This is a genomic window from Pantoea sp. EABMAA-21 (assembly GCF_030053335.1).
GTDB lineage: Bacteria > Pseudomonadota > Gammaproteobacteria > Enterobacterales > Enterobacteriaceae > Pantoea > Pantoea communis.
The window spans coordinates 57,672-115,342 of the sequence record NZ_JASGBX010000016.1; the positions used below are offsets into that span (position 1 = coordinate 57,672).

The 57,671-nt window shown below is 52.4% G+C and carries 45 protein-coding genes (2 of these 45 cut by a window edge); 14 read left to right on the plus strand and 31 right to left on the minus strand.

Annotation, left to right across the window (positions count from 1 at the left end; all coding sequences use genetic code 11):
- The 25 genes from gnd to wbaP form a co-directional block, all read right to left on the minus strand.
- Positions 1–998, minus strand: partial view of an NADP-dependent phosphogluconate dehydrogenase gene (gnd, locus tag QMZ65_RS20275; protein ID WP_283216581.1) — the 5' portion only. Its footprint begins 412 nt before the window's first position; the window shows 998 of its 1,410 coding nt (coding positions 1–998); its start codon is at positions 996–998; the stop codon falls past the left edge of the window.
- A gap of 130 nt (positions 999–1,128) precedes the next feature.
- A complete protein-coding gene (locus tag QMZ65_RS20280; RefSeq protein WP_283216582.1) occupies positions 1,129–1,902 on the minus strand; it encodes an ABC transporter ATP-binding protein in 774 nt (257 codons plus the stop codon).
- A gap of 4 nt (positions 1,903–1,906) precedes the next feature.
- Entirely contained in the window at positions 1,907–2,707 is an 801-nt protein-coding gene (locus QMZ65_RS20285; protein WP_283216583.1) for an ABC transporter permease, read from the minus strand.
- Positions 2,707–4,002: a rhamnan synthesis F family protein gene (locus QMZ65_RS20290; RefSeq protein WP_283216584.1), complete on the minus strand. Its 1,296-nt coding sequence runs from the start codon at positions 4,000–4,002 to the stop codon at positions 2,707–2,709. The genes QMZ65_RS20285 and QMZ65_RS20290 overlap by 1 nt, the downstream gene beginning before the upstream one ends.
- A 16-nt stretch (positions 4,003–4,018) precedes the next feature.
- Positions 4,019–4,924 carry a glycosyltransferase family 2 protein gene (locus QMZ65_RS20295; protein ID WP_502921540.1) on the minus strand — a complete coding sequence of 302 codons (906 nt, stop codon included), beginning with the start codon at positions 4,922–4,924 and terminating at the stop codon, positions 4,019–4,021.
- Between the two features lie 85 nt (positions 4,925–5,009).
- Positions 5,010–5,558 carry a dTDP-4-dehydrorhamnose 3,5-epimerase gene (rfbC, locus tag QMZ65_RS20300; RefSeq protein ID WP_283216585.1) on the minus strand — a complete coding sequence of 183 codons (549 nt, stop codon included), beginning with the start codon at positions 5,556–5,558 and terminating at the stop codon, positions 5,010–5,012.
- Positions 5,558–6,439 (minus strand): glucose-1-phosphate thymidylyltransferase RfbA, encoded by an 882-nt coding sequence (gene rfbA, locus QMZ65_RS20305; RefSeq protein ID WP_283216586.1) that lies wholly within the window; start codon positions 6,437–6,439, stop codon positions 5,558–5,560. The genes rfbC and rfbA overlap by 1 nt, the downstream gene beginning before the upstream one ends.
- Positions 6,440–6,479: 40 nt before the next feature.
- Positions 6,480–7,367, minus strand: a complete 888-nt coding sequence (gene rfbD / locus QMZ65_RS20310; protein WP_283216587.1) for a dTDP-4-dehydrorhamnose reductase — start codon at positions 7,365–7,367, stop codon at positions 6,480–6,482.
- Entirely contained in the window at positions 7,367–8,446 is a 1,080-nt protein-coding gene (gene rfbB, locus QMZ65_RS20315; RefSeq protein ID WP_097116655.1) for a dTDP-glucose 4,6-dehydratase, read from the minus strand. The genes rfbD and rfbB overlap by 1 nt, the downstream gene beginning before the upstream one ends.
- Before the next feature lie 432 nt (positions 8,447–8,878).
- Positions 8,879–9,892, minus strand: a complete 1,014-nt coding sequence (gene galE, locus QMZ65_RS20320; protein ID WP_283216588.1) for a UDP-glucose 4-epimerase GalE — start codon at positions 9,890–9,892, stop codon at positions 8,879–8,881.
- A 44-nt stretch (positions 9,893–9,936) separates the two neighbouring features.
- Positions 9,937–10,830, minus strand: a complete 894-nt coding sequence (gene galF / locus QMZ65_RS20325; protein WP_283216589.1) for a UTP--glucose-1-phosphate uridylyltransferase GalF — start codon at positions 10,828–10,830, stop codon at positions 9,937–9,939.
- 309 nt (positions 10,831–11,139) lie between these two features.
- Positions 11,140–12,480, minus strand: coding sequence for an MOP flippase family protein (locus QMZ65_RS20330; protein WP_045832317.1), 1,341 nt, complete (start codon positions 12,478–12,480; stop codon positions 11,140–11,142).
- Positions 12,477–13,700 (minus strand): glycosyltransferase, encoded by a 1,224-nt coding sequence (locus QMZ65_RS20335; protein WP_283216590.1) that lies wholly within the window; start codon positions 13,698–13,700, stop codon positions 12,477–12,479. The genes QMZ65_RS20330 and QMZ65_RS20335 overlap by 4 nt, the downstream gene beginning before the upstream one ends.
- A gap of 3 nt (positions 13,701–13,703) precedes the next feature.
- A complete protein-coding gene (gene wcaK, locus QMZ65_RS20340) occupies positions 13,704–14,966 on the minus strand; it encodes a colanic acid biosynthesis pyruvyl transferase WcaK (protein ID WP_097116651.1) in 1,263 nt (420 codons plus the stop codon).
- Positions 14,967–15,163: 197 nt separating this feature from the next.
- Positions 15,164–17,374, minus strand: a complete 2,211-nt coding sequence (locus tag QMZ65_RS20345; protein WP_034825254.1) for a phage tailspike protein — start codon at positions 17,372–17,374, stop codon at positions 15,164–15,166.
- Positions 17,375–17,553: 179 nt separating this feature from the next.
- On the minus strand, positions 17,554–18,588 hold the full coding sequence (locus tag QMZ65_RS20350; protein ID WP_283216591.1) for a glycosyltransferase: 1,035 nt from the start codon (positions 18,586–18,588) through the stop codon (positions 17,554–17,556).
- Between the two features lie 85 nt (positions 18,589–18,673).
- The gene (locus QMZ65_RS20355; RefSeq protein WP_160832702.1) at positions 18,674–19,426 is read right to left on the minus strand and encodes a glycosyltransferase family 2 protein; all 753 of its coding nucleotides are present in this window, start codon (positions 19,424–19,426) and stop codon (positions 18,674–18,676) included.
- Between the two features lie 73 nt (positions 19,427–19,499).
- Positions 19,500–20,417, minus strand: a complete 918-nt coding sequence (locus QMZ65_RS20360) for a glycosyltransferase family 2 protein (RefSeq protein ID WP_283216592.1) — start codon at positions 20,415–20,417, stop codon at positions 19,500–19,502.
- 69 nt (positions 20,418–20,486) lie between these two features.
- Positions 20,487–21,575, minus strand: a complete 1,089-nt coding sequence (locus QMZ65_RS20365) for an acyltransferase family protein (RefSeq protein WP_283216593.1) — start codon at positions 21,573–21,575, stop codon at positions 20,487–20,489.
- A gap of 126 nt (positions 21,576–21,701) precedes the next feature.
- Positions 21,702–22,433, minus strand: coding sequence for an SGNH/GDSL hydrolase family protein (locus tag QMZ65_RS20370; RefSeq protein WP_097116647.1), 732 nt, complete (start codon positions 22,431–22,433; stop codon positions 21,702–21,704).
- Between the two features lie 12 nt (positions 22,434–22,445).
- Positions 22,446–23,582, minus strand: coding sequence for an EpsG family protein (locus QMZ65_RS20375; RefSeq protein WP_034824792.1), 1,137 nt, complete (start codon positions 23,580–23,582; stop codon positions 22,446–22,448).
- 62 nt (positions 23,583–23,644) lie between these two features.
- A complete protein-coding gene (wzc, locus tag QMZ65_RS20380; protein WP_034824794.1) occupies positions 23,645–25,816 on the minus strand; it encodes a tyrosine-protein kinase Wzc in 2,172 nt (723 codons plus the stop codon).
- Positions 25,817–25,828: 12 nt separating this feature from the next.
- A complete protein-coding gene (locus QMZ65_RS20385) occupies positions 25,829–26,263 on the minus strand; it encodes an arsenate reductase/protein-tyrosine-phosphatase family protein (protein ID WP_097116645.1) in 435 nt (144 codons plus the stop codon).
- 9 nt (positions 26,264–26,272) lie between these two features.
- A complete protein-coding gene (locus QMZ65_RS20390; protein WP_097116644.1) occupies positions 26,273–27,403 on the minus strand; it encodes a polysaccharide export protein in 1,131 nt (376 codons plus the stop codon).
- Between the two features lie 175 nt (positions 27,404–27,578).
- The gene (gene wbaP / locus QMZ65_RS20395) at positions 27,579–29,012 is read right to left on the minus strand and encodes an undecaprenyl-phosphate galactose phosphotransferase WbaP (protein ID WP_160832698.1); all 1,434 of its coding nucleotides are present in this window, start codon (positions 29,010–29,012) and stop codon (positions 27,579–27,581) included.
- A gap of 791 nt (positions 29,013–29,803) precedes the next feature.
- Between wbaP and QMZ65_RS20400 the strand changes: the two genes are divergently transcribed.
- Positions 29,804–31,369 (plus strand): TerC family protein, encoded by a 1,566-nt coding sequence (locus tag QMZ65_RS20400; protein ID WP_283216594.1) that lies wholly within the window; start codon positions 29,804–29,806, stop codon positions 31,367–31,369.
- Between the two features lie 50 nt (positions 31,370–31,419).
- Here the strand turns inward: QMZ65_RS20400 and asmA are convergent, their stop codons facing one another.
- The 3 genes from asmA to udk all read right to left on the minus strand — a co-directional run bounded on the left by asmA (position 31,420) and on the right by udk (position 34,665).
- Complete coding sequence (gene asmA / locus QMZ65_RS20405) at positions 31,420–33,222, minus strand: outer membrane assembly protein AsmA (protein WP_283216595.1); 1,803 nt, start codon at positions 33,220–33,222, stop codon at positions 31,420–31,422.
- A 135-nt stretch (positions 33,223–33,357) separates the two neighbouring features.
- Positions 33,358–33,939, minus strand: a complete 582-nt coding sequence (dcd, locus tag QMZ65_RS20410) for a dCTP deaminase (RefSeq protein WP_034824828.1) — start codon at positions 33,937–33,939, stop codon at positions 33,358–33,360.
- A gap of 87 nt (positions 33,940–34,026) precedes the next feature.
- Positions 34,027–34,665 (minus strand): uridine kinase, encoded by a 639-nt coding sequence (gene udk / locus QMZ65_RS20415; protein WP_034824830.1) that lies wholly within the window; start codon positions 34,663–34,665, stop codon positions 34,027–34,029.
- Positions 34,666–34,894: 229 nt separating this feature from the next.
- Between udk and QMZ65_RS20420 the strand changes: the two genes are divergently transcribed.
- The 3 genes from QMZ65_RS20420 (at position 34,895) to yegD (ending at position 39,637) form a co-directional block, all read left to right on the plus strand.
- Positions 34,895–35,509, plus strand: a complete 615-nt coding sequence (locus QMZ65_RS20420) for a phosphatase PAP2 family protein (RefSeq protein WP_160832695.1) — start codon at positions 34,895–34,897, stop codon at positions 35,507–35,509.
- 148 nt (positions 35,510–35,657) lie between these two features.
- On the plus strand, positions 35,658–38,222 hold the full coding sequence (locus QMZ65_RS20425) for a diguanylate cyclase (RefSeq protein WP_283216596.1): 2,565 nt from the start codon (positions 35,658–35,660) through the stop codon (positions 38,220–38,222).
- Between the two features lie 62 nt (positions 38,223–38,284).
- Positions 38,285–39,637 carry a molecular chaperone gene (gene yegD / locus QMZ65_RS20430; protein ID WP_160832693.1) on the plus strand — a complete coding sequence of 451 codons (1,353 nt, stop codon included), beginning with the start codon at positions 38,285–38,287 and terminating at the stop codon, positions 39,635–39,637.
- Positions 39,638–39,774: 137 nt separating this feature from the next.
- Here yegD and QMZ65_RS20435 read toward each other — a convergent pair whose 3' ends face one another.
- On the minus strand, positions 39,775–41,115 hold the full coding sequence (locus QMZ65_RS20435) for a carbohydrate porin (RefSeq protein ID WP_283216597.1): 1,341 nt from the start codon (positions 41,113–41,115) through the stop codon (positions 39,775–39,777).
- 213 nt (positions 41,116–41,328) lie between these two features.
- Complete coding sequence (locus QMZ65_RS20440) at positions 41,329–42,291, minus strand: aldo/keto reductase (protein WP_283216598.1); 963 nt, start codon at positions 42,289–42,291, stop codon at positions 41,329–41,331.
- 240 nt (positions 42,292–42,531) lie between these two features.
- Here QMZ65_RS20440 and QMZ65_RS20445 point away from each other — a divergent pair, with 240 nt between their 5' ends.
- The 10 genes from QMZ65_RS20445 to yegS all read left to right on the plus strand — a co-directional run bounded on the left by QMZ65_RS20445 (position 42,532) and on the right by yegS (position 56,809).
- Complete coding sequence (locus tag QMZ65_RS20445) at positions 42,532–43,758, plus strand: MdtA/MuxA family multidrug efflux RND transporter periplasmic adaptor subunit (protein ID WP_283216599.1); 1,227 nt, start codon at positions 42,532–42,534, stop codon at positions 43,756–43,758.
- Positions 43,758–46,880 carry an MdtB/MuxB family multidrug efflux RND transporter permease subunit gene (locus tag QMZ65_RS20450; protein ID WP_283216600.1) on the plus strand — a complete coding sequence of 1,041 codons (3,123 nt, stop codon included), beginning with the start codon at positions 43,758–43,760 and terminating at the stop codon, positions 46,878–46,880. Before QMZ65_RS20445 ends, QMZ65_RS20450 begins: the two co-directional genes overlap by 1 nt.
- Positions 46,877–49,945 (plus strand): multidrug efflux RND transporter permease subunit MdtC, encoded by a 3,069-nt coding sequence (gene mdtC, locus QMZ65_RS20455; protein WP_058961405.1) that lies wholly within the window; start codon positions 46,877–46,879, stop codon positions 49,943–49,945. Before QMZ65_RS20450 ends, mdtC begins: the two co-directional genes overlap by 4 nt.
- Before the next feature lie 71 nt (positions 49,946–50,016).
- Positions 50,017–50,250: a type II toxin-antitoxin system VapB family antitoxin gene (vapB, locus tag QMZ65_RS20460; RefSeq protein ID WP_034824846.1), complete on the plus strand. Its 234-nt coding sequence runs from the start codon at positions 50,017–50,019 to the stop codon at positions 50,248–50,250.
- Positions 50,250–50,648 (plus strand): type II toxin-antitoxin system tRNA(fMet)-specific endonuclease VapC, encoded by a 399-nt coding sequence (gene vapC, locus QMZ65_RS20465; RefSeq protein WP_097116633.1) that lies wholly within the window; start codon positions 50,250–50,252, stop codon positions 50,646–50,648. Before vapB ends, vapC begins: the two co-directional genes overlap by 1 nt.
- 16 nt (positions 50,649–50,664) lie before the next feature.
- Complete coding sequence (locus QMZ65_RS20470) at positions 50,665–52,071, plus strand: MFS transporter (RefSeq protein WP_283216601.1); 1,407 nt, start codon at positions 50,665–50,667, stop codon at positions 52,069–52,071.
- Entirely contained in the window at positions 52,068–53,459 is a 1,392-nt protein-coding gene (gene baeS, locus QMZ65_RS20475) for an envelope stress sensor histidine kinase BaeS (protein WP_097116632.1), read from the plus strand. Before QMZ65_RS20470 ends, baeS begins: the two co-directional genes overlap by 4 nt.
- Positions 53,460–53,462: 3 nt before the next feature.
- On the plus strand, positions 53,463–54,170 hold the full coding sequence (baeR, locus tag QMZ65_RS20480; RefSeq protein ID WP_097116631.1) for an envelope stress response regulator BaeR: 708 nt from the start codon (positions 53,463–53,465) through the stop codon (positions 54,168–54,170).
- Positions 54,171–54,309: 139 nt separating this feature from the next.
- Positions 54,310–55,677, plus strand: a complete 1,368-nt coding sequence (gene trhP / locus QMZ65_RS20485; RefSeq protein WP_160833496.1) for a prephenate-dependent tRNA uridine(34) hydroxylase TrhP — start codon at positions 54,310–54,312, stop codon at positions 55,675–55,677.
- 232 nt (positions 55,678–55,909) lie between these two features.
- The gene (yegS, locus tag QMZ65_RS20490) at positions 55,910–56,809 is read left to right on the plus strand and encodes a lipid kinase YegS (RefSeq protein ID WP_283216602.1); all 900 of its coding nucleotides are present in this window, start codon (positions 55,910–55,912) and stop codon (positions 56,807–56,809) included.
- 462 nt (positions 56,810–57,271) lie between these two features.
- Here yegS and QMZ65_RS20495 read toward each other — a convergent pair whose 3' ends face one another.
- Positions 57,272–57,671, minus strand: the end of a protein-coding gene (locus QMZ65_RS20495) for a Gfo/Idh/MocA family protein (protein ID WP_058961411.1). The gene runs 722 nt beyond the window's last position; only the last 400 of its 1,122 coding nucleotides appear in the window; its start codon lies beyond the right edge, outside the window — the gene reads right to left on this strand; it ends in the stop codon at positions 57,272–57,274.

Here is a 57,671-nt window from a genome sequence, read left to right on the forward strand (position 1 = left end):
GAGACGATTTTGCCCAGATACAATGCACGACGTACTTTCTCAACAAACTCAGCTTTGTCGCCGGTGAACGCTTTTGCCTGAGGGCCGCTCAGCACTTTAGAAGCCGCAACACGCTGTGACTTCAGAGAAGAGAGATAACGAGCAAATACTGATTCAGTGATCAGTGACAGTGGTTCACCCAGATCCAACGAGCTCTGGCTAGTCCACTTACCAGTGCCTTTATTCGCTGCTTCGTCAAGAATCACATCAACAAGATATTTACCGTCTTCATCTTTCTTGGTGAAGATGTCTTTGGTGATGTCGATGAGGTAGCTGCTAAGCTCACCATTGTTCCAGTCGGTGAAGGTCTTAGCCAGTTCTTCATTGTCAAGACCCAACGCGCCTTTCAACAGAGCATAGGCCTCTGCGATCAGCTGCATGTCACCGTATTCAATGCCATTGTGCACCATCTTCACATAGTGACCGGCACCGTTTGGACCGATATAGGCAACACAAGCTTCGCCATCTTCAGCACGCGCAGCAATCTTACCAAGAATTGGCGCAACCAGTTCGTACGCTTCTTTCTGGCCCCCTGGCATAATTGAAGGGCCTTTCAATGCACCCTCTTCGCCACCAGAAACACCGGTACCGATAAAGTTGAAGCCTTGATCAGACAATTCTTTATTACGACGGATAGTGTCCTTGTAGAAGGTGTTACCACCGTCAATCAGGATGTCACCCTTGTCCAAATGCGGAGTCAGAGAAGCGATAGTCTTATCAGTAGCCTCACCAGCCTGAACCATCAGCAGAATACGGCGTGGTTTTTCGAGGGATTCAACGAACTCTTCAACGGTATAGAAAGGGGCCAGTTTCTTACCCTGACTATCAGCGATGACTTCATCGGTCTTTTCGCGAGAACGGTTGAAGATAGACACTGTGTAGCCGCGGCTCTCAATGTTAAGAGCCAAGTTACGGCCCATGACTGCCATACCGACAACACCGATTTGTTGCTTGGACATTATCTACTCCTGTCTGAAGTTACCATCACAAACTCAGATTTGTGATTAAAGTGGCAAATATGTTAACTCATCTACCATCACTTTAGGTAGTGAATGGTGCGATGCTAAAACACACAATAAAAGTGGATGATTACGCGTCGGTTAACAAATCGCCTCTTTGGATCTTCGATTTGAAATACAATGGGAGAACCTCCTCTGGCGTACCATCCATTTTCACTGTGCCGTGTTCCAGCCAAAGAATTCTTGTGCAGGTTTTTCTTAACAATTCATTACTATGACTTGCAAGAATTAATATTTTTGTAGCATTGATGATATTGGTTAACCGGGTTTCCGCTTTTTCTTTAAAGCCTTCATCACCGACGGATAACCACTCATCCATTAACAGAATTTCAGGTGTAAAAATGGTGCTAACACTAAAGCCTAAGCGCATTTGCATACCTGATGAATAAGTACGCACCGGCATATCGATAAAATCGCCCAAATCCGTGAAATCGATAATTTCTTCAATTCGTGCATCAATCTCTTTTTTCTTAAGACCCAAAAGTGCACCGCGAATGTAGATATTTTCTCTACCGGTAAACTCTTGGTTGATACCTAATGAAATTGAAATTAAGGAGCCGATGTCGCCTTCAATCGTTGCACTGCCACTTGTTGGGTGATAAACCTTGCTAAACATACGCAGTAAGGTCGTCTTACCCGCACCATTGTGCCCAATCAACCCCACTCGCTCGCCATCTTTGATCTCGAAATTAAGGTTATTGAGTGCAGAAACAACGACCTTGCCATCATGCTGGCCAACCTTGCCGCCAGTGGCAAAATTTATAAAATTCTTTTTAATCGATCTTGCCTGCGCGTTGAATATTGGGAAATCAATGCCGACATTTTCAAACTTGATAATAGCCATAATATTAAACCCAATAAGGAACGCGGTATTTATATCTACTGGTCATTGCAATCGAGAATGACAAACCAACTATTGCCATAACAGCCGCGATAATGTAACTGCTTGTCATCGGTATTTCACCCAACAGCGGGCTTCTCACCAAATCAATGAGATGATATAGCGGATTAAAGTTCAGGAGCATAGCTGCTGAACTATGTGAAAGCAGCTTTGGCATCCAAATGATAGGTGTCAGGTAGAAAATGACTTGCATGATGCTAAGTACAATTTGTGTCATATCCCGGAAGCGTGCACAAATCATTGAAAGGACCATTAACACCCAAGTCAAATTTAATACGAGTAGTAAGAAACCGGGCACTGCCAGAATGACGGTCCAACTAATATTTTTCTGTACAGCAAGCAAAACTAACGGAAAAATAACAATATTGTGAAGGAAGATAAGGAAGTTTTTCCAAATCACACGCATGACATGAACATATAATGGCACCGGCAGTTGTTTAATTATGCCTTCTGAAGAAATGAGCGCATCGCACCCTTCAGATATGCAACTTTGAATGAATGTCCATGTAATAAGACCTAAGGTGAGATAAGGCAAAAACTCCTTAACGTTAGTCTTAAAAAGATTACCAAACACTAACCCCATAGTTGTAATCATCACAGCCATACTGATGGTTATCCAAAAAGGACCCATCTTTGACCGCTTGTATCGCATACGGATGTCTTGCCCACCCATCACTTTTACAACATGGAAATTTTTTAATGCGGAAGTGAAGTCGTCCCACCCCACAGACTTCATTTTATTAGTCATTACAAGATTCCAAATTGGTACGCCAGTCGATTCAATCCGACCAGGAATTTATCTCCACACAGACGCGCCAGGATAAGCGTCATAAACTCTTCTTTTTGTGATTCTTCAAGTTGGTCTCTTAACTTGATAATATCATTCATATTGCATACACATCGAAACATAAGATCCAACTTTATAATTGGAAGCCCTACATGGTGCAGAGCAAGGCAGTTTATGTGGATTTGCGAACCTAAAGTAAATTCATCTAAATATAAAGAAATCAGTCTTTGCTTAAACTGGGCGTTTAACTCCCCTTCTTTATGGGAATAACTTTTAAAAAAATTAACAGCTTCTAAATAATCGACTTTGCTAGATTCTAACTTACTGTATTCCTGCTCAATAGCATGGTACTTACTCAAGTCATTACTAGCAAAAGCAAGACTTTTTGCTCGTTTATTAGCTAAAATGTATTTATTGTAATATGAAGAAAGAACTTCATCACCAGCTATTAATCCAGTAATCGATCTATTTCTCCAGGAACTCTCACCCTCTCGTCTATAATAGTAATAGCTTTCATATAACGCCTTGTCATTGCTTAATTTCCTTTCCATAAATGAAATGTTAAACAATGATCTAAAGTTTTGTTCAGAGCTTACCAGAGATTTAAGCAGTTTGCTTAAGCCAAATTCTCCACGCTTGATTACTAAAGGTCTTACATTAGATGATTTATAATTAAACCAGAAGTTTTTAAATTTAACATTACGAACAATTTTACCCGCAACTGAGATACAAAATGATCCCAAATGATGCGAATGCTGGCTATTTTCAGTGGCACCCAGCACTTCAACATCTGTATTGAAGAGATTATGAACAAACTCTGGCAGCCCATGCTTAGAAAAAAATACGCTATCATTGATAATCAGCAGGCGTTCACACTTATCATGAAAGCCTTTATCAAAGAAATACTTCATTCCCGCTTTATAGCTACCGAAATCGCGGCCGTAGTTGTCGCGCTCTATATATACATCTACCAGTTCTAATGGATAGTTATGCTCTTCAAGCCGTAGTGTATTCACCGCAACGACGAATACATTGTTCCGTTTTGCTTCTTTAATTAACTCTAAGGTATCATTTCGAAGAGATGATTTCTCATAGAGAGCTAGAAGCATAACCTTACCACCGGTAAAGTCATTTTTAATTTTCACTTGAGCATACTTTTTAGTTTTGATGTCATCACGAATGGATAGGACACCATAATATAAATAGATTATAATTTTCAGAAAGAATCTGTTAATCATATAAATAATACGTTTCATTTTGCACCGTCGATGGTTAAACTAATTTTCTAAAGACATTCATAATGAAGAAAGCGCATGTCTCAATAAAGTTCTGCCGATAAAATCCACCAATAATAAAATTAGCGACTCTATTTGTCAGACCACTATTCAGAGCAGTAAACCTGTCATAGTCTAGTTTATTATCTGTTGGCATCTTGTGTTTAATGCACTCAAGCGCCATGCAGTTCGTTTTACTCCAGGATTTAAACTCCCCTGCAAACAGTCGATTAAAACGCGTGACTTTGGACATCATTCCAGTATTACTGCCCACAAGATTCTGATCATGTTGTCGGTAAAGTATATAGGGCTGTTGATCATAAATTACAGTCCCATCCATAGCGCTGCAAACGATATACATAATCCAGTCGTGAGAAACAATTTTCAAATCTGCTGGGAGGGTTTCAAAGATCGATTTTAGCTCCCGATTGAAAACCATGGTGTTACCACCCGCATAGCTTTGCAATAATGCATTTTTGAAATGAAATGCTTTTAAGAAGCAGGGTGAAAAGCCAATGCTATTCTCGTTAGAATCAATCAATTTAGTACGAGAGCCGTAAAGTCTGAGCTTGTTCAATGAATCTAATTCAGAGGTTAACTGGTTCACAGCAACTTCAAGTTTGTTTTCAATCCAGATATCATCTTGATCACAAAATGCATAAAATTCAGAGTCAATATCTTTACGATTTAGTAAACTATAGAAATTAGCAGCAAATCCTTTCCCAGGCCCTGTAAGCAAAATGACTTTATTATCTGGAAATTGTTGGGCAAACTTCTCAATTAGTTCACAAGTTTTATCCGTTGAACCATCATCTGAAACTATCAGCGCCCAATTTTTATAAGTCTGGTCAGCAATTGACTGTAATTGCTGCTCTATATATTTCTCGCCATTATAAGTACCCATTAGGATACTTATTGTTCCTTTATCGCTCATCATCATCAGCTACATAAAAAAGGATGAGTAACATTCTCATCCTTAGTTTTAGGAATCAATCAAAGGTTACTGCGTGTGATAATGGTGTTCCGTCTTTATCTTTCGCGGAAAGAGCAGGACTATCACCTTCTGAGATCGGCCAGTTAATATTTAAATCTGCATCATTCCAGAGTAAAGAATGCTCATGCTGAGGATTATAATAATCGGTACATTTATAGACAAACTCAGCACTTTCAGACGTCACATAAAAACCATGAGCGAATCCTTCAGGCACCCATAACTGGCGTTTATTTTCAGCTGAAAGGTACACACCTACCCATTGTCCAAAGGTGGGCGATGACTTTCTCATATCAACCGCCACATCGAAAACTTCGCCAGCGACAACGCGTACGAGCTTACCTTGCGTGTTTATAGTCTGATAATGCAATCCACGCAGAATGCCTTTTGAAGACTTTGAATGGTTGTCCTGCACAAAAGTACGAGGAGAAACTTGCTCTTCAAATTTCTTTTGCTGCCAGGTTTCCATAAAGAAACCGCGCTCGTCACCGAACACCGATGGCTCAATAATTTTGACGTCAGGAATTTCAGTATCAATAATCTTCATTATAATTTTCCGTTGTATAACGCCATCAAGTATTTGCCATAATCATTTTTGAGTAGCGGCTGTGCGAGTTCTTTCAACTTCTCTGCATCAATAAAGCCCATGCGATAAGCAATCTCTTCCGGGCAAGCCACTTTCAATCCCTGGCGAGTTTCAATCGTCTGAATAAAGTTATTCGCTTCCATTAAACTCTGATGCGTTCCTGTATCAAGCCACGCATGTCCACGTCCCATGATTGAGACAGACAGTTCACCCTTCTCAAGGTAAAGGTTATTGATATCGGTAATTTCCAACTCACCACGTGGAGAAGGCTTGAGGTTCTTGGCCAATTCCACAACGCTATTGTCATAGAAATAAAGGCCGGTCACTGCGTAGTTACTTTTAGGCTCAATGGGTTTCTCAACAAGAGAAATCGCTTTCCCGGTTTTATCGAACTCCACCACGCCATAACGCTCTGGATCATGCACATGATAAGCAAACACCGTTGCGCCCTGTTTCTTGTTTGAGGCCTCTTCCAATTGCTTATGCAGATCATGACCATAGAAGATATTGTCGCCAAGAATCAACGCGCAGTTATCATCACCGATGAACTCTTCACCCAGAATAAAGGCTTGGGCTAAACCATCCGGGCTTTCCTGGACTTTATATTGAATCTTCAAACCCCACTGAGAACCATCACCAAGCAGGCTTTCAAAACGTGGCGTATCTTGCGGGGTGCTGATGATCAGAATATCGCGTATCCCCGCCAGCATCAGCGTGCTCAGCGGGTAGTAGATCATCGGTTTATCATAGATAGGCAATAACTGCTTACTCACTGCCATCGTTACTGGGTAGAGGCGTGTTCCTGACCCGCCAGCAAGGATGATTCCTTTTTTACTCGTCACAACGTTATCCTTCAATTTGTTAATCTGACTCTAACAACACTCAGTGATAAATTTCATCCAACATACGAATAACCCCAACCTTCCATTCAGGGAGGGTTAGATTAAATGCAGTCGTGAATTTGCTGGTGTTCAGTCTGGAATTTAGTGGGCGTTTAGCTGGCGTCGGAAAAGCGCTAGTATCAACGGTGTTAATGGCTGTGGCTTTGATCGGTAGGCCCTTTCCACGCACATGCGCAATGACTAAGTCTGCATAGGCATGCCATGTGGTAACACCCGAAGCAATCAGGTTGTAGATTCCGCTCTTTTCGGGTTCAGCCAATGTGGTTCTGATTGCGTGCGCTGTGCAATCTGCGATCAATTCAGCACCCGTTGGTGCGCCGAATTGGTCATTAATCACCGACAAGCTTTCGCGCTCTTGCGCCAGGCGGATCATGGTCTTGGCGAAATTATTGCCTTTGGCAGCATAAACCCAACTGGTGCGGAAAATGAGATAGTTTGGGGCGTGCTTAACAATCGCCTCTTCGCCCTGACGTTTGGTTTTGCCATAAGCATTGAGCGGAGATGTCTTATCATCTTCGCTCCACGGGCGTTCACCGCTGCCATCAAAGACATAGTCGGTCGAGTAGTGAACCAATAGAGCGTTTACATCACGCGCTGCAATCGCCAGCGCTTCAACACTGGCGACATTGATCAGCTCAGCATTCTGTAGATCGCTCTCGGCTTTGTCCACCGCGGTATAAGCGGCAGCATTGACGATCACATCAGGCTTGATATCGCGCACTGAATTCGTGATACCCTCTGGATTAGTCAAGTCACCACAGAAGTCCACGGAGTAGCGGTCTAGCGCAATGACATCACCCAAAGGTGCCAATGCGCGTTGGAGTTCCCAACCCACCTGACCATTTTTACCCAATAGCAAAATTTTCATTAGCTACGTTTCTCGTAGTTTTGTTCAATCCAATTCTGATAGGCACCGCTTTTAACGTGCTCAACCCACTCATGGTTGTCGAGATACCACTGAACGGTTTTGCGAAGGCCAGTTTCGAAGCTTTCCTGCGGTGTCCATCCTAAATCTTTTTCAATCTTCGCTGCGTCAATCGCGTAACGGCGATCGTGACCAGGGCGGTCAGCAACATAGGTGATTTGTTGAGCATACGGCGTATCTTTCGGACGCAATTCGTCCAGTAATTCACAAACTGTGTGAACCACTTCGAGATTCTGCTTCTCATTATGGCCACCGATATTATAGGTGGTACCCGTTTTAGCCTTCGTCACCACGGTATACAGCGCACGTGCATGATCTTCGACATACAACCAGTCGCGAATTTGGTCGCCCTTGCCATAAATCGGTAAAGGTTTGCCTTCCAATGCGTTGCTGATAATCAGAGGAATGAGTTTTTCCGGGAAATGATACGGGCCGTAATTGTTGGAACAATTAGTGACCACCACTGGCAAACCGTAGGTACGTCCCCAGGCGCGAACCAGGTGGTCACTCGCAGCTTTGGTTGAAGAGTAAGGGCTGCTTGGCGCATATGGCGTTGACTCGGTGAACATCGGAAGCTCGCCTTCCATTTCATCCGGATGCGGCAAGTCACCATAGACTTCATCAGTTGAGATATGATGGAAGCGGAATGCGCTTTTACGATCTTCAGGCAATGCCATCCAGTACTGGCGGCTGGCTTCTAGCAAGGCGTAGGTGCCAACAACGTTAGTCTGCACAAATTCAGCAGGCCCGGTGATCGAGCGATCTACGTGACTCTCTGCAGCGAGATGCATAACCGCATCCGGCTGATGTTCTTCGAATACTTTAGACAAAGCAACGCCGTCGCAAATGTCGACATGACAGAAGGTATAACGGGAATTATCACTGACCGTTTTAAGCGATTCGAGGTTTCCCGCATAGGTCAGTTTATCGACGTTAATCACCTCATCACTGGTGTCATTGATAACATGACGGACCACAGCTGAGCCGATAAAACCTGCACCACCAGTAATTAAAATCTTCATGACGTTGGACTATTCCTGACATTGCGACCGTATCCCGGCCAGAGGAGAAATAAACACCCCACATTAGCAATGGACAAAGCTACCGCCCTTGGGTTGCAGCTCCCAACATGCTGATGTGTGTAATACCGATCTTTAAGCTTAGTGCGATTTAATCGAGCTGAGCACTATTTGCTTGAAATAATTTTAATTCTTCAGAGTTAATTAGAAAGAATTGATTATTTCGGAACTTGAATTTTACCACCGAGGTCATGTGAACACGAACGAAATGGCCTTTGGCATCAAGTGATGGTTCAATTATTAACCGATTGTGCGATGAGGTGTAAGAGGATCGTCTACCTGTGACCAAACTGAAGCAATCAGAAAGTGACGAAAAGCAGGAGTAAGTCAAATCAGACGCAAAAAAAAGCGGACATCAAGTCCGCCTTCATCGTATTACTTAAACCCATCCGGATTCTTACTCTGCCAGTTCCACGTGTCGCGCATCATCGCATCGATCCCACGCGTTACCCGCCAGTCCAGCTCGGTGTTCGCCAGACTTGCATCCGCCCAGAACGCCGGCAGATCGCCATCACGACGCGGCTTAAACTCAAACGGAATCGCCTTACCAGAAGCCTTCTCGAACGCTTTAATCATTTCCAGCACCGAGAACCCTACCCCGCCGCCAAGATTATACGCCTTGTAACCGGTGACTTTCGGCAGATGATCCAGCGCCTTCAGGTGGCCTTCGGCCAAATCCACCACGTGGATGTAGTCGCGCTGTGCGGTGCCGTCTGGCGTGTCGTAGTCATCACCAAACACGCCCAGCTTCTCCAGGCGACCAATCGCCACCTGCGCGATGTACGGCAGCAGGTTGTTAGGGATGCCAGTTGGGTCTTCACCAATCTCGCCTGACTCATGCGCGCCAACCGGGTTGAAGTAGCGCAGCGCGATGGCTTTGAAATTCGGGTCAGCTTTAGCGAAATCGCGCATCACGAATTCGATCATCAGCTTAGAGGTGCCGTAAGGGCTGGTGGTGCCACCGATTGGCGTGGTTTCCACGTAAGGAACCGGTGCATCGGCGCCGTAGACGGTCGCTGAGGAGCTGAAGATAAAGTTCCACACGCCAGCAGCGCGCATCTCTTCCAGCAGTACCACGGTGCCTGCCACGTTGTTCTCGTAGTATTCCAGCGGCATGCGCGTGGATTCGCCGACGGCTTTCAACGCGGCGAAGTGAATCACTGCCGAGATATCGTTGGCGGCAAACAGGTCACGCAGGCAGGCGCGATCGCGGATGTCGCCTTCAACGAACACCGCTTTCTTGCCAGACAGCTTCTCCACGCGATTAATGGCTTCACGCGAAGCATTGCAAAGGTTATCCAGGACTACAACGTCGTCACCGCGCTCTAACAGCGCCAGCACCGTATGGGAGCCGATGTACCCTGCTCCGCCCGTTACCAAAATAGCCATGTGTACTCCTTTAAACCGCGCAAGCGGCGCGGCATGAGAATGGATTATTTCGCCAGAATTTTCTGGATAGCGTCGCGGAAATCACGACCCTGCGCGTTGTTACGCAGACCGTAAGAGACGAATGCCTGCATGTAGCCCATTTTTTTACCACAGTCGAAGCTGGTACCGGTCAGCAATTGTGCATCAACCGGTTTTTTCTTACTGAGTGATGCAATGGCATCGGTCAGCTGAATACGCCCCCAAGCGCCCGGCTCGGTGTTTTCCAGCTCTTGCCAGATATCCGCAGACAGCACATAACGACCGACCGCAGTCAGGTCTGAATCCAACTGGCCCGCTTCTGGTTTCTCAACAATGTTAGTAATAGTGCTGATGTCGCCTGGGTTATCGATCGGCGACTCTGTAGTCAGAACACCGTATTCAGTCAGGTCTTCGCCCGGCATGTGTTTTGCCAGTACCTGTGAGTGACCGGTTTCTTCGAAACGAGCCACCATTGCCGCGAGGTTATAACGCAGGTGGTCAGCGGTTGAGTCATCCAGCAGCACATCTGGCAGCACCACCACGAACGGGTTATCACCGATCATCGGGCGTGCACACAGCACAGAGTGGCCCAGACCCAGCGGGTTCGCCTGACGCACGTTCATGATAGTCACGCCAGGAGGACAGATTGATTGCACTTCGCTCAGCAGCTGACGTTTTACGCGCGCTTCAAGCAGCGCTTCCAGCTCATAAGTGGTGTCGAAGTGGTTTTCCACTGCATTTTTGGAAGCATGGGTGACCAGCACAATCTCCTTGATGCCCGCTGCTACACACTCGTCAACGATGTATTGAATCATTGGTTTATCGACGATTGGCAGCATCTCTTTCGGGATAGCTTTTGTTGCAGGGAGCATATGCATACCGAGACCCGCAACCGGGATTACTGCTTTAAGCTTGGTCATATTTATTCCATTTCATGAAGTGAATACGTGGGGTCGATTATGCAGGATCGGCCGGTGCAGCAAGTATAATCTTTATCTGAAAATCCGGCACTAACTCTCTGTCACGACATCAAAAATCGCCAAAACGCCTGGCTGCCGCTTCGCCTGAGACACGGAAAATGAACCGGCTAAACTGCTGAAAAACAGTGAGGGATTGATGGAAAAAGCACGGGTGATAAGACCATTGATTTGCAGAATGGATGAGGGGGATTTGGCGCGGGCACTCGCTCAAAGCTCATACCCGCGCTGATAGCGTCGTTATCCTAAAACCTACAACCAGCCCTCAAACCACTCCGGCATCACGAACAGATTGAAGTGATTCACCAGCATCATCAGGCCGACAAACACCACCGACACCGAAACCCACTGGCGGGCATACGGCATAAAGCGGATACCAATCACCGGCTTGATAAAGAACGGATGGGCGAAGGCAGAAATCAGCACCTGCGAGATGGAGAGCGTCAACGCCACATACAGCACGTTCGGCCAGATGTAGGTTGTCGCCAGTACCACGACCACCACCAGACTCGCCACAATATTCCAGTAAAACTCGACGTTAGTCTTGCCGTTCGCCTGGGAAATCGCGCCGGTTAAGCCCCCCATCGGACGCAGCATGCCGAACAGCAGCATCAGCGGAATCAGATGGTAAACCTGCTCATGCGATGCGCCATACAGCACGCGTACGATGACCGGAGACAGAATGCCAATCGCCAGATACATCGCGCTGCTGAACAACATGATGACGAAGGTGCCTTTCAGGAACAGATTTTTCAGCTGCTCCGGATCGTGCTGCTTCTCGGCGAAACGCGGCAGTGCCAGACGGTTAATCACCGGCGATACCAGTTTCAGTGGCTGCAGAATCAACTCTTTTGCCAGCGAGTAGATCCCCAGCATCTCCGCGCCCATCACTTTACCCACAATCAACGCATCCGCCTGGGTACGCAGCTGGTTGATGGTCTGAGAACCGAGCTGATAAATGCCGTAACGCACCGCGCTGATGAAGGTCGCCCCTTCAAACTCCCACGTCGGGCGCCATGACTTCTCCCCGAAGTAGATCATGCACAGGATGCGCGTAAAGGCATTGATGAACAGCCCAAGGATGGCCGCCGCCACCGTGAGCGAAGTGAAGTAGAGCATCGCCACGGTACAGATGAACGCGAACAACTTGGTGGCCATCTCAATCTTCGCCAGCGTCACCATACGTTTGGATTTCACATAGTGCGCCTGATACTGCGACAGATGTCCCAGCACGAGGAAGTTGAGGCTGGTGAGCATGATCAGCCCGGTCAATTCAGGCAGGTGATAGAACCACGCCACCGGGAAGGCAATTGCCAGCATAATCAAGCCGGTACACAAGCTGAGTGAGACGTTGACCCAATAAATCGTACTCTGCTGGCGGCGGTTGATGTCCTGGCGATGCACGATGTAGCTGCTCATCCCCATATCCTGCAACACCGTTGCCACCGCCAGAATGGCGTTGATAATGGCTAATAAACCCAACTCATGCGCTTCCAGTTTTCGCGCCAGAACGCTGAGCTGTAACACCTGCAGCAATGCCGCGAAGCAGGTACTGCCAAACAGCCAGACGGCCTGTTTTTTTAATCCGCTCACACCATGCGCTCCAGAATTTTAGCCAGCTCGCCATAAGCGATGTGCTGATTGAACTCGGTTTCCACTTTGTGTCGCGCAGCAGCCACGACCGGCGCGACATCGACATCACCGCGTGACAGACGCAGCAGCGTGTCAGCCAACTCTTCGGCATCGTTTTCGGAGACCAGCCAGCCGCTGACGTTGTTCTGAATCAGCTCCGGGATGCCGCTGTGATAGGTCGAAACCACCGGCAGCCCCACCGCCATCGCTTCCATCAACGCCACCGGAATGCCTTCCATGTCGCCATCGGCTGCGGTTTTCGACGGTAGCAGGAAGATATCAGCATCATTCAACGCCTGACGAATCTCCTCCTGCGGCTTGAAACCAGGCATAGTGACAAAGGCTTCCAGTCCGGCACGCGCGATGTGTTCACGCATCATGCCGTCCTGCTCACCGTTGCCGATGATGGTGAACTCGAACTGCCCACCGTTGTTGCGCAGAATTTCGCTGGCTTTTACCGCCACGTCTAAGCCCTTTTTCTCGGTCAAACGCGCGACCGAAACAATTCGCAGCGGCTGATGAAACGCCTCACGCGGCTTGAAGTTAAACTTCTCAGGCTCGATGCCCATGCGCGTCACGTGCACCTTCTCACGTGGACAACCCATCTCAATCAGCTTGTTCTCCCACAAATGGCTGATGGGTAACATCAACTCGCTCTGTTTGAACAGGTTGACGTAATCGAGCTTGTGCTCTTCGAGAATGTGACGGCGCGAAATATCCGCGCCGTGGAACACCGTCGCCTGCTTGCCTTTCAGCACGCCGAGCTCACGCAGTTTGTTGGCCAGCGCACCGGCATAACCAAAGTGCACCAGAAACACATCCGCGGTGAAGGTTTGCTTCGCGTTAGCAACAATCGCCGGCAGCAGCAGCTTTTTCGCCTGCTGGCCGTAGCGGCCGACGTTGAGTGATTTGATTAACGCCGGCTTCGCGATTTTCGGCAGCATCAAACCAATGCGCTGCGTCAGCTTATCGAGATTCGAAACTTTCTCTTCCGGCAGTAAATAGTGAGTTTTCGCCGCCAGATTGTAATCATCGAACGCGGCGTGGCGATTGATCATATCGCCCGGAAACACGGAGATGATCTCCACGTCATAGCCTGCATCGATGAAATGCGTTACCTGATTGAGGACAAACGTCTCAGAGGCAACCGGAAAACGCATGGTGAAAAAGGTCAGCTTCATCACTTACCCCAGCACGTTGAGAATTTCTGCCGTAATGCGGTTACCAATTTCACGCTCCTGCGCCACCGCGGTGTCCACTTTGCGTTTCACGTTGTCGTAGTCCGCCAGTACGGTTTGTACTTTATCGATCAGCGAACCATCCATCAGGCTCTGCACGTCGGTGGCCATCTGCGGCAATCCAAGCTGTTTCATCACGCCGAGCGATTTGTGCTCATAGTTGATTGCCACGGCTGGGGTACCGAAGTTCATGGAAATGATGGCGGAGTGCAGGCGGGTGCCAATAGTCAGGTGACAATGGCTTAGCAGGATGCCGAGTTCGAGGTCGTTGAACTCGTCCATGATGACATGGTAATGATCGGGATTATCGACGTGATCACGCAGCGTCAGCGCGACCATGCGGTCGTCTTTGGCGTAGCTGTCGATGCCGGTACAGGTAGAGAAAGCCACCACCTGATAGCCTTCAGCAATCATCGCATTGATGACTTTCCCAAAGGCCGCTTCGTACTCTTTCTGCGTCACGCCGAGACGTTTATCGAACGGTGCCAGTTCACGCACGGTGATGGCGATGGTTTTACGCGCGCTGATGATGTTTTTCCAGTGCAGCAGGTTGTGGCTCGGATTCTCCACATCGCGTGCTTTCACCAGGAAGGCGGTATCGACGCCCTTCTTCACGCGGCTGGTGGTGACGCCGTCTTGTTTCAGGCGATCGAAGCTGACCTCTTCACGCAGCACCAGGCTATCGACGCGATCAAACACGAAATTGGCCAGCGCATTCACGCGGGGGTTCTCAAAGGGTCCCACGGAGTGACCGACCATGTGCAGCGGCTTTTTCGCCATCAATGCACAGAGCGCGTGGTCAAACTGCGTCACACCATAAAGATCGACGAAGAACGAACCGCCCACCTGAATGATGGCGTCATACTGTTCCAGACTTTTGGTGAACTGCGCCAGATGGGGCGGCACAGAGAACGATTTGTACAGGCCACCCTTGCCCAGATGCGCCATCATGATTTCGGGCATCAGGCGGTTGGCCACTTTACGTTTAACGCTGCCCACCAGCCCTTTCGCTGATTTGCTGTTATGCAGAAACAAGGAATCCTGCTGGATATCCTGTTGCAATAAGTACCCGGAGCTTGTTGGATAACGACTGATCACATCAATATCGAGGTCGCCACGCGCAGACTGCAAAGAGTCGATCAGTCCACGTAAAATCGCGCCATCCCCACGATTTCCACAGGTATGGTTTCCCACCAATAAAATCTTCATAAACACTCCAGAAAAATTTTTTTAATTTTTTACAAGCCACGTCATTTCCTGCACGGGCAAAGTGAACTCTGTGTTAAAAAACTGCAATGGGAACAATGCCCAAAATAGAAAATCTGTCCTCGAACGGGCGACCTGCAGGCCGCTCCCAACCTTTCCCGGAGAGGGCGCAAACGGCTGCGCCCTCTCCGGTTACTGCATTACGACTTCACCGCAAAATAGGGTAACGCCACCTGTTCGCCGTTAATCACCACCGAGACAAATCCTTTCGGCTCACGCGTATCTACCTGCTCCGGTTTCAGCGCGCGCGAGGCCAGCAGCAGATCGCCCTGCTCGTTACCGCCTATACCCGCTTTACCGTTGTGCAGACTGAAGCGCTGCGGTGCTTGCTGGCTGCCGCTGGCAGGACTGCCCTGCGCCATGGTGGCATCCACACGCGCACAGCGTCCGGTAAGGAAGCGGTCCTTGGCGGTGCTTTTAATCAAAATAGCGGTGGTGGGTGTCCAACCAGCCAGCTTGACGAACACTTTCGTGTCCGTCTCTGAGCGCGGTTCAAAGCGGACATCCACCACGGGTGAACTGCCTTCGGCAGACCAGCTGGCTTCCGCATTTTTGGTTTTGCGTTGCAGATGAATAACCGCACGACCGCCGGTGCCTTTACCATCAATGACGTTCATTAAGGGCTGATTAGCCGTGCCATTATTGAATTGCGATTGACCAAACACCTCGATCTCCCAGCTGTCTCCCACCGTAGGTGAGTAGAAGTTGCCGAGTTCAAACCAGGTTTCCTGGTTGGTGTTATTCGCCAGGCGGAAGCGTGAGGTGATGTAGTTGTATTTCAGGCTGCCATCGATGGCGACACCGTAAGATTCCACGCGCGTGGATCCCATCTCCCAGATGTTGAGCCAACGCTCGCCTTCCATCGAGTTGTCGATCCAACTCCCCGCCTGCAGGTTGGTCTGGCGCATGTTCAGTCGCGAGTTGTGCGCAATCAGCGGATTTTTACAGTCTTCAATGCTGAGCGCATCGATAATCCACTGCCCATTGGAAATGTCACCGGGAAACTCACTGTGCTCGATCCAGCCGTTATGAATGATCGACTGGCTGCAACGTGGCAGATTCAACACCTTACCGCCTTTACAGTGCTGAGCGTTGAAGTTGGAGAGTTCAATCGCCGTGCTGTGATCCCAGGCGCCAGCCTTTTGGCCCGACCAACTGGCTTTGATCACATCACCGGTACAGGCATTGGCGTACCACTGGTCGATTTTACAATCCAGCGTATCCAGTAAGCTCAACGACACTCCGCCAACCTGATTGAGTCGCAAGCAGGCACCACGGAAAAATTGCCCGCCGGGACACGTGTTGCGGAACAGCCCCTGCTTATTCGGTCGCTTGTCGTTTTGACCGTTGAAAATCAGATTGGAGATTTCAGTCCAACGCGCGTTCACCTGGAACAGGAATTCAGAGCGACCGTCTGAAGTCAGCGTGGTCGCCGGGAAATAGCCAAAATTGACCATCGCGCCGGAGATACGGAAGTAGCGTCGTTCTTCATTACCGAAATCGCACTCGGTGACGAAGAAATTGCCTGCCGGGAACTGCACACAGATCTGCTGATTGGCATCAATTGACCATTGATACATGGCTTTTATCGCCGGTGCGGCATCGGTTTTGGCATCGGCAATAGCGCCAAAATCGAACAGCGTCAGGCGGTTAAAATCTTCAACCACGCGACGCCAATAGAAGCCTTTACCACTGAAGATAACGCCGCCATCATCTTTGCCGTCACCAAAAGCGCCAACGAATTCCCCGCCGCCCACTTCTAAGCCTTCATGCCAACTTTTCAGCTTGATTTTGGCACCCGCGAACAGCGGACGCGTTTTCCTTAACTCCTCAACCGACGGGATTTCGCCAATCAGCTGATAGCCATTCGGCTGCGCCAGACGTTGACTAAAGTTACTCGGATTCGGTCGTGAAACATCTGCAATCGAAAACAGCGTATTCCCTTGATCGTCTTCCACCACCATGGAGTGAGCAGGATTGGCGATCAACGCTGCATTATCGTGAATGAATTGCGCGAAGTTGCCCTTATTTAGCGCAATAGGCTGGCTGATTTGTGACACTTTACCGCTGGCATCGCGCAGGAAGACTGGAATCTGATTGCCCGCTTTGCTGGCATCCTGACCGGCCTGCCCGATCCACAATTTGCCCTCAAAGTTCTGCCAAAACTGTGGTGGCATGGTGTAGACATTTTCTGGCGTTAAAATTGGTACATCGCCCTGCGGTACGCTGGACGGATCGACAGCTTTCAAAGCCGGTTGACCACTTTTTGCCGCATAGCTGGAAAATGCGCTCACTGAGAGCGCGGCAACAATGGAGGAGGCTGCAGTTTGCAAGACTTCTCTTCTTTTCATGCTTTCAATCCCGTGGTCATGGGGCTGCGTAACAGCCATAAATGTGATCCCGGAGGCATTTAGCCGTCATACTTCACGCCACAGGGGCGTTGGCTGCCTACCTTCGCCCCTGTCACTTACTAGAGTAAGCTCACGGGGACTCAAGCACTTGCCGCCTTCCTGCGGCATGAAATATTTGGCTAAACCAGGGCTAGCCAGCTTTGTTTGATCTGGTTACCGTCAAACTTCAGCGCAGTTTCTTTGGTTTTTTCGCTCATGGCGTAAAACAGGCTATCGTCACTGGCCAGCTGTTCCATGCGCGCCAGGAACGTTGATTTGTCATTCATCGGCACCAGGAACCCATCTTCACCGTGATTGATAATCTCCTGCGGGCCGGTTGGGCAGTCATAAGCCACCACCGGCAATGACCAGGATTTCGCTTCGAGCAGCACCAGTGGCAAGCCCTCATAACGCGAGGTCATCAGCGCCATGTCGCTGTCACGGTAGTAATCGTTGATGTTGCTGACTTTGCCGACGAAGTTAACGCTATGGGTAATGCCCAACGCCGCAGCCTGATCGTGCAGTTGTTGACGCAGTTCGCCGTCACCCGCGATCACCAGCTTCCATTCAGGATGGGTTTTACTGAAGTCGGCCCAGATATCCAGCAGCAGGTCGAAGCCTTTTTGATTATCCAGACGCCCCACCGCCAGCGCCTGACGGCTGCGGCTTTGGCGCTGAAAGGCCTTGTACACCACCGGATTGGGGATCTGCTTGCTGGCGATATTCCAGCGGCTGAACACCTGATGATCTTTGTCCGTCAGCACGATGACCTGGTCGTAATAGCGCAGCAGCATCCACTTCAGCGCTTTGATCGGCTTGCTGAAGGAGTTAATCGCGATGTGTTCACAGGCGTAGGCTTTAAAGCGTTTTTTCTTCATCGCCATCAGGTTCCAGAAGGCGAACATCACGCTCAGGCGGCCCATGCTGATCAGAAATACGCTGTCGAAGCCTTGCTGATGAATGCTTGCCACAGCGCTTTTAATCGGGTTGCTCTGCCCTTCAAAACTGACGATCTCTTTCACGCGATCGAACGGATAAAAGGTTTTGCCGTGTCCTTCCAGCGAATAAATGGTGACGGCGTGCTGCTCACCTAGGCACTCCGACATGAAGTTGCAGATGTTCTCGGTGCCCGCGTAGGAGTAGGCATCTTTAATCACTAAAACAATCTTTTTCATGAAACGCTTTCCACCTCAAAATTTGAAATTAAGACCCAATTCCTTCGCGCTGCTAGCGCTGTAGCAGCGTGAAAAATAGCGGGTCTTAACGATGCTTCAGGGTGAAGAGAACGCCGTTCACCATATACCAGCCGTAATAGTAATAGATTTTTAACGGATTGTTTTTATAGATAATTCTTAATAATTCGAGGTGCCATTTCGCCGCTTTATTCTTATTGCGCGAGAGTGAGTCGCCCAGCTCGTAATAGTTGACCAGCGTCTTCTGGATCACCCGAGCTTGCTTGTAGCGGAGGAACAGTTCGTAGAGGAACAGGAAATCTTCATGCCCTTTACGCTGGAAGAAGATGCCCTGAGGGGGACGGCGGAAACACACGGAAGAGAAGCAGACGCGATACTGCTTCTTCACGAAGTTTTCCTGCTGCAGATAGGGTTTGCTGTAGAGAATATCGTGGTCGGCGGTTTTGGTTTTGTAGTGATAATGCGTGATGACAAAATCATCACCCGCCGCGATCGCCGCAGTCTGTTCGGCAAGTTTATCGACGTGCCATTCGTCGTCACTGTCGAGAAACGCAATAATCTCTTCTTGCGCGGCACGCAGACCCACGTTACGTGTTTCCGCCGCACCGAGGTTGACTTCATTGTTAAGAATGGTGATGCGCGCATCAGTGCAGTGTTCGCGTACATAGGCCAGCGAATCATCGGTGGACTGATCATTTATTAAATAAAGATGCCAGTCGCTATAGGTCTGATTGACGATCGACTCTACCGCACGCAATACCGTTTTACGCGCGTTATACATCGGCATCACAATACCGACGGTGCCAACATGATTTGTCATTTGCATACCCGGAGTGTCAGGAACCAAAAAATTGCTCCCGGTGCGGGAGCAAGTGAAAATTTTATAAAGTGAATCAGGAGACGGCTCGCCCGCCAGAGAAGCGAGACTTCACCTTATCGAACAGTCGATTCAGGAAATAAGCCCGGTTATCACGGTTGGTCAGGAAGAAGTAGCGCGCGAAACTGAGGCTCGCCTGCAGTGATTTACCATCCATCTTGTAGCGCAGCGGCAGCTTGAACGCCTTATAGGTATGGACGTCACGTGCCGTGAGGTGCGGCTTCATGGTGTCCAGCCAGAAGAAGGAGTACTTCACCGACTCGCCTTTGTGTTTGGAACCAAATTTGGTCACCAGATGGTAGGTGGCGAGCGGCTTATCAATCATCACAAACTCATAGCCCATGCGGTCAGCACGGATGCAGAAATCATAATCCTGATGGCGAATATAACGCGCATCAAAACGGATTTTATCGGCATCTTCGCGCTTCAACACAATGGTGCTGGTTTGAATAAAGCCGTAACAGCCAAACAGATATTCAGCGATGGTTTCATTCTTGCCCGGTGCCTGCATCGGCATCACCTTGAGGAAACGGCCATCCTGATGAATGTTCACCTGGCTGAAAATCAGATAGTTCGACTTACCCTGTGCTTCAAGTCTGGTGATGGTGTCATAAACGGTGAGCAGCTTATCAACACCCCACTCATCATCTGCATCGAGGAAGCTGATGAAATCACCCTCAGCCAGTTCGATACCTTTGTTACGAGCGCCGGCACCGTTGAGTTTCACCTGAGACAGCTCAAGTTTGATGTCCAGATCCTGATAACGCTCACTGCGCACCACCTGTGCCAGCTCAGCGGCATCAGCCGATTTGTCATCCACGATGATGACTTCAAAATTGCGATAGGTTTGCGCTTTGACGCAATCCAGCGTCGTTACAATCGACTTCGACGCGTTATACGCGGGAATTACAATTGAGAAACGAATATCCTGCATTGCCAGTACCTCTAAAAACTTCTGGTTAACAGTAATACGAATATTAAGCGAAGGTAATCAGTCAAATTCTTAATTTTCGGCTGCTGCTTTGGTTGCTGCTTTAGACTTACCGCCACTGCTGCCGATAAACGGTTTTTCCACCCAAAGATAGGTCATTTTTGCGACATAAAACGCCGCAACAAAGAACAGTGTAGATAACAGCGTGAACATCCAGTAATTATGCGGATATAACGTTGGTGGGATTTGCTCAATACCGTACAGCACGACGCCATGAATCAAATAGAGGCTATAGCTCACTTCACCAATCGACATCAAGGTCTTATTTTCCAACAGTCCCATCAGCGAATTACCGCTGCTGACAATAAAGAAGATCACCGTCAGGGATATCAGGAAGAAGACATAGAAGAAGGTATTCGAGGTGAAGAACAGAGAGAAAGCTGCCAATACAAGACTGAGGATTGCCGCACTGCGGGAATGGCGTAAACCAGCAAATCTATCGCGGAATTTATAAGCAAAATATCCCATCGCAAAGCCGAGTACCGGACGCGGATCGGTATAGGTTTTCCCATACAAACGTAATGCGACGGCAATGATGAAAATAACGCCGATGGACGAAAGGATCAGCAGGGTTTTGTATTTCCCGCGCGTTAATCGATTGAGGAAATAAATCACGGGAATAGACAAATACAGCAACCATTCCAGACGCAGCGTCCACTCCACGCCGGAGTTCACCACCGCCGTAGACATCTCGCCAACGTTGTAGCTGCCAATGAACAACAGCCATAAAACAGCATCTTTCAGCGCTTGCAACGGCGGTACCAGCGCACCTTGCAGCGCACCAATGGTAAAGATAACGAAACCTGAGAACCAAAACATCGGGACGATACGTCGAACGCGTGAACGCCAGAGTTTTCCACTCAGCTGTGCAGGGGTGAGCGTATCGTTATCCAGCCAGCGATAGAACAGGAAAGCCGAAATCATAAAGAACAGCAAGACGCCGAATTTACCCGAATTCACAAAAAAGTTGCCTTCAGAGAACCAGGCAAAATAGTTTTTATCATATATCCACGGTTGATCCAGCCCGTAGATATAATGAACAAAATGAGAAAAGGCGACAATACTGGCAAGGAAAGCACGCAGGCCAGAAATACTCTTCACGCCTTTATCATTATAAATCCCGCGATGATAAGAGCAGGCATGTAAAATGAGCAATGCAAGGCAGAACGAAACCACCATAATCATGATGTACATATCAGGATCCCTTATAAAATCGACACAACAAGGTTAGGGGCTTTGCTGCGCAAGACTTTGCTGAACAAGTGGGCTAACAATACTAAAGGTACGATCCGCTTTGGCTTTATACAGTGACTCCAGCGGATGAATACAGTCGTCAGACATCTGCGACTGCCAATCACGATCTTCTTTAATCACGCTATACTGGTGAACCACGGCAACCTGCTGCTGCTTAGCCACCTGGTTAAGTTGCCAGACGTAGGGCCAAACATTCCAACGTTCCGCTTTGCCGCAAATGGGATTCGGCTCCTGCAAAATAACCTGTTTATGGTTCTGCTTCGCCACTTCAACCAGGCGCGTGATAATCCGCCCATACTCTTCAGGGCTTTCAAGGTGCACCTTCTTATCCTTGAAAAAATAGTGTCGGGCATCGTTAATGGCGTAGTTGATCAGAACGATTTTAGCCGGGGAGGTTTTCATCAAGTCCTCCCAATGGCTTTGATCATCGCCGCCATGCGGGTACAACAACTCAGCGGCCTGCGCACCGGGCACGCCGTGGTTTTTCACCACGATGTTGACCCGATCGCCATACTGCTGTTGCAGCATTTGCGCCAATTCACCGATTTCACTGGCTTTGGTGATGCTGCTTTTACGGTCTTTGCTGATGACACCCGCAGTAGTGGAATCACCAAATGCGTCAATCTGCAACGTGCTTAAACCCGGTGCTGCCAGCGCCGCAATCGGTGCCAGCGCGAGGGCTAAAACCATCAATTTTCTCGTCATGTTACCTCTCTGTTACCTAAAGATTTTGAACTCCTGCGCCACCTCGTAGCCGACAACGGCCTGTTTCTGCGAGATGGTGTTGTAGTAGAGGTAATAAACAAGAAAGAAACTGAACATCGCGAACATCGCCGGCTTGAGCAATTGCCGTGATTGATAGATCAACGAGGTCAGTAGAATAGGCTCAACTTGCAACAGGTAGTTGGAAAGCCTTGCCCCGGATGAATAGTTATAGAAGAAGATCCTGATTGCCCCGCCCAGCGCGAAGGTCACAATCATCAGATAGTTAAAACGCCACTGCTCAGCGTTGTTGCGTTTCAATTCATCGCTGAGCATGAAATAGACAAACATACACACCAGCATGATGTTTTTAAGGTTAGAAACCGAGAAGATGCTGCCATCCGCGGTATTCGATGCTTCAGCACTGTAGCCTTCCGCCCTCTCCCCCATCGCGCCCATATGCGCACTGATCAAGCTGATAAAGTTTGTCCCGCCGAACTTCGACATCGGGATACTCAGAAAGATAATCAGCACCGGCCAATAGCGCCATTGACGGATAAACAAGAATGGCAAGACCGTAACCACCATAATTCCGGTATTGTGGCTGAAGAAAGAGAGCAGGAAAAAGCCGAACGCTCCCCAGTAACGCTTCAGATATAAACACCAGAGCACACCCAAAAACAGCGCAGAACTGAGACCAAAGCGAATCTGGTTCATGTCTTTGTTGATATAGATATGGGCGGAATACAGTGCCAGCGCGAGGATCGGGTACGGTGACATTTTGCGGAAGAACACCGCATTGGTCACCACCGCCAGAATGCTGAATACAAATAAGAAGGTGTCAGCATTACTGGAAATCAGACTAGTTAGCCAGGCGATGGCAAAAATCAGCGGCTCATAACGGAAGAGCTCCACGGTGGCGCTAAAGCCGTTGATCTGCAGACTTTGAATGAAGCCGGTATAAAATGTCCGATACTGCAGGTCATCCATGCCGGTACCCAAACCGCGAATCCCGGCAAACACAATCAGGATAGCGGTGGCAATACACAGCAGGTAGAGCATCAGACCCGAAGTGCGCTCATCTTTTTTGACAATAAGCTCACTCAATGAAATCAGAAGCAACAATCCGGATATAACCCAATAGGGTGCCATGGTGTCATTCCTTACGCAAAAAGAGGCGGCAGATGCCGCCTCTAAGTCAATAACAGGGTGCGTTAAACTTTCTGTTTATATTCGTAGTTGTAATAGTCGTAACCATAACCGTAGGAGTTCGCCGCTTTACGCACCACGGCGTTCAGGATGACCCCCTTAATCTCAATACCGTTCTGCGCGAAGCGCTTGTAGCTAACATCCAACTCTTTAGTGGTGTTGGTTTCGAAACGCGCCACCATCAGCGACGTACCGGCCAACTTACCGATGATGGAAGCATCGGTCACTGCCAGAATTGGTGGGGTATCAATCAGCACCAGGTCGTAGTTCTTGCTCGCCCAATCCAGTAACTCACTCATGCGACGATGCATCAGCAGTTCAGACGGGTTCGGTGGTACCTGACCGCGTGGCAGGAAATCAAAACCGTACACGCCTTTCTGAATCATGGCCGGGGAGAACTCACTCTTGCCGGACAACACATTGGAGAGACCCATTTTGTTTTCCGAACCAAGCAGCTCATGGGTATAACCACGGCGCATATCACCATCGATGAACAGCACACGCTGGCCTGCTTTCGATACCAGAGTCGCCAGGTTGGCACAGATAAAGGTTTTACCAATACCCGGGCTGGCACCGGTAATCATCAGAATGTTGTTTTTGGCTTCCATCATCGCGAAGTGCAGGCTGGTACGCAGGCTGCGAATCGCTTCGATGGAGAGGTCGGTCGGATTACCCAACGCCAGCAGCGTATTATGTGGGTCACTCTTCTCTTTGTGACCACGACGCGCCAGGGCTTCGGTATCTTTCTTACGTTGCCACTCTGACAGCGGTACGCTGGCATAGACGTTCATGCCCAGCTCTTCCAGCTGCTCAGGATTCTCAATACCGTGATGGAACAGCGCTTTCAGCAGCACCAGACCCACAGAGAGAATCAGACCCAGAATAAAGCTGGCGGCAATAATCAACAGTTTCTTCGGTGCCACCGGGCTACCGGCGGTTTCCGCACGGTCGATGATGCGCACATCACCCACGGTACTGGCTTTACTGATTCCCAGCTCTTGCTGGCGATTCAGCAACTGCATGTAGATTTCCTGACCTGACTGCACATCACGAGTCAGACGCAGAATTTCCTGTTGGGTTTGCGGCATACCGGCAATTTTCTTGTTCAGTTTTGCCTGCTCGTCTTCCAGGGTTTTGCGTTTTTCCAGCAGCGCGCGGTAAGTCGGGTGATCTTTGGTGTAGAGCTGTGACACTTCAGCTTCTTTGAAGGTCAGTTCGTTCAACTGGCTCTGCACGCTAACGGATGAGTCGAGAGCCGATTTCGCTTCCAGCGACATATCCACCGATTCATTCTGGCGGCGATAGGCGTTGAGCTTGTTCTCCGCATCATCCAGACTGCTACGCACTTGTGGCAGCTGGTTGCGCAGGAACTCCAGGCTCTTCTCAGCCTGCTCAGATTTGCGGTCAACGTTCTGCAGCAGATAGTTATTCACGATCTGATTCAGTACCTGGCTGGCACGCACCGGATCTTCATCCTGATATTCCAGACCCAACACACCGGTCGTTTTGCCTTTATCGGCGACGGTAAGTGCGTTTAACACTGCTCTGATGGCTTGCAAGTCAGTGAGTTTGGTGACGTTGAAACTGGTCCCTTCATCAGCCTGGATACCGCTGACCAGCATAGTCACTTCACCATGCTGCTCCAGCTGGCCCACGCGGCCTTTGAACAGCTCATCACCCTCGCTGGTCACGGTATAAGTCTGTGGACCGGTCACTTCCAACTGCACCGTACGCTTATCGATAGTGCGCGGAATTTCCAGGCGAGAAATGGCGATTTCAGACGGCTTGTTGCCCATCAGGCGCGACAGACCTTTACCAATCACCGGGAAGTAGTTCTGCTCCACCACGGTATCCAGACCTAAGTCATTAACCGTTTTGCCCAACACCATACGGGATTCGAGAATTTGAATCTCAGTGTCAGAAGCGGGTGTCGTTGGAATCACATCCTGCAATTCATTCAGAACAGAAGCCGTGTTTTTCTGCTCTACCTGAACCATGGCATCGGCGCTGTAAATAGGCGTTGCAAACAGTGTGTAGAGCGTTCCTGCCAACATGAAGAAGGCGGTAACGGCCACGATGATCCAGCGATGATCAATTAGCTGTCCCACAAGATGCGCCAGATCCCATCCACTCGAATCTTCTTTTGGCGCGGTCATAACCTTGTTTTTAATATTCATGGGTATTCCCAACTATCGGCTTAGTACGTTGACCCATTTCTGGGTAGCGTTTTCCAGTAACCCGTAGACCTCTTCGAAGGCCTCGCGACTTTTTTTGTACGGATCCGCAATTTCCTGCTGATTGAGCCAGTGCCCAATGAGCATGGTTTTTCCGCGTGCGGCTGGGTCGATGCGATTGACCTGCTCAACGTGGCGCTTCTCCATCACCAGAATCAGGTCATAGTCACGGCACATACTGGCCGTTAACTGCTGAGCATGATGGCCTTCCAGCGACACGCCATGTTCGGCGGCAACGTCGCTGGCGGTCTGGTCTGCCGGGAACCCCTTCAGAGCGCCTAGCCCTGCAGAAGCCACCCGAGTTGAAGGTAGCGCGCGTTGGAACAGGCGCTCCCCGGTGGGAGAGCGGCAGATATTGCCGACGCAGACGATTAACACGGACTTAATCATGCGAAAACCTTAGTTACCCCAGTTACGGAAACGTAGCGTTGCCTCGCTGGCATCATCGATACCCACGATGGTCGGCAACAGTGAGGAAATAACACGGTTCCAACGGGTAATCGGTGTCGCAGTAACGTAGACGATGTCGTACGGCTGCAGTTGGAATTCGGTGCCCATCACCATTGACGCCGCATCTTTGGTATTCAACTGATAGATGTTGGCAATTTTGGTACGGTTAGCGCCGCGAATCGGACGAATAACAAATACGCCCGTGGCGTCAGAGGTGGTTTGATCCATACCCTGCGCGTTACCCAACGCTTCAGCCAGCGTCATGCCGCTGCGGTCCATCTTAAGCGTGGACTGCTGCTTCACTTCGCCCATCACGAACACCTTCAGGTCATCGTTACGTGGAACGTAAAGAATATCGCCTGGATACAGCAGATGGTTCTGGCTCAGGTCGCCGTTTTGCATTAGCGCTTGTAGAGAGATGCGCTGCTCTTTGCCCTGATGCGTCAGCACCACATTACGCCAGTCAGCATCGGCGGCTAAGCCACCTGCGGCGTTAACGGCATCCAGTACAGTAAGCGGGACGTTAGTGATCGCCTGCTGACCGGAGGTGGTCACCGAACCGGTCACGTAGGTTTTCTGTGAGCGGAAGGCTGCGACGTTGACATCCACCTGCGGGCTTTCAATGAACTGCGCAAGGCGGCGCGCAATTTCAGCGCGGATTTCCGTAACGGTGCGGCCGGCGACACGCACTTTACCGATGTACGGGTAGAAAATAGTGCCATCGGCCTGCACCCAGTTACCGGTGTCACTGGCGCTACGATACTGACCGGCTGGTGTGGTCAATTCCGGGTGGTCCCAGACAGTAACGTTCAGGACATCGCCGATGCCTACACGATATTCGTAGCTCTGAATTTCGGTTTGCAGCGCCGGGTTGGCCTGCGCAACCAGTGGCCTTGGTCGCATCTGTTCAACCAGACGCGGCGTCAGCGGGAAGACATTTACGTATTTGTCGATGTCATAGTTGCTATCCTGTTGCTCAATGACATCTTTTCCGCTAGTGGAAAGGTGCGAACCTGGTTCGATGGTGCACCCGGAGAGAAAAGTCGCGGATACCAATAAAGGTATCAATTTAATTTTCATTATCATCTGATTCTTCGCTATCAGTTAATGATTGATAGAGGCGAAAACGCCGCTGTGTAGCGTCTTATAAAAAATAAAACTGACGGGTTAAACACTGAAACTGTGGGTCATTATCATGCGCTCCCTTGGTTTTATTCAGACGGGGATAATGATTTCGTCCCCTGCCCTTCTGGTATCAATAAGCACCATCGCGTTTCAGCACGACACCCACTGTCTTAAACAGGATCGCGATGTCATTCCATAGCGACCAGTTTTTGACATACCACGAATCGAAATAGACGCGCGTTTCATAGTCAACGTCGTTACGACCGCTAACCTGCCACAATCCCGTCATGCCGGGTTTCGCCATCAGGTAATAATCAACATCACCGGCATAACGACAGAGTTCGTCTTCAATCACTGGACGTGGGCCCACCAGGCTCATGTCGCCGCGTACCACATTCCACAGCTGCGGCAGTTCATCCAGACTGGTTTTACGGATGAAGTGGCCAACTTTGGTAATACGCGGGTCATTCTTCAGTTTGAAATCTTTATCCCACTCGGCGCGAGCGACCGGATCGGTGCGCAGGACTTCCTCCAGCACCTCTTTCGAGTTGATCACCATCGAACGGAATTTAAGGCATTTGAATTTACGTCCGTTCAGGCCGACACGTTCATGACCGTAAATCGGTGGGCCGCCATCGCGTCCAACCATAAAGCCGAGGACCAGCAGCGCCGGTGACAGCGCAATAATGATGCTGAGTGCGCCGACGATGTCGAAAGCACGTTTCAGGAAGCGCGAAGTGCGTTTCGCCAGATTATTGTTCACGCGCAGAATCATCACTTCATGGCTGAAGATGTAGGCCATGTCGGTACCATAAAGGGGCACGCCGCGCAGAGTTGGAATCACTGAGACTGAACGGCAGTTATGCATTGCCAGCATTTTCAGCCAGTTGTCACGATGCTGGCTCTGTTCAAACTCCACAGCCACGATGAACTGGGTTTCGCTGTGCGTCAGCTGCCACAGCTCTTGTTCATTGTGCAGTACCGGTACGCCAGAGATGCTGGCCTGCGGGCAACTGCCATCAACATCGAAGAACGCAATGACATCAAACCCCATCACCTCTTCGCTCTGCAGCGCCTGCCAGGCTTCTTCAGCATTACGGCTGCTACCGATGATGATGGTTTGTTTTTTCCACATACCGAAGTGATTCAGTACGCGTTTAGAGATGGCGCGCGCCAGCGGAATTAATATCAACGCCAGAATCCAGGTGGTCACCCAGACAAAGCGCGACATCTGCCATTGCGATAATGCTGAAATTGACAAATCGATGACAGAGAAAATAAGAATGGTACGAAATATCTCTTTCAGCTCAAACCAGAATGGCTTGCGATAGGTGTAATGACGCAGGCGAACCCAGAACCAGCCTACGCAAATAATCGATAAACAAACGTGGGTGGCGATTTTTAAGTGCAGGTATTTTTCAGATATATCTGCCAGTGGAGAATCTGTGAACGAATTAATCACCGCCAGAGCAATAAACAATGCCGCGTTGAAACAAATTAAATCCGAGCACGCCAGTAAAATTTTAGTGAGGAGACTTTTATATGTAATTTGGTTATCGCGCATATTTAACTCTTTTATTTTATTTCCCTAATCCCTAACGCCTCTGCCCTGTGTAATAAATGAGCGATATATCCACTGCTAACGGGGAGGCAATCTGCGGCAAACGCTCCGGTGTTTATGCCAATTCTCTTTTTAGTAAAGCCAAAGAATTGCAATAAATACCAACAGATTAGTCTGACTTCCCTTGCCACGATTTAGCCCTAATCTGAACGGAGAAAAGCACTTCAGGCACGCTACCGCCCTTGGCTGTCGCTGCCAATACCGCTGCAATCGCATCTATTTTCATCGCATTCACTGAGATTATTCTTAGCCAGCGGCAGGCTAATCCCGTGCACGATCACAATTCATAACATTAAGAAGCTAAACAGCGCGCTATTAACAACTTCGGCGCAGACATTTACTAACACGTTGCTATACTAGTTATTACTGGCTTGTTTACAAGTAGGCCCCGTGTCCCCTGCACTATTTTAGGAAAAAGACTACCAGCCATAAGTATTGATGCCATCCCTTTCAGCCCATTCCTGCGTAAAATTCAGAATAATTCGATACTCACCTTCGGACTGCTTCGCATTAAAAACGTACGCTTGCGCGTGAATATTAGAATTAATCGTCACTATCACGATGCGGTGAAGTTTATCCATACATTCATCTTATCGATGAAATGTACCTTCTCAGAATATGCCTAAAACTCCGGGCAACAGGGTGATATCGCGCGATTTGCCTCATTTGTACCTTGCCTGCTGATTCACTATCATCAGACAAAACGCATTTTCAGACATTCAGGTGATGAAAGCATGATGGAGTGGATCCTCGATCCGTCGCTCTGGGCAGGGTTAGTCACGCTAATCGTTCTCGAGCTGGTGCTGGGTATTGATAATCTGGTTTTTATTGCCATCCTGGTCGAAAAGTTACCGCCTGCGGCGCGTGACCGGGCGCGCGTAATCGGTTTGCTGTTGGCGTTGCTGTTGCGACTGGTGTTGCTGGCATCGCTTTCCTGGCTGGTGACTCTCACGCAACCGCTATTTACCCTGTTCCAGCACAATTTCAGCGCCCGCGATCTATTGCTGCTCTCAGGCGGGCTGTTTCTTCTTTATAAAGCCACGACGGAACTCAATAGTCGTCTGGAAGGCAGCGACGAAGAGAGCGGTCAAAGTAAGAACGGTGCTAAATTCTGGCAAGTGGTCGCGCAAATTGTGGTGCTGGATGCCATCTTCTCGCTTGATGCGGTGATTACCGCTGTAGGCATGGTGAACGAACTGCCGGTGATGATGGCGGCGGTCACCATTGCCATTTTACTCATGCTGCTGGCGAGTAAGCCGCTCACGCGCTTTGTGAATGGTCATCCAACCATTGTGATTCTCTGCCTGAGTTTCCTGCTGATGATTGGCTTCAGTCTGGTGGCGGAAGGCCTCGGCTTTATTATTCCGAAGGGCTATCTCTACGCGGCGATTGGTTTCTCAATCGTGATCGAGATGTTTAATCAGCTGGCGCTGTTTAATCGCCGCCGCTTCCTCACCGCCGGACGCCCGCTGCGCCAGCGTACCTCTGAAGCCGTGCTGCGCATATTGCGCGGTGAAGCCCAGCGCGCCGAACTGGACGCCGATACCGCCTCATTGATCAGCGACAGTGATGAAGGTGCGTTATTCAATCGCCAGGAGCGGCGCATGATTGCCCGCGTACTCGGTTTAGGGCAGCGGCAGATCAGCAGCATCATGACGTCACGCCACGATATTGAGCACATCGATCTGAGTGAAGATCCCGCCGCGATCATGGCTAAGCTGGATAACAATCAGCACACCCGCATCCTGATTACCGAACGCGGGCACGATCCGCTCGGCGTGGTGCATGTGATTGATTTGCTCCATCAGTCGCTGCACAGCCATTCTCTCGATTTACGTGCTTTGGTGAAACAGCCGCTGATCTTTCCCGAACGCCTGACGTTATTGCAGGCACTGGAGCAGTTCCGCCACGCCCGCACCCATTTTGCGTTTGTGGTCGATGAGTTTGGATCGGTGGAAGGCGTGGTCACCCTGAGTGACCTGATGGAAACCATCGCCGGGAATCTGCCGAATGAAGGTGAGGAGATTGATGCGCGTTATGATATCCAGCCGTTGCCGCATGGAGGTTGGGTGGCGAACGGACATATTCCTCTGGAAGATTTGGCAGCCTATGTGCATTTGCCACTGGATGAGAAACGTAATTACCACACGCTGGCCGGATTATTAATGGACAGCCTGCAACATGTGCCAGAAGAGGGAGAAGAGTTACAGGTAGGGGATTATTTATTGCGCACGCTGCAGGTGGAAAATCATCGGGTACAGAAAGTGGAGATTGTGCCCGCGCCTGAGCTGGCAAGGTAACCAACGCCGTTATGCCTAATCAAACCAGGCATAACGGCATTTTACGTGGATTAAGGTTGTTGTACCTCAGGCTTTTGGCGATCCAGCCACTCGTTAAGGCGCGACTTCGCTTCACTCTGCAACTGCTGGCGCACCACATCGTCAACCGGCAGTGAGTACTGCAAGTTGTTCCAGCCACCGTACATCCGCAGTGGAATTGCCTGGCCATTGAGCAGAGTCGCTAACTTATCGTCGCCTTTCCAGCCGCGCAGCATCATATTGAAGGTGACGTCGAGCTGTTGGTTCACCACATCAACCGTGCCTTTGGTCTGCACTGCCAGCCGGTTACTGCCACCCTGCAGATCTGGCATGACAACCTTGCCCTGATTCAGGCTAATACGACCGCTCAACTGCTGAATCCCCTGTTCGTCCGGCTCATCATTGGTCACGCTATTGCTCACGCGCGCCACGGCACGGCGCACCATCTGTTGCAGATTAAGTTGGGCGAGTTGCAGGTTGGTGGCCTCCAGCTCGGCATTACCCTGCCAGTTACGCTTCGCTTCATCCACGCTCAGGCCCGTGCCGCTGAGATCGCCTTTCAGGGAGACCGTGCCCTGCAAACTCTCCGGCAGTTCCAGCGCTTTCATTAAGGGTGCAATGGCGATGTTTTCAATTTCCGGCTGCAGGGCGACTTTGGTCACCGGCTGGCGGATATCAATGCTGCCCGGGATCGAGAAGTGCCCATCGCCAATTTTCCCCTGCAGTTTGTTCAGGATCATCAACCCTTCCTGATTGCTGGCATCGATCTGCAGATTGCTCAGCGTCAATCCGCGCCACACGCTGGAATCCGCATTCAGACTCAGCGTTAAATCCATCAGATTTAACGGCGAGTCAGCGTTGGTACGCGTGCGTGGTTCAGCAATCACCGGCGTGCGCGTCACGCTGGCGTGCTGTGGGGTGCTGTTGTCGCTGGCGGGCGCGCTGGCCATCAGATTATCAAGATTCAATGTCGTGGCATGTAAAGCCAGATTGAGCTGCTGCGGCAACATTAAACGCCCTTCGGCACTGCCATCCAGCGTGCTGTCGTTGGCCGTCAGCTGCATCTTTTGCAACGAGAATTGCTGTTTATCGGCATTCCACTCACCCTGCCCGCTCAGCGCCCCTTTGATGCCCTGCGGCGGGAGGTTAGCGCCGTCCAGCGTGTAATCCATCTCTTCTATCTGCCCCACCAGCCGATGCGGATACTGCGCCACATTCATCTGCCCTTTAAGGTTGACGCTAACATTGCGCTGATTGCGTGAAATGCGCGTGGCGAGTTCGATGCTGGCATTTTTGCTGGCATCCTGATCAAGGTTGAGATTGAGATTACGGAAGTTATATTCATCGCCACCGGGCTGCTGCCAGATCAGCAGACTGTCGGCGAGGCGCAGTTTAGCAATGTCGAATGACCAACCATTGGTGCGCGTCACCACCGGTTCCGCGTCCGTGGGCGCCACCGGTGCACCACTCGGTTTCTGGGCGGCGCTGTCTGGCGTAACACGAATGACGGCATTTTTCAGCATCACCTGGCTGACGCTTAGCTGATGCGACAGTAGCGGCCAGAGGTTGACATCCAGACGCATATTTTCTGCAGTGACCATCGGCTGGCTGGCGCCAGGTGCGGTCAGGCTCATGCGCCCGGCGAGAATACTGAGTTGCGGCCAGACGTGCCATCGCAGGCCACCACTGACTTCAAGTTGATAACCACTGCGCTGTTCTACCTGCTGTACCATATAGGTACGAAAGTCGTTGGGATTGACCAGCAACACCAGTGCCGTCATGCCCGCCACGACCACCACTAACAGGATGGCCAGCGTCGTTATCACTCTTCTCATAATCCCTCATCACCGTCATTCTTCATGCTGCAGCGGCGTTGGCTGCGTTCATTTACCCCAGTCACACACTGATGCCAGCTACCGGGGATTCACCCTCTTACCGCTTTGCCGCACGTTGAATCATTCAGGCGAACATCAGTCTTTGTCGATACGACTGGCATCGGCACCCTGCTGACCACGATATTTTGCATCTTCGCGGCGGTTATAAGGGCGTGCCGCTGGGCCAGACAACGGTTCAAAGCTCAATGCGCCAATCAACATGCCCGGACGCAGCGCCAGCGGCAGCTTACCGGAGTTGTAGAATTCCAGCACAATGCGGCCCTGCCAGCCTGGATCGATACGGTGTGCCGTCACGTGCACCATCAAGCCCAGACGCGCCAGCGAGGAGCGGCCATCCAGCCAACCCACCAGATCATCCGGAATCGTGACCGATTCCAGCGTCACTGCCAGCGCTAACTCACCCGGATGCAGGAAGAACGCTTCCCCTTCCGGCAGCACAATCTCATCGCTCATTACGCGATCCAGTGCGGCGCTGACTTCGTGTTTTGGACCACTCAAATCAATAAATGGCGCAGTGTGACCACTGAAGGTGCGGAACTGATTGCCGAGGCGCACGTCCACGGTTGCGCCATTAATGCGCTCAACCGGTGGGCGCGGATCAATCGCCAGTTTACCGTTGTCGAGCCAGGCTTCAATGTCGCGATCGCATAATCTCATCGCAAAGTCTCCATGCTTTAAGTGTAGCGAAAGGTCGCCACTGTTGTGACAACCTTCACGCGTCACGTCCATCCGGACGCAGTATTTTCAAAGATATTGGTTAATCTTGGCTTTGAGAATATCGATGGCGATGCGGTTCTTCCCGCCACGCGGCACGATAATGTCAGCGTATTGTTTGGAGGGCTCGATAAACTGCAGGAACATTGGACGCACGGTCTTCTGATACTGGCTCATCACCGAATCCATGGAACGACCACGCTCATTCACATCGCGCTTCATGCGACGCATCAGACAGATATCCAGCGGGGTATCTACGAAGATAGAGAAGTTCATCTCCTGACGCAGACGCGCATCGGTCAGCAGCAGAATGCCCTCAAGGATGATCACTTTTTTCGGCTTAAGATGAATACAGTCACTGGTGCGCGTGTGTTCAACGTAGCTATAAACCGGCAACTCAATATCCTGACCCGCCTTTAACGCGCGCAGATGCTGCAACAGCAGATCGTGGTCCATCGCGCTGGGATGGTCATAGTTGGTTTTCACCCTCTCTTCCATGGTGAGGTGGCTCTGATCTTTGTAGTAGGCATCTTCGGGGATCACACCGATATGCTCGTCACCGACCTGGTCACGGATTTCACGATAGAGCGTGCTGGCAATAAGACTTTTTCCGGATGCGGATGCACCTGCGATGCCAACGATCACGCACTGATGAGACTTGTCAGTCATACTTTTTTAAGACCTGATAACTGGAGCCAATTGAAGCCGAAACCGCAATGGGCCGATTGAGAGGGTTAGTTGGCGGCAATTATAGGTATTTCACCTGTTTGATGCCAGAGAAATGGGCCCGCCGCTTTTCAGAATATCCCCTTTTGCAGCCAGACGCTTAATCGATACACTGTTCTCCTGCCCGAGTTGAGTACCACTCAGGTTGACTCAATAAAGCCCAAGGAAAAATATGAGTTGGAAAACCCTGACCTATTTTGGTGACAGCATGTTGCTGATCCCGACCGCCGTGATTATCGCGCTGGTGTTGCCGTGGAAAAGCGACAACCGTCAAACCGTCTGGTATTGGCTGCTCGCTTTTGGCCTGGCGGGCTTGCTGGTCAGCCTGTCTAAAATTCTGTTCCTCGGGTTTGGCATTGGCAGCGCCAGATTTAACTTCACCGGATTCAGCGGCCACAGCGCCATGTCAGCAACGCTCTGGCCGGTGATGATGTGGCTGGTTTCAGGCCGTTTTCCGACCTTTTGGCGCACACTGACCATTGGTATTGGCTATCTGATCCCGATGATGGTCGGCCTGTCACGGCTGGTGATCCACGCGCACTCCTTCAGTGAAGTGCTCACCGGCCTGATGCTGGGCTTCACGCTGAGCAGCGCCTTCCTTGTCACACAGCGTCGCACCGCATTGAAAGGCTTCAGCCTGGCGCAAGTGTGTGTCGCCCTGCTGGTGCCGCTGGTGTTGATGAGTCATGGCCGGGTGGCCACCACGCAGCAATTTCTTGAACGTTTTTCCGCCCATCTCGCCGGATTAGAAAAACCCTATACGCGTGCCGATCTGTTTCGCGATTAATCTTTTTTTGTCAGGGCCAAAACATTCATTGAATCAGGGCTAAACTAGATTCTGCGCAGACATCTGATGCAGATGTGCTAGCATGCAAAACAGAGAATGATTGGCGCATTTTTCGACCTGTAACGAATGCGCGCTGCTGGATTCGTGCATGACCCTCGAAATATTGACCTCACAGGATCGACCGCAAAGAAAATGGCTCAATGCTCTATTTTTGGGAGCATTAGCCTTTTTACTGACGCTGTTTTGTCTCGAACTTATCGTTGTAAGCGGACGTATTTCCCCGCTTTGGTACTCCACCGCCCTGATGACGGTGGTGGTTTTTCGCGCCCCCTCAAAACATGTTCCGTTGCTGCTGCTCAGCTGTGTGATTGGCACCTCGCTGGCCAATTTAATCGTCATTGGTCCGGCGCTGAGCAACCTTAAATTTTCCATCCTGAATATGCTGCAGGCGATTCTCGGCGGTTTGATGCTGCGCGCGCTGCTGGATCGCAGAAATCCCCTGAATTCGCTACTCGATTGGGTGCGATTTGCCGTCTGCGCCGGGTTGATTGCGCCGCTGATTGGCGGTGTGGTGGCGGTCTGGATGCTGCAGGTGGGCCATCGCGCGTCGTTGCCCTTCTTTTCTACCTGGGTGATCTCCGAAGTGATTGGCGTGCTGGCATTCGGCCCCGTGCTGTTGTTATGGCCCAACAAACCGCTGCGTCACTTAATCACCCCCGGTCGTCAGCTGGAAACGCTGCTGACACTGTTCGTCACCCTGCTCGCCAGCTATTTGTCGCTGCGTTTTCTGCCGTGGCCGTTCACCTTTATTGTGGTGATCCTGTTTTGGTGCGCGGTGCGGCTACCGAAGTTCGAAGCCTTTTTACTGTTCTTTCTCAATGCCAGTTTTATCTCCATTCTGCTGGCATTCAGTTTCGTTAACCTGGCACAGACCGGTCTGTTACTCGGCCAGGTCAGCAACTGGTTACCATTCCTGTTAGTGCTGCTACCCAGTCATGTGATGGCGCTGGTGATGGATGCGTTCCAGCGCGAAAAGCATCATATCAGCGAGAAGGAGACCCGCTTCCGCCATGCGATGGAGTATTCGGCGATTGGCATGGCGCTGGTGTCGCCCAATGGCGGCTGGCAGCAGGTCAATCAATCGCTATGTCACACGCTGGGCTTTCCGGCTGACGAGCTGAAAAAACTCACTTTCCAGCAGATTACCCATCCTGATGATCTCAACAGCGACCTGCAACAGCTGGAGCGTTTGGTGGCGGGTGACATCATGAGCTACACCATGGAGAAGCGCTATTTCCGCAAAGATGGCGAAATTGTCTGGGCGCGCCTCACGGTTTCTATGGTGCGCGATGCTGAAGACCAGCCGCTCTATTTTATTGCGCAGATAGTCGATATTTCTGAACTCAAACAGAGTGAACAAGTGAATCGCCGCCTGATGGAACGCATCACGCTGGCTAACGAGGCGGGCGGTATCGGCGTATGGGAGTGGAACCTGCTGAGCGGTGAGATGCTGTGGGACAAGCGCATGTACGAGCTATTTGCGCTCGGTCCGCATCAGGTGCCCACCTATGACGTGTGGTTGCATCTGATGGAACCAACAGAACGCGAAACGGCCGCGCTGATCGTGCAGCAGGCGATTGAAAGGCGCAGCGCTTTCCATATGGAATACCGTGTCAATCTGCCCAGCGGCTCGCGCTATGTGCGCACCGAGGCTAACCGCATTCTCAGCCAGGATGGTCAAATCGAACGCATGCTCGGCATCTGTCAGGACATTACACCACTGCGCGCCCTCAACGAAGCGCTATTCCAGGAAAAAGAGCGTATGGCGATCACCCTCGATTCGATTGGCGAAGCGGTGATCAGTACCGACGATGAGATGCGCGTGACCTTTATGAACCCGGTGGCCGAAACGCTGAGCGGCTGGCCTCAGGAAAAAGCGGCGGGAGTGGCGTTAAGCGAGCTGTTAAATATCACGCGCGGTGCTAACGGTCCGCGCGTAGAGAATTTGCTGCTGTGTAACTTGCCGGGCATAAAAACCTCACCCGACCTGGAAGAAGAGCTGGTGCTGCACACGCCGGAGGGTGTGCAGGTAGAGATTCACTACAGCATTACCCCTTTGAAAACCCTCACCGGCGCCAGCATCGGTGCGGTGATGGTTATTCAGGATGTCAGTGAATCACGCAAAATGATGAAGCGCCTCAGCTACAGCGCCTCGCACGATATGCTGACCCGGCTGCCAAATCGCCACAGCTTTGAACAGCAATTAAAACGCATGGTGAATGATGCGGCAGCCAATCACAGCCAGCACGTGCTGGTGTTTATCGATCTCGATAAATTCAAAGCGGTGAATGACAGCGCAGGTCATGCGGCAGGCGATGCCCTGCTACGTGAACTGGCAGAGTTGATGCAAAAACACCTGCGCAGCAGCGATCTGCTGGCGCGTCTGGGTGGCGATGAATTTGGCGTGTTGCTACCGAACAGTCACGTTGACCAGGTGCGCGATGTGGTTCAGCGCATTGTCACCTCAGTCAACGAATACACCTTCCTGTGGCACGATCACCCTTATCACGTGGGCGCCAGCGCCGGAATCACGCAGATTGATCAGCACAACTGCATCAGCAATGTGGTGATGTCACAGGCGGATGTCGCTTGCTATAGCGCAAAACATGCGGGCCGTGGTCAGTATCACGTTTATCAGGAAGTTCAAATGTGATCATTGCCAGCCCGCGCTGGCTGCGCTAAAGTCGCCCCCTTTTTTCTGGCATGGGGGATAAAATGTTCATTGGATTCGATTACGGCACGGCCAATTGTTCTATCGCAGTGAGCGATAACGGTACACCGCGCCTGCTGACACTGGAGAACGGTCAGCGTCTGCTTCCCTCCATGATTTGTGCACCCACGCGTGAAGCGATCAGCGAATGGCTGCACCGCCATCATCAGGTGCCGACACCGGATACCGAAGGTACCGCGCTGTTACAGCGCGCACTGCGTTACAACCGTGAAGAAGATATCGATGTCACGCCAGGCAGCGTGCAGTTCGGCCTGACCGCGCTGCAACAATATATGGTGGACCCGGAAGAAGTGTGGTTCGTGAAATCACCGAAATCCTTCCTTGGTGCCAACGGCTTAAAACCACAGCAAATCGCCTTCTTCGAAGATCTGGTGTGCGCCATGATGCTGCACATTCGCCAGCAGGGCGAAACCCAACTCGACCGTCCGATTGAGCAAGCCGTGATCGGCCGCCCGATCAACTTCCAGGGCCTTGGCGGCGAAGAGGCAAACCAGCAGGCGCAGGGTATTCTGTTGCGTGCAGCGAAGCGTGCGGGTTTCCGCGACGTGGAATTCCAGTTTGAACCGGTTGCCGCCGGGCTGGACTTTGAAGCAACGTTAGAGAAAGAAACGCGCGTGCTGGTGGTCGATATCGGCGGCGGAACCACCGACTGCTCGATGCTGTTGATGGGTCCAGAGTGGCGCAATAAAACCGACCGCCGCGAAAGTTTACTGGGCCATTCAGGTTGCCGCGTGGGCGGTAACGATCTGGATATTATCCTCGCGTTCAAAACCCTGATGCCTTTACTGGGTCTGGGCGGTAACACGCAAAAAGGCACCGCCCTGCCCGCACTGCCGTGGTGGAACGCGGTGGCGATTAACGATGTTCCGGCGCAAAGCGACTTCTACTCTGCCGCGAGCGGTAAACTGCTGCGCGATTTGATTCGCGATGCAGAGCAAGGTGACAAAGTGGCGCACCTGCTGAAAGTGTGGCAGCAGAAGCTGAGTTATCGTCTGGTGCGTGCGGCGGAAGAGAGCAAAATCGCCTTGTCCGAATTGCCGGAAACCGAAGCGTCGCTGGCGTTTATCGCCCAGTCACTGCAGGCTGATATCAGCGCCACGCAACTGGAAGAAGCCATCAACCAGCCACTGGAGCGCATCCTGGAGCAGGTGCATCTGGCACTCGCCACCTGTGAAACCAAACCGGAAGTGATCTACCTGACCGGCGGCAGTGCACGTTCGCCAGTGCTGCGTGCGGCATTGCAGCAGGCCTTGCCGGACACGCCAATTGCGGGTGGTGATGACTTTGGCTCAGTGACCGCCGGTCTGGCGCGCTGGGCAGAAGTGATGTTCCGTTAATCGCAACCGCGACCTGCACCTTCGGCCACCGCACAAGCGACTGACTCGCCGGCTGAGGCGAATGGCGTTGTGCCACTATGGGTAAGCGACAAAAAATGGCGGCCACCCTGGCCGCCATTTTCATCTATATCCGCGAATCAGAAATTAATATTCGCCGCGATGCCACCGACAAACGCATCTTTCACTTCACTCACTGCACCCGGTGCCACCACATACTGCAGGTTCGGACGCAGCTGCAGCCATTTGGTCAGCTGAGCGTTGTAATAGATCTCATAGTTATATTCCGAGCCATCCTGAATCGGCAAATAGGTCGGGCTGTTGAAGTCAGTTTCGCCGTTAGCGTTGTTCTGCTCACGCAGCGAACGGGTATAGGCGCTATTCACGTGGATACGCGCCGCACCGACACCGATTTCATCCTGTGGACGCGCATCAAACGGCCCTTTCCAGGTGAAGCTAATGGACTGGTAGTTGTCGGTTTTCGAGGTTTTGTGGTCGTTCATCACCGCCTGTACCGTCACGCCCAAACCACGGCTGGCGTCACCGCCCTGCGCTGTCAGCTGCTGTTGCATCAGCACGTAGCCACCGTAGGCGTGATCCTGGCTCTGATAAGCGCCATCGCGCCAGCTGCCATAGTTATCGCTGTTGGCTGACGAGTAGTAATACCCGATACGGTAGTTACCCGGCAGTTTGTCGGCACCGAAAGTCGGTTTCCAGCCCAGTTCCACCGGCACCATATTGCCTTCGGAATTGCTGGTGTCGAGACGGAAGCCATCGCCGCGATCGTAGTTGGAACTGTTCTGGTTATAGAAGCCGACCTGGAAGAACACTTCCGGCGTGATGTTGAACTTCACACGGCCGCCCCACTGGGAAACCGGCCAGTTAAACCAGCGATCGCCACGCCAGTTACCCGCCTGACCACTCCCAAAAGCCAGGTTCTGGAACTTACTGTCGAAGTTATCGAAGTCTTCACCGACAGTGACACGACCGGCTTTCAGGTTAACCGCGTCATCAAACAAACCTTTGCTCAACCAGAACTGCGTCAGGCGCCAGGTTTGTCCACGGCCATACACTTCCTGCGTTGAAGAGAGCATGCCCGTGCGACGATCGGCGACCTGATCGGAGATGTTTTGCCCATTACGGTCAGTGATGGTCATCTGGAATTGCGCATCCTGCCAGTTCAGCAGTTTTTCCAGGTCAAAGTTGGCGCCAAACGCCCACTGATCGCTGTAACGCATGGAAGTGTTGGTATCCGCGCCGCCGCCGAGGTTAGAAGCGCTCTCCATGGTGTAGTTGACGTCGAATTTGATGCCGTCTTTTTCCAGCTGCGTTCGGGAACCACCCCAATCGCCGAACATGTAAGGTGAGTCATAGCTGAATGCATCAGCCGCCATTGCTGATGTACTCAACATCGCAAACATCAGGGTGCCCGCTGCCAGACGGGGCATATGCTGCACTGCTTTTTTTCTGTTCATGATCATTATTCTTTTGTGATGTAACGGGAAAGGGTCGAACAGAGGATAGTGCTGGCGCTATGTCAATTTTTGCAAATATGTGCGCACTCATTGGCAGGGTGATAGTTAATTAACGCAACTGTGACAAGGGTCTATGAATGAATATGTTTTTACAGAAATGGCATTTTTTGCATGGCAAAAAAACAAAATAAAGCGGGACGCCGTCGCGTCCCGTGAGGATTACGCCTTACTGACGCTCGCCAGTTCCTCGATCTCTTGCTTACTCAACTCTAACTCAGTGGCTTTCACCAGTTCGTTAATCTGCTCCAGCGAGGTGGCACTGACGATAGGTGCGGTGATGCTCGGACGAGCAATCTGCCACGCCAGCGCGACCTGAGTCGCTGATGCATCGTGTGAAGCCGCCACATCCTCCAGCGCTTCGACAATGCGCTTGCCGCGCTCGTTAAGATACTTCTCGACGATGCCCTGCCCGCGTTTACTCTTGCTGGCATCTTCCGGCTTTTTGTATTTGCCGCTCAGGAATCCGCTGGCCAACGAGTAGTAGTTGATCACGCCGAGGCCATTTTTAACCGCCACCTGCTCCAGCCCACCTTCATACTCCTGGCGGTCATACAGGTTGTATTCTGGCTGTAGCGTTTCATAGCGCGCCAGCCCCTCTTTTTTGCTGATATCCAGCGCTTCCTGCAGGCGTTTTGCGTTGTAGTTGGAGGCGCCAATTGCACGCACTTTGCCTTCTTTAATCAGCGAATCAAAGGCTTTCAGTGTATCGACCAGCGGCGTATCCTGGTCGTCGCGGTGCGCCTGATAGAGATCGATCACATCGGTTTGCAAACGACGCAGCGAATCTTCCACTGCCTGACGGATGTAAGCCGGTTTTAGCCCGGTTTTCTCCGGAGACAGCTCCATCCCCACTTTCGTCGCCAGCACGATACTGTCGCGCTTGCCGCTTTTTTTCAGCCATTTACCAATGATGGTTTCAGACTCGCCCCCTTCATTACCGGGAGCCCAGCGCGAATAAACGTCCGCGGTATCGATAAAGAACAGCCCTTTTTCCACCAGCGCGTCGAGCAGTGAGAACGAGGTTTTCTCGTCGACTGTCCAGCCGAAAACGTTGCCGCCAAAAGTGAGAAGCGGAACCTGAATACCACTGTCGCCAAGCTGACGGGTTTTCTGTTGACTCATTTTGTTCTCCTTATTGAAACGAGACATGACTGCCTTTGAGCTTAGCAAAGGAAATCGCTGCGCTTATGCGTTTTCCTGCCAAAATGTTTACACAATATGAATACTTAGCCCGCTAGCGGAGATATTCTTAATTCCTTCAATTTTTGCCCGGCCCGGGCGTCTACAATCATTTCGTTTGCGAAACGGCCATTTTGCTTTCGCATTTGGGGAATACGAAACCGCTGGAGAGCACGCAAGCAGATGAACAGTCGACTGAAAACAAGCCTGATAACACTTGTCGCGATCGCCGCAGTCGCGGGCGGATATTACTGGTGGCAGCATCCTGCGGAACCGAGTAAGCAGCCGCAAGCCGAGGGCCAGCAGCATCATGGTCGCGGTGCAGGCGGCGCAAATCGCCGTCCTTTAGCACCGGTGCAGGCCGCTGCCGCAACGACCCAGAGCGTGCCCTACTATCTCAGCGGGCTTGGCACCGTCACCGCCGCCAATACCGTGACGGTTCGCAGTCGCGTTGATGGCCAGCTGATGGCTCTACATTTCCAGGAAGGTCAGCAGGTGGCAGCGGGTGCACTGCTTGCCGAAATCGATCCCCGCCCGTATCAGGTCGCGTTAATTCAGGCACAAGGCCAGCTGGCAAAAGATCAGGCCACGCTGGCCAATGCACGCCGCGATCTCAGTCGCTATGAAAAACTGGCGAAAACCTCACTGGTGTCGCAGCAGGAACTAGACACGCAACGCTCGCTGGTGAGTGAAACGCTGGGCACGATTAAAGCCGATGAAGGCAACGTCGCCAGCGCGCAGCTCAATCTCACCTACAGCCGCATTACCGCGCCGATCTCCGGTCGCGTAGGCCTGAAGCAGGTCGATGTCGGCAACTACATTACGTCCGGCGATACCACTGGCCTGGTCGTGATCACTGAAACCCATCCGATTGACGTGGTGTTTAGCGTCGCCGAGAACAACATCAGCCAGATCCTCAAGGCACAAAAAAGCGGCCAGCCGCTGATAGTCGAAGCCTGGGATCGCCGCAACAAAACCCTGCTCACCAGCGGCACCCTGCTCAGCCTCGATAACCAGATTGATGCCACTACCGGCACCATCAAACTCAAAGCGCGATTTGATAATCAGGATGACACGCTGTTCCCCAATCAGTTTGTGAATGCGCGTCTGAAAGTGGACACGCTGCAGGATGCGGTGGTGATCCCAACGGCTGCGCTACAAATGAGCAACGACGGTCACTTTGTCTGGGTGGTCAACAGCGAAAACAAAGTGAGCAAGAAGCGCGTAACGGCGGGCTTGCAGGACAGCCAGAAAGTGGTAATCAGCGCCGGGCTCGACGCCGGTGAGCGCGTGGTCACTGACGGATTGGATCGTCTGACAGAAGGTGCCACTGTTGAAGTGGTATCACCGCAAAGTACCGCCACACACAGCACGCGCGCCGCCCAGCCTGCGCGCGGAGAGCGTCAATAATGCAGGTGATGCCTCCTGACAGCAGCGGCGGTCCGTCACGCCTGTTTATTCTGAGACCGGTGGCGACCACGCTGCTGATGATTGCCATTCTGCTGGCGGGCGTGCTCGGTTACCGCTTTCTGCCGGTATCGGCGCTGCCCGAAGTGGATTACCCGACGATTCAGGTGGTCACGCTCTATCCCGGCGCCAGCCCGGATGTGGTGACGTCCTCGATTACCGCCCCGCTTGAACGTCAGTTCGGCCAGATGTCAGGGCTGAAGCAGATGGCATCGCAGAGTTCCGGTGGTGCCTCCGTGGTGACCTTGCAGTTCCAGCTTTCACTCTCTTTGGATGTCGCCGAGCAGGAAGTACAGGCGGCGATCAACTCTGCCACCAATCTGCTGCCCAGCGATCTGCCCAACCCGCCGGTCTACAGCAAGGTCAATCCTGCCGACCCACCGATCATGACGCTCGCCGTCACCACCACCAGCATGCCGCTGACCCAGGTGCAGGACATGGTGGAGACGCGTGTGGCGCAGAAAATTTCGCAGGTGACCGGTGTGGGCCTGGTGACGCTGTCCGGCGGGCAACGCCCAGCTGTGCGCGTGAAAATGAACACCCAGGCACTGGCCGCGTTAGGCTTGACCAGCGAGACGGTGCGCACCGCGATTACCAACGCCAACGTCAATTCCGCCAAAGGTAGCCTGGATGGCCCAACGCGATCGATTACGCTGGCCGCCAACGATCAGATGACCTCCGCCGAGGATTACCGCAAGCTGATCATCAGCTATAACAACGGTGCGCCAGTGCGTCTTGGTGATGTCGCCTCCATTGAACAAGGTGCGGAAAACAGCTGGCTCGGGGCCTGGGCTAACCGTCAGCAGGCGATTGTGCTCAACGTACAGCGCCAGCCGGGTGCCAATATCATTGCCACCGCTGATAGTATTCGTGCAGTGCTGCCCTCACTTACCGCCACACTGCCCAAATCGGTAGACGTGAAACTGCTCACCGACCGCACCACCAATATCCGAGCATCAGTAGCGGATACGCAGCACGAGCTGATGCTGGCGATTGGTCTGGTGGTGATGATCATCTATCTGTTTCTGCGTAACGTGCCTGCCACCATCATCCCGGCCGTGGCAGTACCGCTGTCGCTGGTCGGGACGTTTGCGGCCATGTATTTCCTCGGCTTCTCGATCAATAACCTGACGCTGATGGCACTCACCATTGCCACCGGCTTTGTGGTCGACGATGCCATCGTGGTGATCGAGAACATCTCGCGCTATATCGAAAAAGGCGAAAAGCCAATGACGGCGGCGCTGAAGGGCGCGGGTGAAATCGGCTTTACCATTATCTCCCTCACCTTTTCGCTGATTGCGGTGCTGATCCCGCTGCTGTTTATGGGCGATGTGATTGGTCGCCTGTTCCGTGAGTTTGCTGTGACGCTGGCGGTGGCGATTCTGATCTCAGCCGTGGTGTCGCTCACGCTCACGCCGATGATGTGTGCACGCATGCTCAGCGCCGAATCGCTGCGCAAGCAGAACCGCTTCTCGCGAGCCAGTGAAGCGATGTTTGATCGGGTGATTGCCGGTTATGGCCGCTGGCTGACCCGCGTATTGCAGCATCCGTGGATCACACTGTCGGTGGCGCTCGGCACGCTGCTGCTGACGGTAGTGATGTGGATTGCTATACCGAAAGGCTTCTTCCCGCAGCAGGACAACGGCATTATTCAGGGTACCTTGCAGGCGCCGCAGTCGGTGTCATACGCCAGCATGGCGGAACGCACGCGCGATGTGGCGTCGATCATCATGAAAGATCCGGCGGTGCAGAGCATGACGTCATTTGTCGGCGTCGATGGCACCAATGCGGCACTGAACAGCGCGCGTTTACAGATCAACCTGAAACCGCTCAGCGAGCGTGATGACCGCATTCCGGCGGTACAGAAACGCCTGCAGCAAGAGATTGATAAAGTGCCTGGCGTCTCACTGTGGCTGCAGCCGGTGGAGGATTTGACCATTGAAACCCAGGCCAGCCGCACGCCGTACCAGTTCACGCTGCAATCCGGCTCGCTGGAATCACTCAGCACCTGGGTACCGAAGCTGCTGGCACAACTCAATAGCTTACCGCAGCTGCGTGACGTCAGCAGCGACTGGCAGGATCAGGGGCTGGAAGCCTTTATCCGTGTCGATCGTGACAGTGCCAGCCGCCTCGGCATCACTATGGCGGATGTCGATAACGCGTTGTATAACGCTTTCGGTCAACGATTGATCTCCACCATTTATACTCAGGCCAATCAGTATCGCGTGGTGCTGGAGCAGAACAATGAGCAAACGCCGGGCCTGGCCAGTCTCGACGGTATTCGCCTGGCCAGTACGGACGGCGGCAGCGTGCCGTTGAGTGCCATCGCACAGATCGAAGAGCGTCATGCGGCGTTGAGCATTAACCACCTCGATCAATTCCCGTCAGCCACCTTCTCGTTTGATGTCGCCGAAGGCTATTCACTGGGCGAAGCGGTGAAAGCCATCAGTGCAGCCGAAGATCAGGTCGGCATGCCCGCCGAAATGATGACGCAGTTCCAGGGCAGCACGCTGGCGTTTGAAGCGGCGCTCACCAGCACGGTGTGGCTGATTATTGCGGCGGTGGTGGCAATGTATATCGTGCTCGGCGTGCTGTATGAGAGCTTTATCCATCCGATCACTATTCTCTCCACACTACCGACGGCGGGCGTGGGCGCGTTGCTGGCGCTGATGCTGAGCGGCAACGAGCTGGATATCATCGCCATCATCGGCATTATCTTGCTGATCGGTATCGTGAAGAAAAACGCCATCATGATGATCGATTTCGCGCTGGCCGCCGAGCGTGAGCAAGGTATGGCACCACGTGAAGCGATCTATCAGGCCTGTTTACTGCGTTTCCGTCCGATTCTGATGACCACGATGGCGGCACTGCTCGGTGCCTTGCCATTGATGTTGAGCACCGGTGTTGGCGCAGAGCTGCGTCATCCGTTAGGGATTGCCATGGTCGGCGGCTTGATCCTCAGCCAAATCCTGACGTTGTTTACCACGCCAGTGATCTATCTGCTGTTTGACCGACTGGCCCACGCCACGCGCCGTCGCTTTAAGCGTTCCGAGGCGCAGCCGTGAAGTTCTTCGCGCTGTTTATCCATCGGCCAGTGGCGACCACGCTGCTGACGCTGGCAATCGCGCTGGCCGGTATTCTCGGTTTCCGTCTGCTGCCAGTCGCTCCGCTGCCGCAGCTGGATTTCCCGGTGATCGTGATTACCGCTTCGCTGCCCGGTGCGTCGCCGGAAACCATGGCTGCTTCGGTCGCCACGCCGCTGGAACGTTCGCTGGGGCGCATAGCCGGTGTCAGTGAGATGACCTCCACCAGTTCACTCGGCAGCACGCGCGTGATTCTGGTGTTCGATTTTGACCGCGATATCAACGGTGCCGCGCGTGACGTGCAGGCCGCCATCAACGCCGCCCAAAGCCTGCTGCCGACCGGCATGCCGAGCCGTCCGACCTATCGCAAAGCCAACCCATCGGATGCACCGATCATGATCCTGACGCTGACCTCGGATATTTATAATCCCGGTCAGCTGTATGATTACGCCTCAACGCAACTGGCGCAGAAGCTGTCGCAGATTCAGGGCGTTGGTGATGTCACCGTGGGCGGCAGTTCATTGCCTGCGGTGCGCGTCGATCTTAATCCGCAGGCGCTATTTAATCAGGGCGTATCACTGGATGCGGTCCGTACTGCCATCAGCAATGCCAACCAGCGCCGTCCGCAAGGGGCGATTGATGATGTGCAGCAGCGCTGGCAGGTACGTACCAACGATGAGCTGCAAACCGCCAGCGAATATCAGCCGCTGGTGGTGCATTACAGCAACGGCGCGGCGGTCCGCCTAAGCGATGTGGCTAACGTGCAGGACTCGGTGCAGGACGTGCGCAACGCCGGGATGACCAATGGCAAACCGGCGGTGCTGCTGGTGGTGCGCAAATCGCCGGATGCCAATATTATTGAAACCGTGGATCGCATCCGCAGCGAGATGCCGCTGCTGCATGAGGTGATTCCCGCTGCCATCGATTTACAGATCGCTCAGGACCGCTCCCCCACCATTCGCGCCTCGCTGCAGGAAGTGGAGCAGTCATTGATGATTGCGGTGGCGCTGGTGATTCTGGTGGTGTTTGTGTTCCTGCGCGACGGCCGTGCCACCCTGATCCCGGCCGCCGCCGTGCCGGTTTCGCTGATTGGCACCTTTGCCGCCATGTATCTGTGTGGATTCAGCCTCAACAACCTCTCACTGATGGCGCTGACCATCGCCACCGGGTTCGTGGTCGATGATGCGATTGTGGTGCTGGAAAATATCGCGCGTCACGTTGAAGCGGGGATGAAACCGCTACAGGCGGCGCTAACCGGCGTGCGCGAAGTGGGCTTTACCGTGCTGTCGATGAGTCTGTCGCTGATTGCCGTGTTCCTGCCACTGCTGATGCTGGGCGGCATTATCGGGCGCTTCTTCTCGGAATTTGCCATCACGCTGTCGGTGGCGATCCTCATCTCGCTGTTTATTTCGATTACGTTGACGCCGATGATGTGCGCCTACCTGCTGAAGCCGCAGGAAAAGCGCAGCCAGCCGCGCACGCGGGGTTTTGCCAAAGTGATGCTGAGCGTGCAAAACGGCTACGCGCGCTCGCTGGGTTGGGTGCTGAATCATGCCATCTGGGTGCTGATGCTACTGCTCGCCACCGTCGGGCTGACGGTGTATCTGTTTATCTCGATCCCCAAAACTTTTATGCCGGAACAAGACACCGGACGCTTAAACGGTTTTATCTCGGCGGATCAGAGCATTTCGTTCCAGGCGATGCGTGGCAAGCTGCAGGATTTCATGAACATCATCAAAGCCGATCCGGCGGTGGATAACGTCACCGGTTTTACCGGCGGTTCGCGCACCAACAGCGGATCGATGTTCGTGTCACTTAAGCCACTGTCGGAACGCAGTGAAAACGCGCAGGAAGTGATTGCCCGCCTGCGCACCAAGCTGGCGAAAGAGCCCGGCGCTAACCTGTACCTCAACGCGGTGCAGGATATTCGTATCGGCGGACGTGAATCTAACGCCAGCTACCAATACAGCCTGCTGTCGGACAATCTCGCTGACCTGCGTGAGTGGGAGCCAAAAATTCGTCAGGCGTTTGCTGCACTGCCGGAACTGGTCGACGTGAACTCCGATCAGCAGGACAAAGGCAGCGAAATGGATCTGACCTACGATCGGGAAAGCATGGCGCGGCTGGGTATTGAAGTCTCGGCCGCCAATGCGCTGCTGAACAACGCCTTTGGTCAACGGCAAATCTCCACCATTTACCAGCCGCTCAATCAGTACAAAGTGGTGATGGAAGTCGATCCGCGCTACACCCAGGATATCAGCGCCCTCGATCAGATGTTCGTGATCAACAGCGATGGCAAAGCCATTCCGCTGAGTTGGTTCGCCAAATGGCAACCTGCTAACGCGCCACTGTCGGTGAACCACGAAGGCCTGTCCGCCGCCTCAACTATCTCCTTTAACCTGCCGGAAGGCGTGTCGTTATCCCAGGCTTCAGCCGCCGTTGAACGCACCATGACGGCGCTCGGCGTGCCCTCCAGCGTGCGCGGCAGCTTTGCCGGTACGGCGCAGGTATTTGAACAGTCACAATCCAACCAGCTGTATCTGATGCTGGCGGCAATTGCAGCGGTGTATATCGTGCTGGGGATTTTGTATGAGAGCTACGTGCATCCGCTGACCATTCTTTCCACCCTGCCTTCGGCCGGCGTGGGCGCGCTGCTGGCGCTGGAATTGTTTAATACGCCGTTCAGTTTGATTGCGCTGATAGGGATATTGCTGCTGATTGGCATCGTGAAAAAGAACGCCATCATGATGGTGGATTTCGCGCTGGAGGCACAGCGCAACGGCAATCTCAGCGCGCGTGACGCCATTTTCCAGGCCTGCCAGATGCGTTTCCGCCCGATTCTGATGACCACGCTGGCAGCGCTGTTTGGCGCACTGCCGCTGGTGCTGACCAGCGGCGACGGTGCCGAACTGCGTCAACCGCTGGGCATCACTATTGCCGGCGGCCTGGTGATGAGTCAGCTACTCACGCTCTACACCACACCGGTGGTGTTTCTGATGATGGATAAGCTGAGTCGGCGTAAAAAAGCGGCATTGATTACCGAATGACCATGCTATACACCTTTGCTACATAGCATAAAGCGAGTAAACTTTATCCAGTCACTATGAAGGAGGTTTATATGTCTCAAGGTACAGTGTTTACAAATAATCGTACGCAAAACGTGCGTATTCCTGCTGACGTGCGCTTTCCCGACAACGTGAAAAATGTCACGGTGCGTGCGATTGGCAAAGAGCGCATTCTCACACCAATAGAAAACGCCTGGGATAGCTTTTTCCTCGATGGCCCCAGCGTAAGCGATGATTTTATGAATGAGCGTGCGTCACAGGAGCAATCTGACAGGGAAGATTTTTAATGCATCGCTATATGCTGGATACCAACATCGTTATCTATGTCATCAAACGCCGCCCGATTGAGGTTTTGGAACGCTTTAATGCCAATGTCGGGCGCATGGTCATCTCATCGATTACGCTTGCTGAACTCGTTCATGGTGCGGAGAAAAGTGCTTTTCCTGAAAGGAATTTACGCACTGTTGAAGACTTTGTTTCCCGTCTGGACGTACTCAGTTACGACCAAAGGGCAGCATTTCAATACGGCTCGATTCGCGCTGACCTGGAAAAGAAAGGCACACCCATCGGTCTGAATGATTTACACATTGCTGCACACGCGCGGAGTGAAGCGCTAACACTCATTACCAACAACCTGCGCGAATTTTCACGGGTGAACGGGTTAATCAGCGAAAACTGGCTTTAATATAACGGTAATCTTCATGAACTCGCAAACCGCTACCGTGCGCTGGCAGCTGTGGATCGTCGCCTTCGGCTTTTTTATGCAGGCGCTGGATACCACCATCGTCAACACCGCCATCCCTTCAATGGCGCGTGACCTCAATGTCAGCCCACTCAACATGCATTCGGTGATCGTGTCGTATGTGCTGACGGTGGCCGTGACGTTGCCGATCAGCGGCTGGCTGGCGGATCGCTTTGGCGTGCGTAACATTTTCTTCTGCGCCATTGTGCTGTTTAGCATCGGTTCGCTGCTGTGCGCCTTCTCCACCTCGCTCGATCAACTGGTGATGGCGCGCGTGGTGCAAGGCGTCGGCGGTGCGATGATGGTGCCGGTCGGGCGTTTGACGGTGATGAAAATTGTGCCGCGCGAGCAGTACATGTCGGCGATGACCTTTGTGACAACCCCCGGGCAAATCGGTCCGCTGCTCGGTCCGGCGCTGGGCGGGATTTTAGTGCAATACGCCAGCTGGCACTGGATCTTCCTGATTAATATTCCGGTCGGCATCATCGGCGCGATTGCCACTCTGATGCTGATGCCGAATTACACCATGCAAACCAAACGCTTCGACTTCCTCGGTTTTGTGCTGCTGGCAGTGGGCATGGCGACCCTGACGCTGGCGCTCGACGGCCAGCGCAGCACCGGCGGCTCCCCGCTGCTGCTCGGCGCACTGATTCTGGTCGGCGTGTTCTCCCTGCTGTTTTACCTGATGCACGGCCGCAACAACGACAACGCGCTGTTTAGCCTGAAGCTGTTCGACAACCGCATCTACTCGATTGGCCTGCTCGGCAGCTTCACCGGACGCATCGGTAGCGGCATGCTGCCCTTTATGACACCGATCTTTTTGCAGGTGGGCCTCGGCTACAGCCCGTTCCACGCGGGTTTAATGATGATTCCGATGGTGCTGGGCAATATGGGCACCAAACGCGTGGTGGTGCGCATCGTTAACCTGTTTGGCTATCGCAATGCGCTGGTCGGGGCGACTATCGCACTGGCGCTGGTGGTGTTGCTGTTTCCGGCAGTGGCGCTGCTCGGATGGGTGTGGATGCTGCCAGTGGTCCTGCTGCTGCAAGGCATGGTGAATGCCATCCGCTTCTCCTCAATGAACACCTTAACGCTGAAAGAGTTACCGGATGATCTGGCTTCAAGCGGCAACAGCTTGCTCTCGATGATCATGCAGTTGTCGATGAGTATTGGCGTCACGGTGGCAGGCTTGCTGCTGGGTGCGTTCGCCCCCGGCGCCGTGACCAACAGCGCCGCCGCACATCAAACCTTTATTTATACCTACCTGTGCATGGCGCTGGTGATTGTGTTGCCAGCACTGGTGTTCTGGCGCGTACCCAAAGATGTGAGTAAGAACGTGGATCTCAGAGGCAGGAGAAAAGCATGAAGCAGCCGTTGAAACTCGGCATTGGTGCCAAGTTGTTTGTGGCGATTTTTTCCACCTGCATGCTGGTGATCATCACCATGCACTGGGGCGTGCGCCTCAGCTTTGAGCACGGCTTTGTTGATTACATCAAGAAAGGCAATGAACAGCGTTTAACCCTGCTGAGCGATGCGCTGGCGGATCAGTATGAGCAGCACGGCAACTGGGATTTCCTGCGGAACAACGACCGCCTGATTTTCACCATACTGCGATCGATGGAGCAAAATCCCGGCAGCAGTACGCAGTTGCCGCCACACGGCTGGCGCACCCAATTCTGGATTATCGATCAGCAGTATAAAGTGCTGTCCGGGCCACACTCACCGGTGCCGCCGGAAGGCACGCGGCGCAACATCACCACCAGCACCGGCAAAGTGGTGGGTTGGGTGATCGCCTCGCCCGCTGAACGACTGACGCGCAGCACCGATATTAACTTTGATCTGCAGCAGCGCCGCACCAGCTGGATGATCGTCACCCTCACCACGCTGCTGGCGGCGCTGGTCACCTGGCTGCTGGCGCGCGGCTTATTGGCCCCGGTGAAGCGGCTGGTGGATGGCACCCATGAACTGGCGGCAGGCAAATTTTCCACACGCGTGGAAGTGGGCAGCAGTGATGAAATCGGCCAGCTGGCGCGTGACTTTAACCAGCTCGCCAGTTCGCTGGAGAAGAACGAAAGTAACCGCCGCGCCTTTATGGCCGACATCTCCCACGAGCTGCGCACACCGCTGGCGATCATGCGCGGTGAGCTGGAGGCGATGCAGGATGGTGTGCGCAAGCTGACGCCGGAGGCCATCACCTCACTGCAGAGTGAAGTGGTGGTGCTGACTAAACTGGTGGATGATTTGCATCAGCTGTCGCTGTCTGACGCGGGCGCCCTCGCCTATCGCAAACAGCCGGTGGATGTGGTGAATCTGCTGGAAGTGGTGGCAGGCAGCTTTGGCGAACGCTATCGCAGCCGGGATTTAACCCTCACCCTTGCGCTGCCGACCAAAGCGGAAAGTTTTGGCGATCCGGATCGTTTGATGCAGTTGTTCACCAATCTGCTGGAGAATAGCCTGCGTTATACCGATGCCGGTGGCGAAGTACGGGTCAGCCTGCAGCAACACGGCGACTACTGGCAGTTACGCTTTGCGGATAGCGCGCCCGGCGTCGATGCTGAACATCAGGCACATCTTTTTGAGCGTTTTTTCCGTGCTGAAAGTTCACGCAATCGCGCCAGCGGCGGCTCTGGATTAGGCCTGGCGATCTGTAAAAACATTGTTGAAGCACATAGCGGCAGCATTTCTGCGGAGCACTCTGATTTAGGTGGACTGCAAATCGCGCTAAACTTGCCGTATGTTCCTCACCAGAAATAGCTTATGAGCCCGGATAATCACGATCCCCTGATTCTTATTGTTGAAGACGAACCGAAACTGGCGCAGCTGATGATCGATTATCTGCAGGCGTCCAACTATCGCACCCACCATATTGCCGATGGCAATGAAGTGCTGAACTACGTGCAGCACTCACCGCCGGATTTGATGCTGCTGGATTTGATGCTGCCGGGTCGCGATGGCTTAACGCTGTGTCGTGAAATCCGCCGTTTCTCCGAGCTGCCGATCATTATGGTGACAGCACGCACCGAGGAGATCGACCGCCTGCTGGGGCTGGAAATCGGCGCGGATGATTACATCTGCAAACCGTTCAGCCCGCGTGAGGTGGTGGCGCGCGTGAAAACCATTTTGCGCCGCGTGAAACGTTCGCCGGAAGAGGCGCAACTCGCCTCGCATCTGCTGATTGATGAAGGGCGTTTTCAGGCCAGCTGGCGCGAACAGCAACTGGAACTGACGCCTGCTGAATTCCGCTTACTGAAAACCCTGGCGCTGGAGCCGGGTAAAGTGTTCTCGCGTGAACAGTTACTGAATCATCTTTATGACGATTATCGCGTGGTCACTGACCGCACTATTGATAGCCATATCAAGAATCTGCGTCGCAAGCTGGAAAACCTCGATGCGGAGCAGCCGTTTATTCGTGCGGTGTACGGCATGGGTTATCGCTGGGAAGCGGACGTCTGTCGCCTGATGTAGCGCTCGCTTGATGTAGATCAATTTACTTCAGCGACGGCCCTGCCTACAATTCCCCACCTTTTGCAGGGCCGTTTGATGCGGCTCGTGCACCTGCCATCGCCGATGGCATGCTGACCTGACATCAGTGAGAATTCCCTTCATGTTTAAACCCGAACTCCTTTCTCCAGCGGGATCGCTGAAGAATATGCGCTATGCCTTTGCCTATGGCGCAGACGCGGTGTATGCCGGTCAACCGCGCTACAGCCTGCGCGTGCGTAATAATGAATTTACCCACGAAGTGCTGGCCAAGGGCATTGAAGAAGCGCACCAGCTGGGCAAGAAATTCTACGTAGTGGTGAACATCGCGCCGCATAACGCCAAGCTGAAAACCTTTATCCGCGACCTGACGCCGGTGGTGGAGATGCAGCCCGATGCGCTAATCATGTCCGATCCCGGCCTGATTATGCTGGTGCGTGAAGCTTTTCCGGAGATGCCGATTCATCTATCGGTGCAGGCCAATGCGGTGAACTGGGCGACGGTGAAGTTCTGGCAGCAGATGGGGCTGACCCGCGTGATTCTGTCGCGCGAGCTGTCGCTGGATGAGATTGCTGAGATTCGCCAGCAGGTGCCAGAAATGGAGATTGAGATCTTCGTACACGGCGCACTGTGCATGGCCTACTCCGGGCGCTGTCTGCTTTCCGGTTATCTCAATAAGCGCGATCCGAATCAGGGAACCTGTACTAACGCCTGCCGCTGGGAATACAAAGTGGAAGAAGGCAAACAGGATGAGGTGGGCAATATTGTCGGCTTCCACCAGCCGGTTGAGGTGCAGGAGCCCACGCTGGGCGTTGGCGCGACGACCGACCGTGTATTCTTGTTAGAAGAGAAGATGAAGCCCGGTGAAGTGATGAGTGCCTTTGAAGATGAGCACGGCACTTACATCATGAACTCAAAGGATTTACGCGCGGTGGCCCATGTCGAGCGCCTGAGCCAGATGGGCGTACATTCGCTGAAAATTGAAGGCCGCACTAAATCTTTCTATTACTGTGCTCGCACCGCGCAGGTTTATCGTCGCGCCATCGATGATGCGGCAGCCGGCAAGCCGTTCGATCCGGCGCTGCTGGAGACGCTGGAAGGTTTGGCGCATCGTGGCTATACCGAAGGTTTCCTGCGTCGTCATACGCATGACAGTTATCAGAACTATGAACAGGGTTTCTCGGTATCCGATCGCCAGCAGTTTGTGGGAGAGTTTACCGGTGAACGTCGCGGCGACTGGGCGCAAATTGCCGTGAAGAATAAGTTTTTGCTCGGCGATTCTGTGGAGATCATGACGCCGCAGGGCAATCTGAACTGTACGCTGGAATCGATGCAGAATGATAAAGGTGCAGCGGTAGATGTCGCGCCGGGAGATGGACATAAGGTGTGGATCCCGGTACCGGAATCGGTGGATCTGGCCTTTGCTTTGCTAATGCGAAATTTCACTGACGGCAACAGCACCTACGATCCGCACGGAAAAAAGCGCACATAATGAAAAGAAAGGCGCGAAGTTAGAACAGGATCACAGACCGCCACTACGCCTCGCTTTAGAATCCCGCCTGCTGCTAACGAGTAACAATAAACAGCAGGTAGTACCAGGAACCACCTCATTCACCCGCCCGGCTCCCCCGTGCGGGTTTTCTTTTTTTCATCGCCCGCCGATAAAGTTCCTCGCCCAGCTATGCTATAACCTCTGCATCGTATTTCGCCTCAAGGAACTGATTATGCAAAATAAACCACTGACGCTGCTGATCCTCAATGGGAAAGGCGCGGGCAATGAAGATTTGCGTGCGGCGGTGAATACGCTGCGCGATGAAGGTTTTAATCTGGCGATACGTGTGACCTGGGAAAAGGGCGACGGTGACCGTTACGTGCAGGAAGCGGTGGCGTTGCAGGCTGAAACCGTGGTAGCGGGCGGCGGCGATGGCACCATCAATGAAATCGCCACGGCGCTGGCGGCAGTGCCTGCAGAGCAGCGTCCAGCACTGGGTATTCTGCCGCTTGGTACGGCCAATGATTTCGCCACCAGCGTGGGGATTCCAGAGGAGATGGAACCGGCGCTGCGTCTGGCGGTGTTGGGTAAAGCCAGCGCGATTGATTTGGCGCGTGTAAATGGCGATCGCTACTTTATCAATATGGCGACCGGCGGCTTTGGCACGCGTATTACCACGGAGACGCCGGAGAAATTGAAATCGGCTTTAGGCGGCGTCTCCTATTTTATTCATGGTTTGATGCGAGTGGATGCGCTGAAGCCGGATAGCTGTGAGATCAGCGGTCCGGGATTTGAGTGGCAAGGTGATGCACTGGTGATCGGCATTGGTAATGGTCGTCAGGCAGGTGGCGGACAGAAGCTGTGTCCGGATGCATTGATCAATGATGGGCAGCTGAATCTGAGCATCGTCACCGCGCAGGAGTTGTTGCCGACGTTGCTGCATTCGCTGACGCGTAATGATGAGAATCCGAATATTGTTTCGGCGCAGTTGCAGTCGCTGAGCATTCGTTCACCGCACGAGATGACGTTCAATCTGGATGGCGAACCGCTGACCGGCAGCGAATTTGAAATTGAAGTGATGCCCGGCGCGCTGAGCTGCCGCCTGCCGCCGCAGTGCCCGCTACTGGCGTGATGTTAGTCGGTTAGATTCGGAAGAAATGCAGTCTGGATTGCTAGTGGTGATGCAGCCTGGGTTGCTGGTGATAACGCAGTCTGGGTTGCTGGTGATAACGCAGTCTGGGGTCGCTTTGGGGCTGGCGGTCCTCGCGCCGCTGACGCGGTGCCTTCACTTCACTCGTCAGCCGGACGGACCGGCGCAGACGGAACATCCCTGTTCCGGCTGCGCCTTTCGCCAGCATCCATGCTGGCTCTCCTGGCTTCCTCATTCCGTTCAGCGCTGCGAAATGCCAGCCCCAAAGCGACCCCAGCCTGCTCATTAGCTTTAATGCGTGCTGTCAGAGGTGCTGCCTGTTAGACATTGCGCTCATTGGCTAACTTTGGCTGCTGCCAGAATCACTCTTTAGCAATATTCACTACCGGCTAAGAAGCTGCCCTAGCCTGCCCAACAGCTTGAATGCGTACTGTAAGAAGGGCGTTACACCTTCATCCAACGACGCTCGACGGCGGACACCGCCACCGCTTCCAGTACTTTCTGTACCTGCAAGCCTTCGGCAAAATCTGGCCACATACGATCGCCGGCTGCGATACCGTTGATCAAGTCACGGATCTCCACGGTTTTCTGATCGTTAAAACCAATACCGTGACCCGCTGATACGCAGAAGTTGGCGTAATCCGGATGGGCCGGGCCAGTCAGAATGGTTTTGAAGCCCTGACGTCCAGCGGGCTCATCATGGATATACAGCTCCAGCTCGGCCATGCGCTCCTGGGTGTAGCGTAGCGTGCCTTTGGTGCCGGTGACCACGTAGGTGAGGCCCATTTTGCTGCCACAGGCGATGCGCGAGGTCTCAAACACGCCGTGTGCACCATTTTTAAAG

Coding starts and splice junctions, on each gene's coding strand:
- QMZ65_RS20280 (WP_283216582.1), bottom strand. CDS start 1,902: ATGGCTATTATCAAGTTTGAAAATGTCGGCATTGATTTCCCAATATTC.
- QMZ65_RS20285 (WP_283216583.1), bottom strand. CDS start 2,707: ATGACTAATAAAATGAAGTCTGTGGGGTGGGACGACTTCACTTCCGCA.
- QMZ65_RS20290 (WP_283216584.1), bottom strand. CDS start 4,002: ATGAAACGTATTATTTATATGATTAACAGATTCTTTCTGAAAATTATA.
- QMZ65_RS20295 (WP_502921540.1), bottom strand. CDS start 4,924: ATGGGTACTTATAATGGCGAGAAATATATAGAGCAGCAATTACAGTCA.
- rfbC (WP_283216585.1), bottom strand. CDS start 5,558: ATGAAGATTATTGATACTGAAATTCCTGACGTCAAAATTATTGAGCCA.
- rfbD (WP_283216587.1), bottom strand. CDS start 7,367: ATGAAAATTTTGCTATTGGGTAAAAATGGTCAGGTGGGTTGGGAACTC.
- rfbB (WP_097116655.1), bottom strand. CDS start 8,446: ATGAAGATTTTAATTACTGGTGGTGCAGGTTTTATCGGCTCAGCTGTG.
- galE (WP_283216588.1), bottom strand. CDS start 9,892: ATGGCTATTTTGGTAACGGGCGGAGCAGGGTACATCGGCTCCCATACG.
- galF (WP_283216589.1), bottom strand. CDS start 10,830: ATGACCAAGCTTAAAGCAGTAATCCCGGTTGCGGGTCTCGGTATGCAT.
- QMZ65_RS20335 (WP_283216590.1), bottom strand. CDS start 13,700: ATGAAGCTGACCTTTTTCACCATGCGTTTTCCGGTTGCCTCTGAGACG.
- wcaK (WP_097116651.1), bottom strand. CDS start 14,966: ATGAAGATTTTATTGGTGGGAAACCATACCTGTGGAAATCGTGGGGAT.
- QMZ65_RS20345 (WP_034825254.1), bottom strand. CDS start 17,374: ATGAAAAGAAGAGAAGTCTTGCAAACTGCAGCCTCCTCCATTGTTGCC.
- QMZ65_RS20350 (WP_283216591.1), bottom strand. CDS start 18,588: ATGAAAAAGATTGTTTTAGTGATTAAAGATGCCTACTCCTACGCGGGC.
- QMZ65_RS20355 (WP_160832702.1), bottom strand. CDS start 19,426: ATGACAAATCATGTTGGCACCGTCGGTATTGTGATGCCGATGTATAAC.
- QMZ65_RS20360 (WP_283216592.1), bottom strand. CDS start 20,417: ATGCAGGATATTCGTTTCTCAATTGTAATTCCCGCGTATAACGCGTCG.
- QMZ65_RS20370 (WP_097116647.1), bottom strand. CDS start 22,433: ATGACGAGAAAATTGATGGTTTTAGCCCTCGCGCTGGCACCGATTGCG.
- QMZ65_RS20375 (WP_034824792.1), bottom strand. CDS start 23,582: ATGGCACCCTATTGGGTTATATCCGGATTGTTGCTTCTGATTTCATTG.
- wzc (WP_034824794.1), bottom strand. CDS start 25,816: ATGAATATTAAAAACAAGGTTATGACCGCGCCAAAAGAAGATTCGAGT.
- QMZ65_RS20385 (WP_097116645.1), bottom strand. CDS start 26,263: ATGATTAAGTCCGTGTTAATCGTCTGCGTCGGCAATATCTGCCGCTCT.
- QMZ65_RS20390 (WP_097116644.1), bottom strand. CDS start 27,403: ATGAAAATTAAATTGATACCTTTATTGGTATCCGCGACTTTTCTCTCC.
- wbaP (WP_160832698.1), bottom strand. CDS start 29,012: ATGCGCGATAACCAAATTACATATAAAAGTCTCCTCACTAAAATTTTA.
- QMZ65_RS20400 (WP_283216594.1), top strand. CDS start 29,804: ATGATGGAGTGGATCCTCGATCCGTCGCTCTGGGCAGGGTTAGTCACG.
- asmA (WP_283216595.1), bottom strand. CDS start 33,222: ATGAGAAGAGTGATAACGACGCTGGCCATCCTGTTAGTGGTGGTCGTG.
- dcd (WP_034824828.1), bottom strand. CDS start 33,939: ATGAGATTATGCGATCGCGACATTGAAGCCTGGCTCGACAACGGTAAA.
- udk (WP_034824830.1), bottom strand. CDS start 34,665: ATGACTGACAAGTCTCATCAGTGCGTGATCGTTGGCATCGCAGGTGCA.
- QMZ65_RS20420 (WP_160832695.1), top strand. CDS start 34,895: ATGAGTTGGAAAACCCTGACCTATTTTGGTGACAGCATGTTGCTGATC.
- QMZ65_RS20425 (WP_283216596.1), top strand. CDS start 35,658: ATGACCCTCGAAATATTGACCTCACAGGATCGACCGCAAAGAAAATGG.
- yegD (WP_160832693.1), top strand. CDS start 38,285: ATGTTCATTGGATTCGATTACGGCACGGCCAATTGTTCTATCGCAGTG.
- QMZ65_RS20435 (WP_283216597.1), bottom strand. CDS start 41,115: ATGATCATGAACAGAAAAAAAGCAGTGCAGCATATGCCCCGTCTGGCA.
- QMZ65_RS20440 (WP_283216598.1), bottom strand. CDS start 42,291: ATGAGTCAACAGAAAACCCGTCAGCTTGGCGACAGTGGTATTCAGGTT.
- QMZ65_RS20445 (WP_283216599.1), top strand. CDS start 42,532: ATGAACAGTCGACTGAAAACAAGCCTGATAACACTTGTCGCGATCGCC.
- QMZ65_RS20450 (WP_283216600.1), top strand. CDS start 43,758: ATGCAGGTGATGCCTCCTGACAGCAGCGGCGGTCCGTCACGCCTGTTT.
- vapB (WP_034824846.1), top strand. CDS start 50,017: ATGTCTCAAGGTACAGTGTTTACAAATAATCGTACGCAAAACGTGCGT.
- vapC (WP_097116633.1), top strand. CDS start 50,250: ATGCATCGCTATATGCTGGATACCAACATCGTTATCTATGTCATCAAA.
- QMZ65_RS20470 (WP_283216601.1), top strand. CDS start 50,665: ATGAACTCGCAAACCGCTACCGTGCGCTGGCAGCTGTGGATCGTCGCC.
- baeS (WP_097116632.1), top strand. CDS start 52,068: ATGAAGCAGCCGTTGAAACTCGGCATTGGTGCCAAGTTGTTTGTGGCG.
- baeR (WP_097116631.1), top strand. CDS start 53,463: ATGAGCCCGGATAATCACGATCCCCTGATTCTTATTGTTGAAGACGAA.
- trhP (WP_160833496.1), top strand. CDS start 54,310: ATGTTTAAACCCGAACTCCTTTCTCCAGCGGGATCGCTGAAGAATATG.
- yegS (WP_283216602.1), top strand. CDS start 55,910: ATGCAAAATAAACCACTGACGCTGCTGATCCTCAATGGGAAAGGCGCG.